The 41,527-nt window shown below is 28.2% G+C and carries 35 protein-coding genes and 8 tRNA genes (1 of these 43 running past the window's edge); 36 read left to right on the plus strand and 7 right to left on the minus strand.

From position 1 onward, the window contains the following. Window positions 1–2,036 carry the 5' portion of an isoleucine--tRNA ligase gene (gene ileS / locus B0174_RS07365; protein ID WP_108559217.1) on the minus strand. 694 nt of this gene lie to the left of the window's left edge, so 2,036 of the gene's 2,730 nt are visible here — the first part of the coding sequence; its start codon is at window positions 2,034–2,036; the stop codon falls past the left edge of the window. Window positions 2,037–2,281: 245 nt separating this feature from the next. On the opposite strand from ileS, the gene B0174_RS07370 reads away from it, so the two are divergent. The 25 genes from B0174_RS07370 to B0174_RS07490 all read left to right on the plus strand — a co-directional run bounded on the left by B0174_RS07370 (window position 2,282) and on the right by B0174_RS07490 (window position 23,078). Beyond that, complete coding sequence (locus B0174_RS07370) at window positions 2,282–3,646, plus strand: FAD-dependent oxidoreductase (RefSeq protein ID WP_108559219.1); 1,365 nt, start codon at window positions 2,282–2,284, stop codon at window positions 3,644–3,646. Between the two features lie 120 nt (window positions 3,647–3,766). Next, entirely contained in the window at window positions 3,767–4,273 is a 507-nt protein-coding gene (locus B0174_RS07375; RefSeq protein ID WP_108559222.1) for a CinA family protein, read from the plus strand. Window positions 4,274–4,331: 58 nt separating this feature from the next. Continuing rightward, a tRNA-Lys gene (locus B0174_RS07380) sits at window positions 4,332–4,407 on the plus strand. Window positions 4,408–4,433: 26 nt separating this feature from the next. Continuing rightward, window positions 4,434–4,508 (plus strand) — tRNA-Glu (locus tag B0174_RS07385). A gap of 18 nt (window positions 4,509–4,526) precedes the next feature. Continuing rightward, window positions 4,527–4,602 (plus strand) — tRNA-Val (locus B0174_RS07390). 91 nt (window positions 4,603–4,693) lie between these two features. After that, window positions 4,694–4,770: transfer RNA gene (locus tag B0174_RS07395), tRNA-Asp, on the plus strand. Between the two features lie 18 nt (window positions 4,771–4,788). Next, window positions 4,789–4,864: transfer RNA gene (locus B0174_RS07400), tRNA-Lys, on the plus strand. Window positions 4,865–4,890: 26 nt separating this feature from the next. Next, window positions 4,891–4,965: transfer RNA gene (locus tag B0174_RS07405), tRNA-Glu, on the plus strand. Window positions 4,966–4,983: 18 nt separating this feature from the next. Next, window positions 4,984–5,059 (plus strand) — tRNA-Val (locus tag B0174_RS07410). Window positions 5,060–5,150: 91 nt separating this feature from the next. Further along, a tRNA-Asp gene (locus tag B0174_RS07415) sits at window positions 5,151–5,227 on the plus strand. A gap of 73 nt (window positions 5,228–5,300) precedes the next feature. After that, the gene (locus B0174_RS07420) at window positions 5,301–6,887 is read left to right on the plus strand and encodes a sensor histidine kinase (RefSeq protein ID WP_108559224.1); all 1,587 of its coding nucleotides are present in this window, start codon (window positions 5,301–5,303) and stop codon (window positions 6,885–6,887) included. After that, window positions 6,868–7,530: a response regulator transcription factor gene (locus B0174_RS07425; RefSeq protein ID WP_108559226.1), complete on the plus strand. Its 663-nt coding sequence runs from the start codon at window positions 6,868–6,870 to the stop codon at window positions 7,528–7,530. The genes B0174_RS07420 and B0174_RS07425 overlap by 20 nt, the downstream gene beginning before the upstream one ends. 132 nt (window positions 7,531–7,662) lie before the next feature. Further along, complete coding sequence (locus B0174_RS07430; RefSeq protein ID WP_108559229.1) at window positions 7,663–7,917, plus strand: DUF4212 domain-containing protein; 255 nt, start codon at window positions 7,663–7,665, stop codon at window positions 7,915–7,917. An 11-nt stretch (window positions 7,918–7,928) separates the two neighbouring features. Continuing rightward, a complete protein-coding gene (locus B0174_RS07435; RefSeq protein ID WP_108559230.1) occupies window positions 7,929–9,824 on the plus strand; it encodes a sodium:solute symporter family protein in 1,896 nt (631 codons plus the stop codon). 65 nt (window positions 9,825–9,889) lie between these two features. Next, window positions 9,890–11,710, plus strand: a complete 1,821-nt coding sequence (locus B0174_RS07440; RefSeq protein ID WP_108559232.1) for a putative nucleotidyltransferase substrate binding domain-containing protein — start codon at window positions 9,890–9,892, stop codon at window positions 11,708–11,710. Further along, window positions 11,707–12,342, plus strand: coding sequence for a 3'-5' exonuclease (locus B0174_RS07445; RefSeq protein WP_407641249.1), 636 nt, complete (start codon window positions 11,707–11,709; stop codon window positions 12,340–12,342). Before B0174_RS07440 ends, B0174_RS07445 begins: the two co-directional genes overlap by 4 nt. A gap of 185 nt (window positions 12,343–12,527) precedes the next feature. Then, entirely contained in the window at window positions 12,528–12,842 is a 315-nt protein-coding gene (locus B0174_RS07450; RefSeq protein ID WP_108559234.1) for a DUF485 domain-containing protein, read from the plus strand. Continuing rightward, window positions 12,842–14,494 carry a cation acetate symporter gene (locus tag B0174_RS07455; protein WP_108559236.1) on the plus strand — a complete coding sequence of 551 codons (1,653 nt, stop codon included), beginning with the start codon at window positions 12,842–12,844 and terminating at the stop codon, window positions 14,492–14,494. The genes B0174_RS07450 and B0174_RS07455 overlap by 1 nt, the downstream gene beginning before the upstream one ends. 314 nt (window positions 14,495–14,808) lie before the next feature. Continuing rightward, a complete protein-coding gene (locus B0174_RS07460; protein ID WP_108559238.1) occupies window positions 14,809–15,123 on the plus strand; it encodes a DUF485 domain-containing protein in 315 nt (104 codons plus the stop codon). After that, complete coding sequence (locus tag B0174_RS07465) at window positions 15,123–16,772, plus strand: cation acetate symporter (RefSeq protein ID WP_108559240.1); 1,650 nt, start codon at window positions 15,123–15,125, stop codon at window positions 16,770–16,772. The genes B0174_RS07460 and B0174_RS07465 overlap by 1 nt, the downstream gene beginning before the upstream one ends. A 138-nt stretch (window positions 16,773–16,910) precedes the next feature. Then, entirely contained in the window at window positions 16,911–18,752 is a 1,842-nt protein-coding gene (locus B0174_RS07470) for a putative nucleotidyltransferase substrate binding domain-containing protein (protein ID WP_108559242.1), read from the plus strand. Then, window positions 18,745–19,365 carry a 3'-5' exonuclease gene (locus B0174_RS07475; protein WP_108559244.1) on the plus strand — a complete coding sequence of 207 codons (621 nt, stop codon included), beginning with the start codon at window positions 18,745–18,747 and terminating at the stop codon, window positions 19,363–19,365. The genes B0174_RS07470 and B0174_RS07475 overlap by 8 nt, the downstream gene beginning before the upstream one ends. A gap of 13 nt (window positions 19,366–19,378) precedes the next feature. Then, entirely contained in the window at window positions 19,379–20,572 is a 1,194-nt protein-coding gene (locus B0174_RS07480) for an acetate/propionate family kinase (protein WP_108559246.1), read from the plus strand. Window positions 20,573–20,848: 276 nt separating this feature from the next. Then, complete coding sequence (pta, locus tag B0174_RS07485) at window positions 20,849–21,844, plus strand: phosphate acetyltransferase (protein ID WP_108559248.1); 996 nt, start codon at window positions 20,849–20,851, stop codon at window positions 21,842–21,844. A 28-nt stretch (window positions 21,845–21,872) separates the two neighbouring features. After that, window positions 21,873–23,078 (plus strand): acetate/propionate family kinase, encoded by a 1,206-nt coding sequence (locus B0174_RS07490; protein WP_108559251.1) that lies wholly within the window; start codon window positions 21,873–21,875, stop codon window positions 23,076–23,078. Between the two features lie 67 nt (window positions 23,079–23,145). Here the strand turns inward: B0174_RS07490 and sppA are convergent, their stop codons facing one another. Genes sppA through aroQ form a run of 3 tightly spaced genes read right to left on the minus strand, consistent with a single transcriptional unit; the run spans window position 23,146 to window position 25,726 of the window. Beyond that, complete coding sequence (sppA, locus tag B0174_RS07495; protein WP_108559253.1) at window positions 23,146–24,030, minus strand: signal peptide peptidase SppA; 885 nt, start codon at window positions 24,028–24,030, stop codon at window positions 23,146–23,148. Continuing rightward, on the minus strand, window positions 24,023–25,246 hold the full coding sequence (mqnF, locus tag B0174_RS07500; protein ID WP_108559255.1) for an aminofutalosine deaminase family hydrolase: 1,224 nt from the start codon (window positions 25,244–25,246) through the stop codon (window positions 24,023–24,025). The genes sppA and mqnF overlap by 8 nt, the downstream gene beginning before the upstream one ends. A 9-nt stretch (window positions 25,247–25,255) precedes the next feature. Then, window positions 25,256–25,726 (minus strand): type II 3-dehydroquinate dehydratase, encoded by a 471-nt coding sequence (gene aroQ / locus B0174_RS07505; RefSeq protein WP_108559257.1) that lies wholly within the window; start codon window positions 25,724–25,726, stop codon window positions 25,256–25,258. A gap of 76 nt (window positions 25,727–25,802) precedes the next feature. Here aroQ and B0174_RS07510 point away from each other — a divergent pair, with 76 nt between their 5' ends. The 3 genes from B0174_RS07510 to mnmA are packed head-to-tail and all read left to right on the plus strand — an operon-like array spanning window position 25,803 to window position 28,389. Continuing rightward, entirely contained in the window at window positions 25,803–26,828 is a 1,026-nt protein-coding gene (locus tag B0174_RS07510) for a M24 family metallopeptidase (RefSeq protein ID WP_108559259.1), read from the plus strand. 47 nt (window positions 26,829–26,875) lie between these two features. Further along, window positions 26,876–27,352, plus strand: coding sequence for a 2-amino-4-hydroxy-6-hydroxymethyldihydropteridine diphosphokinase (gene folK, locus B0174_RS07515; protein ID WP_108559261.1), 477 nt, complete (start codon window positions 26,876–26,878; stop codon window positions 27,350–27,352). A 2-nt stretch (window positions 27,353–27,354) separates the two neighbouring features. Then, entirely contained in the window at window positions 27,355–28,389 is a 1,035-nt protein-coding gene (gene mnmA, locus B0174_RS07520) for a tRNA 2-thiouridine(34) synthase MnmA (protein ID WP_205663507.1), read from the plus strand. A 60-nt stretch (window positions 28,390–28,449) separates the two neighbouring features. On the opposite strand, the gene B0174_RS07525 is transcribed toward mnmA, so the two are convergent. Then, on the minus strand, window positions 28,450–29,583 hold the full coding sequence (locus B0174_RS07525; RefSeq protein WP_108559265.1) for an Opr family porin: 1,134 nt from the start codon (window positions 29,581–29,583) through the stop codon (window positions 28,450–28,452). A gap of 267 nt (window positions 29,584–29,850) precedes the next feature. Here B0174_RS07525 and B0174_RS07530 point away from each other — a divergent pair, with 267 nt between their 5' ends. The 3 genes from B0174_RS07530 to lepA all read left to right on the plus strand — a co-directional run bounded on the left by B0174_RS07530 (window position 29,851) and on the right by lepA (window position 33,798). Then, window positions 29,851–30,783: a ribose-phosphate pyrophosphokinase gene (locus tag B0174_RS07530; RefSeq protein WP_108559267.1), complete on the plus strand. Its 933-nt coding sequence runs from the start codon at window positions 29,851–29,853 to the stop codon at window positions 30,781–30,783. Window positions 30,784–30,841: 58 nt separating this feature from the next. Beyond that, the gene (locus tag B0174_RS07535) at window positions 30,842–31,861 is read left to right on the plus strand and encodes an OmpA family protein (protein ID WP_108559269.1); all 1,020 of its coding nucleotides are present in this window, start codon (window positions 30,842–30,844) and stop codon (window positions 31,859–31,861) included. A 149-nt stretch (window positions 31,862–32,010) separates the two neighbouring features. Next, on the plus strand, window positions 32,011–33,798 hold the full coding sequence (lepA, locus tag B0174_RS07540) for a translation elongation factor 4 (protein ID WP_108559271.1): 1,788 nt from the start codon (window positions 32,011–32,013) through the stop codon (window positions 33,796–33,798). A 140-nt stretch (window positions 33,799–33,938) separates the two neighbouring features. Here the strand turns inward: lepA and B0174_RS07545 are convergent, their stop codons facing one another. Continuing rightward, on the minus strand, window positions 33,939–34,349 hold the full coding sequence (locus B0174_RS07545) for a hypothetical protein (RefSeq protein WP_108559273.1): 411 nt from the start codon (window positions 34,347–34,349) through the stop codon (window positions 33,939–33,941). A 241-nt stretch (window positions 34,350–34,590) separates the two neighbouring features. Between B0174_RS07545 and B0174_RS07550 the strand changes: the two genes are divergently transcribed. Next, window positions 34,591–35,214, plus strand: coding sequence for a ComF family protein (locus B0174_RS07550; RefSeq protein WP_228156432.1), 624 nt, complete (start codon window positions 34,591–34,593; stop codon window positions 35,212–35,214). 4 nt (window positions 35,215–35,218) lie between these two features. On the opposite strand, the gene B0174_RS07555 is transcribed toward B0174_RS07550, so the two are convergent. Continuing rightward, the gene (locus tag B0174_RS07555; protein ID WP_108559275.1) at window positions 35,219–36,973 is read right to left on the minus strand and encodes a Na/Pi cotransporter family protein; all 1,755 of its coding nucleotides are present in this window, start codon (window positions 36,971–36,973) and stop codon (window positions 35,219–35,221) included. A gap of 161 nt (window positions 36,974–37,134) precedes the next feature. Here B0174_RS07555 and hisH point away from each other — a divergent pair, with 161 nt between their 5' ends. The 4 genes from hisH to B0174_RS07575 all read left to right on the plus strand — a co-directional run bounded on the left by hisH (window position 37,135) and on the right by B0174_RS07575 (window position 41,347). Beyond that, window positions 37,135–37,743 carry an imidazole glycerol phosphate synthase subunit HisH gene (gene hisH, locus B0174_RS07560; protein ID WP_108559277.1) on the plus strand — a complete coding sequence of 203 codons (609 nt, stop codon included), beginning with the start codon at window positions 37,135–37,137 and terminating at the stop codon, window positions 37,741–37,743. 9 nt (window positions 37,744–37,752) lie between these two features. Beyond that, window positions 37,753–38,604, plus strand: coding sequence for a TIGR01777 family oxidoreductase (locus B0174_RS07565; RefSeq protein ID WP_108559279.1), 852 nt, complete (start codon window positions 37,753–37,755; stop codon window positions 38,602–38,604). Between the two features lie 13 nt (window positions 38,605–38,617). Then, entirely contained in the window at window positions 38,618–39,355 is a 738-nt protein-coding gene (gene hisA, locus B0174_RS07570) for a 1-(5-phosphoribosyl)-5-[(5-phosphoribosylamino)methylideneamino]imidazole-4-carboxamide isomerase (RefSeq protein WP_108559281.1), read from the plus strand. A gap of 135 nt (window positions 39,356–39,490) precedes the next feature. Beyond that, window positions 39,491–41,347: a GGDEF domain-containing protein gene (locus B0174_RS07575; RefSeq protein WP_108559283.1), complete on the plus strand. Its 1,857-nt coding sequence runs from the start codon at window positions 39,491–39,493 to the stop codon at window positions 41,345–41,347. The last annotated feature ends 180 nt before the right edge of the window (window positions 41,348–41,527 follow it).

Genomic DNA, 41,527 nt, shown 5'->3' on the forward strand with positions numbered 1-41,527 from the left:
AAAGGTCCCATTTTATCAACTGCTACAATTTCTTCTAAATCAGAAACATTTGCAAGTAAAAATCTTGCAGTATTTCTAATTTTTCTATAAAGTTCTGCATTTTGTTTTAAGATATTATCAGAGATTTTTAAATCAGATTGATAATCACTCATAGCAACCCAAAGTCTTAAAATTTCACTTCCGTACTCTTTTAAAACTTTATCAGGAGCAACAACATTTCCTTTAGATTTTGACATTTTTTCACCTTTTTCATCAACAGTGAATCCATGTGTTAAAATCGATTTATAAGGAGCAATTTCGCTTGATGCTAAAGTTGTTAAAAGTGAAGATTGGAACCAACCTCTATGTTGGTCACTTCCTTCAAGATACATATCAGCAGGGAAAGTTCCAGCATCATAGTTTCTAGATCTTAAAACTGCATTTTGAGTTGAACCTGAGTCAAACCAAACATCTAAAATATCAGTTGTTTTTTCTAAATCATCAGCATTTAATCCACTTCCTGGATATAGTAATTCTGAAATTTCTAAATCATACCAAGCATCACAACCTTTTTGTTCAAAAATCATAGCTGTGTAATTTAATACTTTTTCATCAAAAACAATTTCATCAGTTTTTTTATTTCTAAAAAATGCAATTGGAACACCCCAATCTCTTTGTCTTGAAATACACCAGTCAGGTCTTCCATCAAGCATTGCTTTTAATCTATTTCTTCCCCATTCAGGATAAAAAGTTAAATTTTCAACAACATTTAAAGCATTTTCTCTTAGCGTTTTATTTTGTTTTCCATATTTATCATCAACAGAAATAAACCATTGTTTAGTAGCTCTAAAAATAATTGGTGTATGTGTTCTCCAACAATGTGGATAAGAATGTCTAATATCTACTCTTTTTATTAAAGCTGTACCTAATTCTTCAAGAATTAATTCATTTGCTTTAAATACATTTAATCCTAAATATTTTTCAGTATCTCTAAATAATTTTTCTCTAACAATAGTTTCATCATATTTTCCAAATGCATCAACAGGCATAAGAACATCTAAACCATAAACTAAACCAATTTTGTAGTCATCTTCTCCATGTCCGGGTGCTGTATGAACAGCTCCTGTTCCTGAATCCATCATAACATGTTCACCTAAAACAATTTTAGAGAATCTATCATTTAATGGATTGATTGCATTTGTATTTTCTAAATCTTTTGGATTAATAACTTCAACTATATCTCCACTTATCACACCATTTTCAATTAATGTGTTATACAATTTTTTTGCAACAATAAATTTATCACTTGTAAGAACATACTCTTCTTCACCATTAAGTGAGATTCCTGTATTTGCAGGTAAAGTCCAAGGAGTTGTAGTCCAAATAATAATACTTGCGTTCAATTTTTCATGTTTAAATGCAACATAAATTGATGGTGAAGTTTTATCTTCATATTCAACTTCAGCTTCAGCAAGTGCTGTTTGTGCAGCCCAAGACCAATAAACTGGTTTGCTTCTCTGAATTAATAAACCTTGTTTAGCAATTGCACATAATTCTCTATAAATATTAGCTTCAAATTTAAAATCCATTGTTAAATAAGGATTTTCCCAATCAGCAATAACACCTAATTGTTTAAATTCACTTCTTTGAATATCAACAAATTTAGTTGCATGATCTCGACAAAGTTGTCTAAGTTTTGATTTTGGAAGTAATTTTTTCTTTTCAGAACCAATCTTTTCTTCAACTTTTTGCTCAATTGGCAATCCATGACAATCCCATCCTGGAACATATCTAATTGATTTTCCCTCAAAATAATGAAATTTGTTAATAATATCTTTTAAAATTTTATTTAATGCATGTCCAATATGAATATTTCCATTTGCATAAGGAGGTCCATCATGAAGTGTAAAAGATTCACAACCTACCCTATTTTTTTTCATCTTGTCATAAACTTTTTTCTCATCCCATTCTTTATATTTAATAGGTTCATTGTTAGGAAGATTTCCTCTCATTGGGAAATCAGTTTTTGGAAGCAGTAAACTCTCTTTATAATCCATTATCACACCTTTGACATTCAAAATATTTGTAGTTTTAATTAAAGTATTGATTATATCTAATTTAGTTTAAAATAAATTTATGACTTTTAGTTAAATATATAAGTAAAAAGATTAAGAAATAAGCTTATGTTACAAAAATCTATACTTAAGATATATAATTAAAAGAAATATCTATTCTTTTATCTAAAATATAAATTTTATATGATAGAATTTCCAGATATTTCACAAAAACACAGGAAAAATAAATGAACGAAAAACACTATGAAGTAGTAATCGTAGGTGGAGGAATCTCGGGAGCTGCTCTATTTTATGAGTTAGCTAAATATTCAACTGCAACAAAAATCTGTTTGTTAGAAAAGTATGAAGATCTTGCAACTTTAAACTCTAAAGGTACAAGTAACTCTCAAACTATTCATGTTGGTGATATTGAAACTAACTACACTTTATCAAAAGCAAAAGTTACAAAAAGAACTGCGAAAATGATTGAGAAGTTCTGTTTACAATATAATTTACAAGAAAAAATTATGTTTAAACACCAAAAAATGGCTTTAGGTGTTGGTGAGAAAGAAGTTGAATTCATTACAAAAAGATACAATGAATTTAAAGAAGTTTTTCCTTATTTAGAATTATGGGATAAAGAAACATTAAGAGTGCTAGAGCCTAAGTTAGTTTATGCTGATAAAGCACAAACAATAGATAGACCTGAACCAATTATTGCAATGGGTGCAAAAGATCAATATACAACTGTTGATTTTGGAGCTATGACAAAAGAATTAGCAAAAGCTGGTCAAGCTGCAGATACTTCAAAAACAACTGACATTTTCTTTAATTCAGAAGTTGAAGAAATTGAAAAAGTTGGAAATAAATATAAATTAACAACTGTTAATGGAACTGTTTATACAGCTGATTTTGTTGTTGTAAATGCAGGTGCGCACTCATTATACTTAGCTCATAAAATGGGTTATGGTAAACACATGGGTTCTTTATCAATGGCAGGATCATTTTATATTACAAATGGTGAATTCTTAAATGGTAAAGTTTATATGGTACAAAATGATAAATTACCATTTGCAGCACTTCATGGTGATCCAGATATCTTAGAAAATGGTAAAACAAGATTTGGTCCAACTGCTCTTGCTTTATTAGTTCTTGAAAGATATAAAGGTGGTAAATCAATATTCCAATGTTTAAAAACTATGAATATTGATGGAAGTATCTTAAAAATCTTCTGGGATTTATTAAAAGATTCAGAAATAAGAAATTATGTATTTAAAAACTTCTTATTTGAAGTTCCAGGAATAAACAAAGGTTTATTCGTAAAAGATGCTAGAAAAATTGTTCCATCTTTAACTGTAGATGATTTAGAGTATGCAAAAGGATTTGGTGGTGTTAGACCTCAAGTTCTTAATAAAACTGAAAAAAAATTAATGCTTGGTGAAGCTTCTTTAAGTGAAGGAAAAGGAATTATCTTTAATATGACTCCAAGTCCAGGAGCAACTTCTTGCTTAGGAAATGCAGAAAGAGATATTAAAGTAGTTTGTGACTATTTAAAATTAGAGTTTAATGAAGCTCAATTCTTAGCTGATTTTACTGACCCAGAAATCGCGTAAAACTTACTTTATATGTATAATAAGAGTTGATTCTTATTATACATATTTTCTCTCTTATTTTTTTTTAATCTTAAACATATAAAATACTATCCTGTAAATTGATTTAAAAGGATGTATTCAATGTTTAACTATATTTTTAATGAAGACGATATGATAAAGCTTCAAACTCTTCTAAGAGCAAATAATCAAACAATAACAACAGCAGAATCTTGTACGGGTGGTTTAGTTGCAAGTATGATAACTAAAATATCAGGTTCATCAGATATTTTTAATGGAAGCATAGTAACCTACTCTAATAAAATAAAAAATCAAGAATTACATGTTAAAAATGAAACTTTAGAAAAATATGGTGCGGTTAGTATTGAAGTTGTAAATGAAATGCTAAATGGTGTAATAAATAAATTTGATGCAAATTTTGCAATAGCAATTTCTGGAATTGCAGGACCAAATGGTGGGACAAAAAACAAGCCTGTAGGTAGTGTCGTAATAGGAATTAGGGATAAGAATAACCATAAAATAGTAAATATCTATAATTTCAAAGGATTAAGAGAAGATATTCAAATACAAGCTGCAAAAGTTGCATTGAAAGAAATTTATAAATTTGTTAAAGATTCTCTTGACAAATAAAAATATTTGCACTATAATTCCAGTCCAATTTAAGTAGAACAACTTAAATTATCAATGTGACCCGTTAGCTCAGCCGGTAGAGCATCTCACTTTTAATGAGGGGGCCGATGGTTCGAATCCATCACGGGTCACCATTTTATTTTTATTCTGTTGCAATCTTGGCCCCTTCATCTAACGGTTAGGATCTTGGATTTTCATTCCAATCACAGGGGTTCGAATCCCCTAGGGGTCACCAAGCCATTTGCAACAAAACGGTCGATTAGCTCAGTTGGTAGAGCGCTACCCTTACAAGGTAGATGTCATAAGTTCGAGTCTTATATCGACCACCACTTTTTTAAAAGTCTCAAAATGCAGTAGCATTAGATTTTTAAAGATTTTTTGTGACTTCTATTTACTTCTCGTAAATAGTATTTTTAAAGTGCGGTTGTAGTTTAGTTGGTTAGAATGCCTGCCTGTCACGCAGGAGGTCGAGGGTTCAAGTCCCTTCAACCGCGCCACTTTTTATTTTCTTATGTGACCCGTTAGCTCAGCCGGTAGAGCATCTCACTTTTAATGAGGGGGCCGATGGTTCGAATCCATCACGGGTCACCATTTTATTTTTATTCTGTTGCAATCTTGGCCCCTTCATCTAACGGTTAGGATCTTGGATTTTCATTCCAATCACAGGGGTTCGAATCCCCTAGGGGTCACCAAGCCATTTGCAACAAAACGGTCGATTAGCTCAGTTGGTAGAGCGCTACCCTTACAAGGTAGATGTCATAAGTTCGAGTCTTATATCGACCACCACTTTTTTAAAAGTCTCAAAATGCAGTAGCATTAGATTTTTAAAGATTTTTTGTGACTTCTATTTACTTCTCGTAAATAGTATTTTTAAAGTGCGGTTGTAGTTTAGTTGGTTAGAATGCCTGCCTGTCACGCAGGAGGTCGAGGGTTCAAGTCCCTTCAACCGCGCCACTTTTATTAATCTATCAAAGATTATTCTCACAAAAATCCAGATACAATATTACCTTAGATAAAAAGGGTTTTAATGTTAAGAGCAAAAAGTTTATATCACCTTATAGTTTACAGTATTTTATTTATCATTGTTTTAGTTTCAACTTTTACTTTTATTATAATAAGTAATGCTCATGAGGAACTTCAAGAAAAAAACCATACTTTAAAAACTGATTACACAAATAATCAAAAAGAATTAATTAAAAATCATGTTAACTATATTATAAATTTTATTGATTATTATAATGAAATAAATAAAAATAAGAAATCTGAAGCTGTTATACAAAAAGAAGTTCTTGAAATAATTGAAAAACTAAGAGTTAATGAAAACCCCAATGAATATATTTTTATTTATGATTTTAACGGTAATTTAGTTCAAGATGCAATAGCAAAAAAAGATAATATTGGACATAACTACTTAAATACACAAGATGTAAAAGGTAAAGAAGTTATAAAAGAACTAATAAATACCTCAAAAAGAAATTTAGGAGGATATGTTGAATATATTTGGTATAAGCCAGAAATATCAAAACAAACTACAAAAATTTCTTATGCACTTTCTTATAATAAATGGAATTGGACTATTGGAAAAGGTGTTTATTTAGATGAAATTGATAAGTTAATTAAAGAAAAAGAAGAAGATTATAATCAAAAAATCTCAAATTATACGCTACAAATAACTTCACTTACCATTATGTTGGTATTATATTCTATATTTATTTACAAAAATGCAACTATTTTAATTGTAAATGATGTAAAAGAAATAGGTAAATATTTTAAAGAATCTCAAAAAAATAACGACCCAATTAATCAAAACAGAATTATTTTCGGGGAATTTAAAGTAATTGCGAACTATGCAACTGATGCTATGAATAATATTAAACTTAAAACAAATATGCTTGAAGATCTAAATAAAAATCTAGAAGATAAAGTTAATGAAAAAACAAAAGAGCTCACAAATCTTATAGCATCTCAGAAAAAATTTATTAAAAATTCAGTTCATGAAATAAATACTCCACTATCAATAATACAAACAAATATTGATTTACTTAAAATGAAAATACCTAATAATAAATATATTACAAATATTGAATCTGGTTCAAAAATAATTCAATATATTTATGATGATTTATCATATCTTGTAAAAAAAGACAGAGTTACATATGAAAAAGAGTATTTAGATTTTTCAAAGATTTTAATTTCAAGAATAGAGTTTTTTGATGAAATTGCAATTTCAAACTCTTTAAATTTTGTAAGTAACATTGAAGACGATATATATATTAAATTTAATATTACAGAACTTCAACGAGTAATAGATAATAATTTATCAAATGCAATTAAATACTCTTTTGCAAAATCTCCTATTTTTGTAAAGTTAGACTATTTAAATGATGAAGAAATTGAATTTAGTGTTTCATCTAATTCAAAAAAAATAGAATCTAAAGATAAGATATTTGATGATTTTTATAGGGAGAATAATGCAAGAGGTGGTTTTGGTCTAGGCTTGAAAATAGTGAAAGATATTTGTGATAAAAATTTAGTTATAATCAATCTTGATTCAAATGCAAAAGAGACAAAATTTACTTATAGGTTTAAAATAAATGAAGATACTACTACTTGAAGATGAGTTAATGCTTAATAATGCCATTAGTGAATATTTAAAAAATATAGGTCATATGGTTGAGAGTTTTAGCGATGGACAAGAAGTTTTAGACAATATAAACAATAACTATGATTTATTGATACTTGATATAAATGTTCCTACAAAAGATGGTTTTGAGATTTTAAGTGAGTTAAATAATAAAAAAATTTATATTCCAACTATATTTATTTCTGCATTAATTGATATAGAAGATATTAGTAAAGCATATAGTCTTGGATGTAGAGAATATATCAAAAAACCTTTTCATTTAGGTGAATTAGGTATAAAAATAAATCAGATTTTAAAAAAAGAACAAAATAATACTACTCATATTAAATTCTCTGAAAATTACTCTTATTCAAAAGATAAACAAACTTTATATTTTAATGGTGAACCACAAAATCTAACTAAAAAACAATTAGAAATTATTCATATTCTTGCATTAAATATAAATATGATAGTAGATTTTGAAAGATTTAGAATTGATATTTGGGATGGAGAGGATATTGATAATCCTACTATTAGAGCAGAAATATCAAGATTAAAAAAAGCATTAAAAGAAGATTTTATCAAAAACATCAGAGGTCTTGGATATAAAATAGACAGGTATTACTCTGCTTAAACTTCCTAAAAATTACCCATATTAAAGAAACCTTCAAAAAAAGCTAAATGCTACCCTTTTGCTACATACCTCTACTATAATTCAATCTTAAATTGTCTTTCGATTGCATTTTAAATTTATAAGGAGAGTAAAATGAGCCCAGAAAAAGCACAAGCATACTGGAAAGAAAATATTTCTATGATTATTAAACTTCTAATAGTTTGGTTTGTATTTTCTTTTGGTTGTGGAATTTTATTCATCAATGAACTTAATGCAATAGAAATTAGTGGAGTTAAATTAGGTTATTGGTTTGCTCAACAAGGTTCAATATATGTATTTGTTATCTTAATTTTTGTTTATGTAAAAGTAATGACAGGAATAGATGAAAAATATGGTGTAAATGAATAAGGATTATTAATATGGCCTTACAAACATTAATTTATCTATTTGTAGGTATCTCATTTGCGATATATATTGGTATTGCTCTTTGGGCAAAAGCTGATTCAACAAAAGAATTTTATGTTGCAGGTGGTGGAGTTCATCCTATTTCAAATGGAATGGCAACTGCTGCTGATTGGATGTCTGCTGCTTCATTTATTTCTTTAGCTGGTATTATTTCTTTTCAAGGTTCTGATGGTGGTGCTTATTTAATGGGTTGGACTGGTGGCTATGTTCTTCTTGCAATGTTATTAGCTCCATATTTAAGAAAATTTGGAAAATTTACTGTTCCTGATTTTGTAGGTGACAGATATTATTCAGATGTTGCAAGATTAGTAGCAATTATTGCAGTAATTTTTATCTCTTTTACTTATGTTGCTGGACAAATGAGAGGTGTTGGAATTGTATTTTCTAGATTTTTACAAGTTGATATAAATACAGGTGTTATTATTGGTATGGCGATTGTATTTTTTTATTCAGTTCTTGGTGGAATGAAAGGGATTACATATACTCAAGTTGCACAATATGTAGTTATGATTTTTGCATATATGGTACCTGCAATTTTTCTATCATTACAAGTTACTGATACTTTTTTACCCCAATTAGGTATTTTTTCACAAACAACTTTTGCATTTAATACAGGTGTTCAAGTAATACCTGAGGGGACTTATTTATTACATGCACTTGATCAATCATTATTAGATTTAGGATTCAAAGCATATACAGAACCTGGTAATTTATGGAATATGTTTATGTTAACTACTGCTTTAATGTTAGGAACAGCTGGTTTACCACATGTAATAGTAAGATTCTTTACAGTACCAACGGTTAGAGATGCTAGAATTTCTGCTGGTTGGGCATTAGTATTTATTGCAATTATGTATACAACTATCTCTTCTGTTGCATCATTTTCAAGAATAAATTTGATAAAAAATGTTCAAAATGTTGAATATCAGTCATTTGTTGATGGAGAATCAAAAAATATTGATGGAACTGAAAATAATGGAAAATGGTTTCAAACTTGGGAAAATGCCAATTTATTAGCATGGAATGATAGAAATGGTGATGGTAAAATCCAATATGCATCAGGTGTTGCATTTGATGCAAAAGGTGGAAAACCAACTTTTGATGAAATAAATAGAGCAAAAGATGGACATAAATTAACTACTAACCCTAAAGGTACTCCTGATGACTATGAACTTAGAAAAGGGAATGGAATAGTTAATGAATTATATGTTGATGTCGATATTATGGTTCTTGCAAATCCAGAAATAGCAAACTTACCAAATTGGGTTATTGCATTTATAGCAGCAGGTGGATTGGCAGCTGCATTATCAACAGCCGCTGGTTTATTATTGGTAATTGCTTCATCAATTTCACACGATTTGATGGGACAAATTATTTTTAAAGATAAAGTAACAAAAAGATCAACTTTAAATGAAAAAACAGAATTAATGTGGGCTAGAATTTCAGCTATCGTTGCTGTATTAGTTGCTGGATATTTAGGAATAAATCCCCCTGGTTTTGTTGCACAAGTTGTTGCTTTTGCCTTTGGTTTAGCAGCTGCTGCATTTTTTCCTACAATTATTCTTGGAATATTTGATAAAAGAATGAATAAAGAAGGCGCGATTACTGGAATAATTGTTGGTTTAACTTTTACCTTTACTTATATAGTTTATTTTGTATTCTTAGGTGGTGATCCAAAAGATTATTTACTAGGGATTAATCCAACAGGAATTGGTGCACTTGGCGCTTTATTGCATTTTATCGTAGCATTAATTGTATCAAGAATGACTCCGGCACCACCTTTTCATATTCAAGAACTTGTTGAAAGAATAAGAATTCCATCAGGTGTAGGCGAAGCTTTAGAACATTAAAAAACTTACTAAAAAGTATACCTTTGGGTGTACTTTTTTTACTTTTATAAATATTAGGTAAATTCATGAGTATCCAAGACCAAAAAACATTTCTTTCAAATATTCATCCCTTTCAAGTTTTGACAGCAGAACAAATGGAAATATGTATAAAACATATGGATATTGCATATTATCCAAAAGATTCAATATTAATAAATCCTGAAAAAATTCCAAACTACTTTTTTATAGTTATAAAAGGTTCTGTTTATGAATATTCAGTAGAAAATGTTGTTCTTATGGATTACCATCATCAAGATTCCTTTGATTCTAACTCTTTAATATATGGAAAATGTAATAATATTTTTAAAGTATATGAAGATTTAATCTGTTACGAGTTAGAAAAAAATACTTTTTTGAAATTAATAGAACTAAATCAACAATTTAAAGATTATTTTTTAAAAGATTTAGTAAATAAAATTCAAACTTTAAAAAATAAAGAATATACATCTGAACTTTCATCTTTTATGATTGCCAAAGTTGAAGATACACTTATTCATGAAGCTTGTATTATAGATGAAAATACAAAATTAATAGATGCTATTCAAAAATCAATGGAATATAAAACATCAAGTATTATTATCAAAAAAACAACTGGTGAATATGGAATTATTACAGATTCATTACTTAAAACAAAAGTATTATTAGAAGGCAGAGATTTGACAATTTCTGTAAAAGATATTGCAATTTTTCCTCTTTTAACTGTTAATAATGATGATTATTTATTTGAAGCATTAACAGTATTAATTAAAAAAAATATAAAAAGAGTTGGTGTTACAAATAACAAAGGTGAAATGATTGGTATTTTAGAACAAATTGATGTTCTTTCACACTTTGCAAACCACACTTATGTTGTTGATTCAAAAATTAAAAAAGCAAACAATTTAGAAGATTTAAAATCTGCTAGTAAAGATTTGATAAATATTATAAGTAGTCTTCATGCAAAAGGTGTAAAAGTAAATCATATCTCAAATTTGATTGGTCAATTAAATACAAAAGTTTATCAAAAACTTTATGAATTAATTTTACCAGAAGAACTAAGAGATAACGCTTGTTTTATGGTTATGGGAAGTGAAGGAAGAAATGAACAAATCATAAAAACCGATCAAGATAATGCACTTGTTATTAAAGATGGAATTGATGTTGAACAATATAGATTCTATATGAATGAAATCACGAAAAACTTAATTAATTTTGCTTATCCAGTCTGTGAGGGAAATATTATGGTTTCAAATCCATTTTGGTGTAAAACTGTAAATGAATATAAAAATGAAACTGCAAGATGGATTGAAGCTCCTGGGATTCAAAATTATATGGATTTAGCAATCTTTTTTGATTCTTTTGCAGTAGCAGGGAATAAAGAATTATTAATTAATTTAAAAGACGATTTATTTAATAAACTACATGATAAAGATGTATTTATGGCATATTTTGCAAAGGCAACAATAGCATTTGATACACCAAATACAGTTACAAATATTATGACAAAATCACATATCATTGACATAAAAAAGACAGCTGTTTTTCCAATAGTTCAAGGAATTAGAAGTTTAGCATTAAGAGAAAAGATTAGAGAAACCACAACCATTAAAAGAATAAAAATTCTTGAAGATAGAAGAGTTTTAGAGAAAGAAAAAGCAGCTGAATTATTAGAAGCTTTTGATTTTGTAAATACACTAAGATTAAAATCGCAACTTCATGATATTCAACATGGAAAAAAAATCACTAATGAAATTGATACGCACACTTTAGGAAAAATAGAAAGAGATTTATTAAAAGATTCTTTTAAAATTATAAATGAATTTAAAAGGTTTATCTCTTATACTTTTAGAATAGATAGAATTTCATGATATTTAATAATTTGTTTAAAAATTGGAATAGAAAAAAACTAAAAGATATTAGATTTGATTTTTTATTTGAAAACCCTGTTTTTGATGAATATGTATGTTTAGATTGTGAAACTAGCGGGTTAAATCCAAAAAAAGATGAAATTCTTTCAATTGGAGCAGTTCATATAAAAAAAAATAAAATTTTAATGAGGAAAACATTTAATATTTTCTTAAAACCATCGAAAAATATCAATCCTGAATCAATAAAAATTCATCATATTAGACCAATTGATTTAAAAAATGGACAAAATCCTAAAGAAGCTATATATCAATTATTAGAATTTATTGGTTCAAGACCAATTGTTGGATATTACATAAAATTTGATGCAGCAATAATTTCAAGATATACAAAAGAATTTATTGGAATAAAACTTCCAAATGAAACAATTGAAGTATCTTCGATGTATTACAAAACCAGAAAAAAATCAAGTGATTATCAATTTATTGATTTACGATTTGATACTATTTTAAAAAATCTTGATATTCCAGCATTAGGTAAACATGATGCCTTAAATGATGCAATAATGACATCTATGATATTTCTAAAACTAAAAAACTTAACAGCTGCAAAAACTACATTTTATACAAATTAAAAAAATAAAAGTCATATTTTTGACATTAAATTAATAAATTATTTGAAACAAAGCCCTAAATAGCTCATTTTTTCATCTTTTATTAAAATAATTGAGAAATATTTTCAAATGCTATGTTATTGCAACTTTAATAGTTTAATATTCTCTAGTACATTTAGTTACAATCTAAATTTTAGGGAGAGAATATGGAATCAGAATTAGTAAAAAAAATTAAATCTAATCCAAAATACAATGAATTAGTTACAAAAAGAAATTCGTTTTCTTTAAAACTTTCATTATTTGTTTTAGTTATGTTTTATGGTTATATCTTAGTTATCGCTTTTGATAAAGAACTTTTAGCTACAAAAATCGGTGACGGTGTTATGACTTATGCATTTCCAGTAGGAGCTGCAATCATTATTATAAGTTTTATTACAACATTAATTTATGTTAATAGAGCAAATAATGAATTTGAAGACTTAACAAATGATATAAAAAAACAAGCACTAGGAGATAAATAATGTTAAAAATATTCGCACTATTATCTGTATTAGCAATAGCAGTTTTTGCTGCTGGTGATTCATTAGGGGATATGGGAAAATCAAATTTAAATATTCCTGCTATTATCATGTTCTTCATCTTTATTGCTGGAACTTTGGGTATTACAAAATGGGCTGCAAGTAAAACAAAATCTGCTTCAGATTTCTATACAGCAGGTGGAGGAATCACTGGATTCCAAAATGGTATGGCAATTGCTGGAGATTATATGTCAGCTGCTTCATTCCTTGGTATTTCTGGAATGATTTATTTAAGTGGATATGATGGTTTAATTTATGCTGTTGGATTCCTTGTTGGTTGGCCAGTTATTTTATTCTTAATGGCTGAAAAATTAAGAAACTTAGGTAAATTTACATTTACGGATATTGCTGCATATAGACTAGATCAAACTAAAATCAGAATTTTAGCTGCTTTTGGTTCTTTATCTGTTGTAACTTTATATCTAATTGCTCAAATGGTTGGAGCTGGAAAATTAATTCAAATCTTATTTGGTATGGATTATGAGTATGCAGTTATCCTTGTTGGTGTTATGATGATTATTTATGTTACTTTTGGTGGTATGCTTGCAACTACTTGGGTACAAATTATCAAAGCTGTATTATTACTTTCAGGTGTTACTTTCATGGGGTTCATGGTAATGGCACATTATGGTTTCTCTTTTGGAGAACTTGCTACTCAAGCTGTCGCTGTACATCCTAAAGGTCAAGCTATTATGGCTCCAGGTGGATTTATTTCTGATCCTGTTTCTGCTATTTCTTTAGGTTTAGCATTAATGTTAGGAACTGCTGGTTTACCACATATCTTAATGAGATTCTTTACTGCTGGAAATGCAAAAGAAGCTAGAAAATCTGTTGTTTATGCAACTGGATTTATTGGTTACTTCTACTTAATTATTGCTGTTATTGGTTTAGGAGCTATCGTATTCTTACAAGGACCTGATGCTGCACAATACTTCAAAGATGGTAAATTAATTGGTGGTGGAAATATGGCTGCTATTCACTTATCACATGTTGTTGGTGGAGATATATTCTTAGGATTTATTTCAGCTGTTGCATTTGCTACTATTTTAGCGGTTGTTTCTGGATTAACACTTGCAGGTGCATCTTCAATATCTCACGATATTTATGCAATTGTAATGAAAAAAGGTAAAGCTACTGAAGAAGCAGAAATTAAAGTTTCAAAAAGATCAGTTATTGTTATTGGTATTGTTGGAGTTATATTAGGTATTGCTTTTGAAAAACAAAATATCGCATTCATGGTTGGTCTTGCATTTGCTATTGCTGCATCTGCTAACTTCCCAATTTTATTCCTTTCAATTTACTGGAAAAAATTAACAACTAGAGGTGCATTTATTGGTGGATTCTTGGGTCTTATTACAGCAATTGTACTTGTAATTTTAAGTCCAACTGTATGGGTAGAAATATTAGGAAATGCAAAAGCAATTTTCCCTTATAAACACCCTGCATTGTTCTCTGTAACTGTTGCATTTATTGGAATTTGGTTCTTCTCAATTACTGATAAATCAGAAAGTGCTAAAAAAGAAATCGAATCATATGACGCTCAAAATGTTAGAGCTGAAACTGGTATCGGTGCTGATGGAGCTGTTGCTCACTAATCTTATAATATTACTAAAGAGAAGTTTCTCTTTAGTAATATCTCTTTTATAACTTTTACTTATTCTAAAATCTTAAAATTATCTTAAAATTATCAACTAAATAAAATAACTTATAATCATATTTTATGTTACAAATCTACTTATTCTTACACAATTTTTACACTACTTAAAAAGAAAAAACATTAATATCACACTTTTGTAAGTATAATCATTTACTTTTTCATGCACTATATTACTGCAATTAATAATTTAGTTCAAATGAAAAAGAGTGATAAACATATTTTGTTTATTATTTCAAAATGAGGGGAAGCAAAATGAATGACGAATTAGTCGAGCGAATTGAATCTAATCCAAAGTATAAAGAACTAGTTTCTAAAAGAAATGGTTTAGGGATTAAATTAGGTATTTTTGTAATCGTAATGTTTTATGCATATATATTAATTATTGCATTTAATAAAGAACTTTTAGCTACAAAAATTGGTGTTGGAGTTACTACAATAGCATTTCCTATTGCATTAGCAATTTTAGTACTTAGTTTTATCACAACTCTTATTTATGTAAGAAAAGCAAATGGCGAATTTGAAGATTTAACTAATGAAATTAAAAAAGATGTAAAGGGGCTAATCTAATGTTAAAAATTTTAGCGTTAATTTCAATCATAGCATTAACTTCTTTTGCAGCAGGTGATGCAACTTTTGAAGCAGCAAAAAGAGAACTAAATATTCCTGCGATTATTATGTTTTTTGTTTTTATTGCGGGGACTTTAGGAATAACTTATTGGGCTGCTAAGAAAACAAAATCTGCAAGTGATTTTTATACAGCAGGTGGAGGAATTACTGGTTTTCAAAATGGTTTAGCAATTGCTGGAGATTATATGTCAGCTGCAGCATTTCTTGGAGTATCTGGTCTTATTTATATGAAAGGTTATGATGGAGTAATTTATGCAGTTTCATTTTTAGTTGGATGGCCTGTAATTTTATTTTTTATGGCTGAAAAATTAAGAAACTTAGGTAAATTTACTTTTGCTGATATTGCAGCTTACAGACTTGGACAAAAAGAAATTAGAACCTTAGCTGCGTTTGGTTCTATTAGCGTTGTTGTTTTATATCTTATTGCACAAATGGTTGGAGCTGGAAAATTAATTCAAGTTTTATTTGGTATGGATTATGAATATGCTGTTATCATGGTTGGTGCATTAATGATTATTTATGTTACTTTTGGTGGGATGTTAGCTACTACTTGGGTACAAATTATAAAAGCTTGTTTATTATTAACAGGTGTTTCATTTATGGCGGTAATGGTTTTATATCACTTTGATTTTTCTTTTGAGTCATTAGCTGCTAAAGCTGTTGAAAATCACAAATCAGGTGAAGCAATTTTAAGCCCAGGTGGATTTATTACAGATCCTATTTCTGCAATATCTTTAGGTATGGCATTAATGCTAGGAACTGCTGGATTACCACATGTTTTAATGAGATTTTTTACAGTAGGAAATGCAAAAGAAGCTAGAAAATCTGTTGTTTATGCAACGGGATTTGTTGCATATTTTTGGGTAATTATTACTATTGTTGGATTTGGTGCAATTGCATTTTTAAATTCTGCTGATGGCGCACAATATTTTGTTGATGGAAAATTATTTGGAGGAAGCAATATGGCTTCTGTTCATTTATCACATATGTTAGGTGGAAATGCATTCTTAGGATTTATTTCAGCTGTTGCTTTTGCTACTATTTTAGCGGTTGTTTCAGGACTTACACTAGCAGGTGCTAGTGCTATATCTCATGATATTTATGCAAATGTTATTAATCCAGAAGCATCAGATGAAAAAGTTGTTAAAATTTCTAAAATTACAGTAATTATTATTGGTATTATTGGAGTTGTATTAGGAATAGCTTTTGAATCACAAAATATTGCATATATGGTAGGACTTGCATTTGGAATTGCAGCATCTGCAAACTTCCCAATTTTATTTCTTTCAATTTACTGGAGTGGATTAACAACAAGAGGTGCATTTATTGGTGGATTTATGGGACTAATTGCAGCTGTTGCACTTGTAATTTTAGGACCAAATGTTTGGGTTGAAATATTAAAAAATGAAAAAGCAATTTTTCCTTATGCTCACCCTGCACTATTTTCAGTAACCATTGCATTTGTTTCAATTTGGTTCTTCTCAAAACTTGATAATTCTCCTAGAGCTAAAAGAGAAAAAGAGTTATTTAGAGGTCAAAATGTTAGAGCAAATACTGGTATTGGTGCAGCTGGAGCTGTTTCTCATTAGTTATATAATTTATCAAAGGAAAATTTCCTTTGATAAATACACAAATCTTTCTTTTTCTTCGTATTTTCATAGAAGGTAATAATTTTCTTATTCATTTTTGGCTAAAATATACTCACAAAACCATTAAAAAGGGAAGCTATGAGTATACCAGAACAAGAATCTTTCATATCATCAATTCATCCATTTGAAAGCCTTACAATAAATCAACTAGAATTATTTGTTGAAAATATTGATATTGCTTATTTCAAAGAAAATGAGGTAATACAAAAACAAAATTGTGAACCTACTCATTTGTATTTCATATTAAAAGGTTTAATACAAGAAAAACAAGAAGATGAAGTACTAAGTTTATATTCAAAAAACGAGATTTTCGATTCTATTTCATTAATTGAAAACTACTCTAAAAATGTCTTTATAACAGTAGAAGAAACTATTTGCTACATATTACCAAGAGATATTTTTATAAAAACTTTACATGAAAACTCTACATTAAAAAACTATTTTTTCCAATCTATCTCAGAAAAAATAAGTAATAATATTAACAACGAAAATAATAAAGAGATGGCTAATATTATGGTTGCAAAAATAAAAGATGCAAAAATTCACAAAGCCGTAATTATTGATACAGAAAAAACAATATTTGAAGCCGCATCAATTATAAAAAAAGAAAAAGTTCCTACAGTTTTATTAAAAGATGAAAAAGGTGAAATGTATATTGTAACTGATTCTGATTTTAGACAAAAAGTAATCCTAAATAGAATGGATTTTGATGATAAAGTTATAAAAATTGCTTCAAAAGGTTTAATTTATGTAAATGAAGATGATTTTTTATTCAATGCCCAACTAACAATGGCAAAACATGGACTTAAGAGAGTAGTAGTTCAAAATGATAAAAAAGAGATTGTTGGAATCTTAGATCAAATTTCATTATCATCATTTTTTGCAACAAATACATTTTCTGTTTCAAATCAAATTGTAAAAGCAGAAACACTTGAAGAGTTAAAAGAAGCATCTTTATCATTTATAAAAATAATCAGATCATTAAATGCAAAAGGCGTTAAAATTGAATTTATTGCAAAATTAATTAATCAATTAAATAAAAAATTATTAGATAAATTATATGTAATGTTAGCACCTGAAGAGCTTTTAGGAAAATCTTCTTTAGTTGTAATGGGAAGTGAAGGAAGAGGTGAACAAATCTTAAAAACAGACCAAGATAACGCACTTATTTTAGAAAACGACTGTACTATTAGTGATGAAAAACTTCAAGAATTCACAACTAGATTTACTGAAACTTTAGTTGATTTTGGTTTTCCTAGATGTGAGGGAAATATTATGGTTTCAAATCCATATTGGTGCAGAAGAGAATCTGATTTTAAAGATTTAATTTTTGAATGGGTAACGCAACCATCACCTGATAATTTTATGAATATTGCAATTTTTTATGATGCGGTTAGTGTTTCAGGAGATAGAGCATTAATTCTTAGATTAAAAGAATATTTATTTAAAATTATTGATAATTCTCAACAATTTAATTCTCATTTTGCAAAAATAATATCAAGTTTTGATGTTCCATTAGGATTTTTTGATGGATTTGTTTTTAATAGTAAAGACAATAAACATAAAAATGAATTAAACATCAAAAAAGGCGGTATTTTCATAATTGTACAAGGAATGAGATCACTTAGTTTGGAACACAAACTATATAATACTAGTACTGCAAAAAGAATAAAAAGATTAAATGAATTAGGTGTAATTGAAACTGAACTTGCTAATGAGATAACAATGGCATTTAATTTTTTAACTAACATAAATCTAAAATCAAATTTAGAGAAATTAGACAAACAAGAAGAAGTAGATAATTATATTAACCCAAATACTTTAAATACAATGGAAAAAGATTTATTAAAAGAGTCATTTAAAATTGTAAATAAACTAAAAAAGAAATTAGAATTTCACTTTAAGTTGAATTATGTTTAGAAATATAATTCAATATTTTAATAAGAAAAATTTAAAAGACAATAAATATGAGTTCTTATTTGATAAAACATCAAATGATGAATATGTATGTTTTGATTGTGAAACAACAGGATTAAATCCTAAAAAAGATGATATTGTTTCTATTGGTGCGGTTATTATTAAAAATAATACAATTATCTCAAGTAAAAGATTTGTAAAATTTGTAAAACCAAAAACAAAACTTCAAGCTGATGCAATCAAAATTCATCATATTAGAGTTTGTGATTTAGAAGATGCTGAGGACATAGACACAGTAATTGAAGAGTTTTTAAATTTTATTGGAAATAGAACTTTAGTTGGATATTTTTTAGAATTTGATGTTGCAATGATTAATAAATATATAAAGCCAAAATTAGGGATTACTCTTCCAAATAAATTACTTGAAGTTTCTGCAATTTACCATGATTATAAAATTGAAATAATACCTCAAGCAAATATTGATTTAAGATTTAATACAATCATGGAAGAATTGAAAATTCCAAGTTTAGGAAAACATGATGCATATAATGATGCAATTATGACTTCAATGATTTTTATAAAACTAAAAAATTTGCCAAAAGTAAAAATAAATTAAAAGGAAAAAATAAATGTTAGTATTTGTATTAAACGCGGGATCATCTTCTTTAAAATATCAATTAATAAACGCAAAAACAGCTGAATTAAAAGCTAGTGGATTAGTTGAGAGAATTGGTATAGATGGAATTTTAAAACATGAAGTTGGAGAAAACAAAAAATTAACTTTTGAATTACCAATTCCCACACATAAAGAAGCTATTGAATTAGTACTTAGAATTTTAACTAATGACGAAACTAAAGTTATAAATTCAATTAAAGAGATTCAAGCAATTGGACATAGAGTTGTACACGGTGGAGAATTTTTCAAAGAATCTACAATAGTTACAAAAGATGTTATTGAAAAAATTGAACAATTAGTTCCCCTTGCGCCATTACATAATCCTGCAAATATTATGGGAATAAAAATTTGTCAAGAATTAATGCCAAATATTCCAAATGTTACTGTATTTGATACGGCATTTCATCAAACTATGACAAAAGAAAACTATTTATATGCTGTTCCTTATGCTGATTATACAGAACATCATTTAAGAAAATATGGATTTCATGGAACAAGTCATTATTATGTTTCAAATGAAACCATTAAAATCTTAAATAAAAAAGATTCAAAAATTATCGTATGTCACTTAGGAAATGGTTCATCTGTTTGTGCAGTTAGAGATGGAAAATCTATTAGTACATCAATGGGATTAACTCCACTTGAGGGATTAATTATGGGAACAAGATCAGGAGATATTGATGCTGGTGTTATTCCATATTTAATGGAAAAGAAAAATTTAACTTCAAATCAGATTCTTGATTATTTAAATAAAAAATCTGGAATTTTAGGAATTTCTGGAATTAGTTCTGACTTAAGAGAAGTGATTAAAGCTTCAAAAGATGGAGATATGAGATCAAAAATTACTATTGAAATGTTGTGTAATAGAATCAAAAAATATTTATGTTCGTATGCTGGATTAATGGGTGGAGTTGATGCGATTTGTTTCACTGCTGGAATTGGTGAAAATTCTGATTTAATAAGAGAAAAAGTTTGCCATGGTTTAGAATTTATGGGAATTGAACTTGATGTAGAAAGAAACAGAGTAAGGGAATTAGGAAATAGAGAAATTAGTAAAAAAGATTCAAAAACAAAAATCTATATTATTCCAACAAATGAAGAATTAGTAATCGCAAAAGACACATATAATTTAGTAAAATCTAAATAATTTGTTACAAATTAGAAAATATTAAAAAATTGTAAGCTATGTACAAATATTGTACATAGCTTACCTAATTATCCCCTTTTAAATCTATCCTTTCTCCAATATATTACAATTTTGCACAAATTCATTTTTTTTTCATAATTATGTACTTATTATGTACTTTTTTTGAAATATCCTATAAAATTTTACTTAGTAAGATTATAAAACATTGCTATGTTAATGCTATGTTTCTAAATTATAATCTTTCAAGAAAGTTTAAATTAGAAAGGATTACTAAAGATGGGTTTAATTGAAAGCATTAAAGAAAAAGCAAAATTAAAATTAAGAACTATCGTTCTTCCAGAGCCTGAAGATGAAAGAGTTTTAAAAGCTGCGCAACAGGTTATAGCAGAGAAAACAGCAAAAGTTGTTTTAATTGGTAATGTTGAAACTATTAAAGCAGATGCTGCTAAATGCGGAGCTAATATTGATGGAGCAACTATTATTGATCCTAAAAACTTTGATAATATTGATAAATACATTAATGAATTAGTTGAATTAAGAAAAGCAAAAAATCTTTCAAAAGATGAAGCTACTGAAATCATGACTACAGAACCTAGATTTTTTGGTTGTATGATGGTAAGACTTGGTGATGCAGATGGTTTAGTTGCAGGTTCAAACTCTCCAACAGCAGATGTTTTAAAAGCTGCTATTCAAGTTATCAAAACAGCTCCTGGAATTAATACTGTTTCTTCTACATTTATTATGGAAACAGCTGATGGTAAATTTGGTGATAATGGTTTAATTTTATTTGCAGATTGTGCTGTTATTCCTGAACCAAATGCTGAACAATTAGCTGATATTGCATGTGCAACAGCAGCAACTGCTGCTAGTGTTGTAGGACTTGAGCCAAGAGTTGCTATGTTATCTTTTTCTACAAAAGGAAGTGCGAAACATCCTTTAGTTGATAAAGTTCAATTTGCATGTGAAATTCTTGAAGATAGAAATGTTAACTTTGCTTTCGATGGTGAATTACAAGCAGATGCTGCTATTGTTGAAGCAATTGGAGCTAAAAAAGCACCAGGTTCAAAAGTAGCTGGTCATGCAAATATTTTAGTATTCCCTGATTTACAATCTGGAAATATTGGATATAAACTTGTACAAAGATTTGCAGGTGCTGAAGCTCATGGACCAATCGTTCAAGGATTAAATCAACCTGTTAATGATTTATCAAGAGGTTGTTCAGTTGAAGATATAGCAAACTTAGTTGCAATTACAGCAACTCAAATCAAATAATTTAAACACAAGAAAAAGGAAATATAATATGTTAGTATTTATTTTAAATGCAGGTAGTTCATCTTTAAAGTATCAATTAATGAACCCAATTACAAAAGAAGTTTTTGCAGTTGGTCTTTGTGAAAGAATTGGATTAGATGGTATTTTAAAACATGAATTTGGTGATAATAAAATTACATTAAATGTAGCAATGCCTACACATAAAGAAGCTATAGAATTAGTTTTAAGAACATTAACAAGTGGTGAAGGTAAAGTTATCGAGTCTATTGATGATATTGATGCAATAGGACACAGAGCCGTTCATGGTGGAGAAGAATTTGCATCTTCTGTTATGGTTTCTCAAAAAGTTATTGATAAAATGAAAGAATTAATTCCATTAGCTCCATTACATAATCCTGCGAATATTATGGGAATGGAAATTTGTGAAGAATTAATGCCTGGTAAACCAAATGTTGCTGTATTTGATACTGCATTTCATCAAACAATGCCTGATTATGCTTATATGTACGCATTACCTTATGAACAATATACTAAACATGGTATTAGAAAATATGGTTTCCATGGAACTAGCCACTACTTCGTTTCAAATGAAGCAAAAGGAATGTTAGACAAAAAACATAATACTAGAATTATTGTTTGTCATTTAGGAAATGGTTCTTCTGTAAGTGCTGTTTTAAATGGTAGATGTATTGATACTTCTATGGGTCTTACTCCTGTTCAAGGTTTAATGATGGGAACAAGATGTGGAGATGTTGGTGCTGGTGCTGTTTCATATATGATGAAACAAGAAGGTCTTGATATTGACCAAATTATGGATATTATGAATAAAAAATCTGGTATTTTAGGAATTTCTGGAAAATCATCTGATTTAAGAGAAGTTTTACAAGGTATGCAAGATGGTGATGATAGATGTAGATTAGCTGTTGAAATGGTAGCTTATAACATCAAAAAATATGTAGGAGCTTATGTTGCTGCACTTGATGGTGTTGATGCATTATGTTTTACAGGTGGAATTGGTGAAAACTCAGCGTTAATCAGAGAAATCGTTTGTGCAGGTCTTGATGGAATGGGATTAATTATAGATCCTACTAAAAACAACAAAAGAAGATCAGTAGCTAGAGATATTGCAACAAATAGTTCAGCTGCTAGAATATTTGTTATTCCTACAAATGAAGAGTTTGTAATTGCAAATGATACATATAAAATTGTATCTGAATTAAATTCTTCAAAATAAAAAAGGTAGAAGTTAAAAACTTCTACCTTTTTTTATTTCTTCTTAACCCTTAAAAATACTACAAAATCTAATAAGCTTTTAATCCACTTACAAAATTCATACTAATATTCGTTACAGCTTCACTAATTAATTTATTCATAAATTTTTCAAATTTATCTTCTTTTTTCCATACTGGATTTTCTACTTTTGATAAACTTATTAAACTATTTTGTGCATAAGAAAGAGTTGCAACCTCATCAACTAAACCAACTTCTTTTGCTTGTTTAGAAGTAAATATTTTTGCATCTGCAAATAAATTATGATTTTTTACATCCAGATTTCTAGCACTTGCAACATCTGTTATAAACATATTATAAGTATCATCGATTACACCTTGAAGTTGTTTTTCTTCATAATCAAACCATTTTCTAGTTGGTGTTCCTGATTCTTTATACTTCCCTGCTTTTACAGTTTGTGTTGAAATTCCTATTTTTTGCATTAGTTCTTCAACATTCACACCTTGCATAATAACACCAATTGAACCCACCATACTTCCAGGGTTTGCAATAATTTTATTTGCCCAAATTGAAGCATAATAACTTCCACTGGCAATCACACCACTTGCATATACAACAACTGGTTTTACCTCTTTTAACTCTTTTATTGCGTAAGCTAATTCAACCGATGGAGCAACAGCACCTCCTGGAGAATTTACAACAAATAAAATACCTTTTATATTTTTATCTTCTTTTGCTTTTTGAATATCTTCTAATATTTTTGAAACATCCATTATTGGACCTGATAATTCTATTTTTTGCAGATTTGCATGAATACTACTATCAACTAAATTTTCATCTGATGGAACAATTATAAAATACATAATTGTTAAAAAAACTATTGTTTTAAAATATTTAGTAATAAAATCCAAAATAGCTATTATTGGTGAAAACATAAACTTAAAAAAATTAAACAAATTCTCCTCCTATTATTACTTTATCCATAAATTTTGTATGCAAAATAATTTGCATAGCTAAATCATCCATATCTTCGACTTCGTCTGGCAAAGTAAAAGTTATCATATCTGAATCAAAATCTTTTTTGATTTTTCCTTTATTTAATCCAAGTGCATTTGCTGCATTTGAAGTTGCAGCTTTTAATAAAATATTTGAAAAATCAACAATATTTTTATCACTATGAATCATTAAAACATTTCTTAGTTCATCAAACATTGATAAAGAATTATTAGAACTAAGCCCATCTGTTCCTATTGTAAAAGGAATATCTTTTAATCTTGATAAATCTAATTTACTATTATTTAAAATTCTATTTGAAGTTACACAATGATTAATACTTGCACCTAAATCTTTGATTTTTTCTAAATCTACATCACTCGCTTCCACACAATGAGTAAAAGAAAGATTTTTGATATTAGAAAATAGATTTAAAAACTCCATAGGTTTTGTAACTGCTTTTTCTTGTCCTAAAAAGTTTTTGAAAAAATCCAAAAAAGAACCTTCATCTTTGTGAAGCCAAGAAAACTCTTCAGGTGATTCTAAAAAGTGTGAACTAACGGCTAAATTTTCAGCACGAGCAAGATTTAAAGTTTCTCTTACTAAAAAAGGATGCACTGAATATGGTGAATGAATTGCAATTGCTGGTATAAAGTTTTTAGATTTTAATCTTTTTGCATTGTTCAATCTATCTTTAAAATCAGCAAATAAAGTATCAACCATATCACCTTTTGAACCTATTACTTCACAAAAAAATACTGTATTAATTGGACTTTTCACACAAGGTTCCATATCAAAAGAGTATGAAGAAATCGCTCCAATAGTTGTAGTTCCTGTTTTTTTCATTCTATCAAGTTTTGTGGAAATTAATTTTTTATCAGCTTTATTTATTAAATCATCTCTACTTTTAATTACAGAATTTAACCACGACATAAAATTACCATATTTTAAAGTTGTTGTATTTGAACTAAATTCTAAATGTACATGGGAATTTATAAGTCCTGGCATTAAAACTGAATTTTCTTCAAGTTTTAGTATTTCAATATTTGGATATTTTTTTTCTATATTAACTAGCGTATCAATTTCAAGAATTTTATCATCAAAAACAACTGCACCATTTTTAATGATACGATTGTTTTCATCACAAGTTACGATCCAATTTGCACTTATTATTTTCATCAATAATTATTAAGCGTTTTCTTGTTGTGCTTGTGTAACTGCTTTAATTTCACTAATTATTTGCATTAAAGCAATTAATCCCATATGATAACCAAAAGGTCCAAATCCTGAAATAACACCTGTTGAAGCACCTGCTGTTATTGATTTTTGTCTAAATTCTTCTCTTTTATAAATATTTGAAATGTGTACTTCTACAACTGGCATTGCAACTGCACTTAAAGCATCTTTTATAGCTATTGATGTGTGAGAATAAGCAGCTGGATTTATCATAATTCCATCAACAGTTCCTAAACATTCTTGGATTCTATCAATAATTTCACCCTCAAGATTTGATTGAAAAAATTCAACTTCAACTCCATTTTGTCCTGCAGCTGTTTTTAATTGGTCATGAATTTGTTCCAATCCCATTGAACCATAAATGTGTTGTTCTCTAATTCCTAACATATTCAGGTTTGGACCTTGAATTACGGCAATTTTCATATTATATTCCTTTTATAAATTTTAGGTAAGATTATAATAAAATTTATGTTAAACGATACCAAATTAAAGGCTTTTTATGAAAAACTTTATTCTGCAAAATGAGAATGCAATTTATTTTGAATGCAAATTTTCTTGTGACAATGTAATCTTCTTAAATCTAAATGATGAAAAATATTTTATAACAGATGCGAGATATGTTACTGAGGCTAAAGAATATGCAAAAAATTGTCAAGTTATTGAATCATCAAATCTAATAGAAACAACTAAAGAAATTCTAAAAAAAAATAAAATAAAAAAACTTATATTTGATTCAAATGATTTTACATATGCCACATACATAAAATTAAGTGAACATATAAAAACTCAATTTATAGAAAAACCAAACTTTTCAAAGCAAAAAAGAATTATAAAATCAGATAAAGAGATAATTTTATTAAAAAAAGCTGCAGTTGCTGGAAGAGATGGATTTAAACAATTAGCAAAATTTATTAGAAAAAATGGTCTTAATCAAAGCGAACAATTTTTATATTTTAAAGCTTTTGAAAAAATGAGTCAAAGTGGAAAACTTGATATTAGTTTTGAACCAATTGTTGCTATAAATGAAAATGCAGCAAAACCACATGCCCTTCCTACAAGCAAAAAATTAAAACTAAACGATTTAATTCTTGTAGATGCTGGAGTTAAATATAAAAGATATTGTTCTGATAGAACTTGTACAAGCGTTGTTGATTTTGAAAAATTTTCTTTTAAAAGAGGGCAAAACTTTAAAAATGATAAACATCAAAAAGTTTATGATATTGTTCTAAAAGCTCAACTAAATGCCATAGAAAAAGCAAGAGTTGGAATGAAAGCATCTGAAATTGACAAATTAACTAGGGATGTAATAGAAAGAGCTGGATTTGGAAAATATTTTATTCACAGCACAGGACATGGAGTTGGACTTGATATTCATGAATTTCCAAATATAAACTCAAAATCAGATGTAATAATTGAAGAAAATATGGTATTTACAATAGAACCTGGAATTTATTTACCAAATGAATTTGGTGTTAGAATTGAAGATACAATTGTAATGCAAAATGGAAAAGCTGTAATTTTATAAAAAATATACTTGACTTATTTAATAAGTTAAGTATTTTAAGAAGAAAAATGAAAAAAAAATTAACACAAAATCTAACACTTTTTTATACTGCTAATTTCCCTAAAAAGTTCAATGCTAGTTCAAGTAAAAAATATACTGTAACTATAGGAATTGGGGGAAATATTGGAAATACAAAAAAATTATTTGATAAATTAATCTTATGTTTAAAACAAGATTCAAGATTTACTTTACTTATGACTTCACCACTTTTAAGAAACCCTCCTTTTGGATTCTTGGAACAAAATGACTTTCTAAATGGTATAATTCGCCTCAAAACTAATCTTTGTCCTAATAGCTTTTTAAAAGTAATGCAAAGATATGAAAATAAATTCGGAAGAAAGCGATCCTTTCAAGATGCGCCTAGAACCTTGGATATAGATATAATATTTTTTGATAATTTAAAAATAAATACAAAAGATTTAATTATACCTCATAAAAATTGGGCAAGTAGAGAGTCAGTGATTATTCCTTTAAAAAGGATGTAATAATGAAAAAAAAAGTAATGGTTGGTATGAGTGGTGGAATTGATTCTTCGGTAACTGCTTATATGCTACAAAAAGATGGATATGAAGTTGAGGGTGTTTATTTAAAACTTCATAATAGAACTGATGGTTATCACGAAAGAAATTTAGGTTACATAAAAGATGTTGCTGAATTTTTAAATATTAAATACCATATATTAGACTTAGCTGATAAATTTACTGCTGAAATTTATGACTATTTCGTAGAAGCTTACCTTGAGGGAACAACTCCCAATCCATGTGTTAAATGTAATAAAAATATAAAATTCGGTGCAATGTTAAAATTTGCTCAAGATCATGCTGCTAGTTATTTAGCAACGGGACATTATGCAAAAACTGATGGTGAGTTCTTCTATGAAGCTGATGACAAAACAAAAGATCAAAGCTACTTTTTATCACAAGTAGATAAAGAAGCCCTTCCTTTTATGATGTTTCCTTTAAGTACCTATAAAAAAGAAGATATTGTAAAATTTGGAGCAACTCTTTCAGGTGTATATAAAAGAATCACAGAAAAAAGTGAATCACAAGAAATTTGTTTTGTTGAAACTGTTTATACAGATGTTGTAAAAAGACATGCAAATATTGATGTTCCAGGAAAAGTATTAGATGAAGAGGGAAATGTTGTTGGTGAGCATAAAGGTTATGCACATTATACAATAGGAAAAAGAAGAGGTTTTACAGTTCATGGAGCGCATGATCCTCATTTTGTAACAAAATTAAATCCTAAAGACAATACTATTGTAGTTGGTAAAAAAGCCGCATTAGAAGTAAATGAAGTAGTTGGAAAGAACCTAAATATGTTTATTGATGATATTGAGTTTTCTTGTAGTGTAAAACTAAGATACCGTTCAGTATCAACTCCTTGTCATATAAAAATTGAAGATGAAAAAGTCTATATAACTCTAGAAGAGCCAGCTTTTGGCGTTGCTGCTGGACAATTAGCTGTATTTTATGATGGACAAAAAGTAATTGGGAGTGCTTGGATTGAAAGTTCTAAATAAATCTATTAAGATTTATTTAGTTTCATAATTTAGGAGTTAAACTCCTAAATTATCTTTATATTAGAATGTATATTCTACACTTGCTAATACATATTTGTCATCATGCCATTCAGTATCAGTTGCATCTTCATTAACATCTCCGTATAAAATAGCTGCCGTTAAAGATTCAGTAATAGGATAAGATGCTGTTAAGTTCAACTCTTTTTCTTTTGAATCATCTATTCCATAAGTTGTTACACCATATAATGCACCTAATTCAACATCAGCAATCGTGTATCCTAAAGAACCATATACAGTTCTAGCATCTGGATCATAAGTTCTATTCCCTGTATCAAATGGAGAAATATTATCACCAGCAGTAGTCATTATAGCAGCACCACCATCTTTATCAGTTTTAATATATCCAACTGCAGCAGAAATATCAGCAATAGTCGTATTTAGTTCAAGATGTCCAATTGATCCATCTTCATACCCATTATTTTTATCAACACTACTTTCTGCATAATGAGCAATTAGACCAAAATAATCAGTTGTAATAGTTGTTTTTAAACCATAAAAATCAACTGCATCAGGAGCTGAATATACATAAGGGTTAAATTCTACACTTTCTAATCCAGCATATTTAACATCAAGAACATATACTCCTTTATTTCCATTTATATCATGAAAATCTTCACTTAAATCAATTCCTGATTCAGCTTTTCTTTGTGAGTATCCTAAAACAACTGTTGTATCAGGAATAGCAGTAATTGCAGCAACTACAGCTTCATTGTAATCAGCTAACCATTCAAGATCAATAGCTTGTCTACCAGCTGTTATAGAAAATCCTTCCATTGCATATTTAAGATATGCTTCTGTCATTAAAGAATTGTTTGCAAATGCAGAATCAGCATCACCTGATCTATCATATTTTTCAATTTGACCTAAACCAAGATTTCCTTTAAATTCTGCTTTTGCATTAAATCCATAAAATGAAGCTGTTTCAAAAGCAACTGTAGCTTGTCCATTTCCAAATCCAGAATCTTTCACACCATCTTTATTATCATGTTTTTCACCATATAAAGCTACGCTTCCTGAAACTTTTCCTTCTTTAAACGCAGAATCAATTGTATCAGCACTAAAAGCCACAGAAGAACTGAATATAAATCCACAAGCAATTAAGCTTATTTTATTTCTTGACAAAAGGTTTTTCATTTTTTTTCCTTACAAATATTTTTTTAATATTGAATAACTATCATCGCATTAATAGCTTTTCTTTATAGAAGAACAATAAAATTATAACATCAACAAAAATCAAAATAAACAGTTTAGATGTATATATACTATACATTACTAAATATTGATTAATGTTTATGATAATCATTATTATAGTATTAGTTTTTTTCTTAATCTTTTATTAACTTAATATCAATTAAGTACTCTTTAGATAAAATGCTCACAATCAAAATCCAAGGAATTTTTATGTCAACATTTAAACTTTTTAGTGGTTCAGCTAACCCTGAATTTGCAACAAAAGTAGCAGAATATTTAGGAATGTGTGTTTCAAATGCAACTCTTAATAAATTTAGTGATGGAGAAATCTCTGTTCAAATTACAGAAAGTGTAAGAGGACAAGATGTATTTATAATCCAACCAACTTGCGCACCAACAAATGACAATTTAATGGAATTGTTAATTATGGTAGATGCTCTAAAAAGATCAAGTGCAAAATCTATTTCAGCTGTTATTCCATATTATGGATATGCAAGACAAGATAGAAAAGCAGCACCAAGAGTTCCAATAACTGCAAAATTAGTTGCAGATATTTTAGAAACTGCTGGTATTTCAAGAGTAGTTACTATTGATTTGCATGCTGCTCAAATTCAAGGTTTTTTCAATATTCCTGCTGATAACTTATTTGGTTCTATTTTATTTGCAAACTATATTAAGTCTAAAAATTTAGCAAACCCAATAATTGGAAGTCCAGATATTGGTGGAGTTGCACGAGCTAGATCTTATGCAGACAAATTAGGTTATGACTTAGTTATTGTTGATAAAAAAAGAGAAAAAGCTAATGAATCTGAAGTTATGAATATAATTGGTGATGTAAAAGGTAAAGATGTTATCTTGGTTGATGATATGGTTGATACAGCTGGAACTTTAGTAAAAGCTGCAGAAGTTTTAAAGAAAAAAGGTGCAAATTCTGTAATGGCATGTTGTACACATGGTGTTCTAAGTGGACCTGCTTATGATAGAATTGAAAAAGGTGAATTGGATGAATTAGTTATTTCTGACACAATTCCTACACGAAAAAATGCTAAAAAAATAACTGTATTAACAGCTTCAACTATGATTGGAGAAGCCATAAGAAGGATTCACAATAACGAATCTGTTAATTCAATTTTTATTGCGTGATGCAAAACTAGAAAATTTCGGTATAATTCGCGTGATTATTAATTAAAAAGGAATAACAATGAAAAAAATTATATTATCAACTGTTGCTTGTGCAACAATGATGTTAGCTGCAAACTCTGATTACAAATATGAAATTACACCAACAGTTGGTGGAGTTTATACTGAGGGTAATTTAGGTTTAGATAGAGGTTATGCAAATGGTGGATTAAGTTTAGGATTTAATCAATTTGATTCTTTTATTGATCAAGTTGAACTTGGTTTTTTAAGATCAACTGAAGATGTAAATTACAAAGGAACTAATGCTGATACTGGTATTACAAGAATATTTACTAACTTTATTAAAGAATATAGCTTAACTTCTGATGTATCATTATATACATTAGTTGGTGCTGGTGTTGAAATTTTTGACAACGAAGGTAATGGAAATAAAGACGGATTATTTGGTAACTATGGTGCTGGAATTAAATATAAAATTGCAGACCAATTTGCTTTAAAATTCGATGTTAGACATTTAATTGAAGCTGATCATGGAGACAATAACTTATTATATAATGTAGGTTTTGCTGTTCCATTTGGTGAAGTTGCTAAACCAGCTCCTGTTGTTGAGAAAAAAGCTCCTGTTGTTGTAGCTCCTGTTGTTGCAGCAGCTCCTAAAGATTCTGATGGTGATGGTGTAATTGATGAATTAGACCAATGTCCAGATACTATGAAAGGTTCAAAAGTTGATACTGTTGGATGTATGACTTTAGTTAACTTAAATATTAACTTTGATACAAACAAATCAGATATTAAAGATTCTTACAATTCAAGAGTAGCTGAATTCGCAAAAATGATGAATGCTAATCCAAAATTAAAAGCTACAATTGGAGCACACACTGATTCTGTTGGTTCAGATGCTTACAATCAAAAATTATCTGAAAGAAGAGCTGCTGCTGCTGTTAATGCATTAAAAGCATTAAAAGTTGACGCATCAAGAATTAAAGCTGTTGGTTATGGTGAAACTAAACCAGTTGCTTCAAATGATACTGTTGAAGGTAGAGCTGAAAATAGAAGAGTTGAAGCTGTAATGAGCAAATAATTCTAATTTTTTTAGAATATAAGGGGCTTGAGTTTATCTCAGCCCCTTTTTTTATTTCTACCAATTCCTATTTAACAATAAACTTACAAAACTTTAGATACAATCGCGATATAATAAATAACACAATAAACAACTTATAGGAATTACCCTTGCAAAAAAATATTAGAAACTTTAGTATTATTGCTCATATTGACCATGGAAAATCAACTCTTGCAGATAGAATAATTCAAGAATGTGGTGCAGTTGCAGATAGAGATTTATCAGCACAAATGATGGATACTATGGATATAGAACAAGAAAGAGGGATTACAATTAAGGCTCAAAGTGTAAGACTTAATTATGTAAAAGATGGACAAAATTATATTCTAAATCTAATTGACACTCCAGGTCATGTTGACTTTTCTTATGAAGTAAGCCGTTCATTAGCCTCTTCTGATGGAGCACTTTTAATTATTGATGCAACACAAGGTGTTGAAGCTCAAACTATTGCTAATGTATATATTGCTATGGATAATGACCTAGAAATTCTTCCAGTTGTAAATAAAATTGATTTGCCAAGTGCTGATCCAGATAGAGTTTTAGAAGAAGTTGAAGAAGCAATTGGAATTGATTGTACGGAAAGTAATCTAATCAGTGCAAAAACAGGTGTTGGAGTAAAAGCGTTAATTGATGCTATCGTTGATAGAATTCCGTCACCAGTTGGTGATACAGATGCTCCTACAAAAGCTTTGATTTATGATTCTTGGTTTGATAATTATCTTGGAGCTTTAGCACTTGTTAGAGTTTATGATGGAAGTATCAAAAAAGGTCAAATGATTAGAATGATGAATACACAAGAAGAACATCAAGTTCTTAATTTAATGTATCCACATCCTAGAAAACCAACAAAAACAAATGTTATTGAAACAGGTGAAATTGGAATTGTTATACTGGGACTTAAAACAACAAATAGTATCGCCGTTGGAGATACAATTACTGACGCGAAAAATCCAACAGCTGAAGTAATCGATGGATTTGAACCTGCTAAACCATTTGTATTTGCAGGAATTTATCCAATTGAAACAGATAAATTTGAAGATTTAAGAGATGCTTTAAATAAACTACAATTAAACGATAGTTCAATCTCATTTGAACCTGAAAGTTCAGCAGCTTTAGGAAGTGGATTTAGAACAGGATTTTTAGGAATGCTTCACATGGAAGTAATCAAAGAAAGACTTGAAAGAGAGTTTGATTTAGATTTAATAGCAACTGCACCAACGGTTGTTTATGAAATTTTAAAAACAGATGGAACAAGAATTACGATCCAAAACCCAAGTGAATTACCAGCTCCAAACTACATAGATACGATTTTTGAACCTTATGTAAAAGCTACAATTTTAGTACCTGATGAATTCTTAGGAAATGTTATCAAACTTCTTAATGACAAAAGAGGTAATCAAAATAAAATGGATTACATCGGTAAAAGAGTTTTACTAGATTATGATATTCCAATGAATGAAATCGTAATGGATTTTTATGATAAATTAAAATCAACAACAAAAGGTTATGCCTCTTTTGATTATGAACCAATTGGATTTAGACCAGGTGTTTTACAAAAACTAGATATTAAAGTTGCAGGTGAAATCGTAGATGCACTTTCAATTATCGTGCCTGAGAATAAAGCACTTTCAAAAGGAAGAGAATTTATCAAAGCCTTAAAAGAGTTAATTCCAAGACAATTATTTGAAGTTGCAATCCAAGCAAGTATCGGAAATAATGTAATTGCAAGAGAAACTGTAAAATCAACAGGTAAAAATGTAACTGCAAAATGTTACGGTGGAGATATTACAAGAAAAAGAAAATTACTAGAAAAACAAAAAGCTGGTAAAAAAAGAATGAAAGCCATAGGAAAAGTAAATGTACCTCAAGAAGCATTCATGGCAGTTTTAAAAATATAATTTCATCTTTTGGCGAATTTCTGCGTCAAATCAATAATTTAAATGCTCACGTACTCTTAGTACGCTGCGCTTTAAATTCTCTTTTTTCCTTGAACTTCACTCAAAATCTAAAACTCTATTTTTAAAAATTATCTATATATTTAATATTTTGTACTCTCATCAAAATGGTCTCGACAATTTTTACACCACCATCCTGGTCCATCTTTATGTAATCTTACACTCAATTCATTTACATCAAAACAAGTTGGACAAAAAGGACCTTCTTTTTTTCGATCAATTTCTTTCCAATATATATTATCATCAAAAGTAATAGTACTTTTATCTTGTAACTTTTTCTTTAAGTCTCTGATTTCATCATCTTTATCAATTAAATCCACTTTAATATCGGCTAACTCTGTTTTTAAATCTACTAAAGAACTAATTAATTCTGCTAATTTCAATTTCGTTTCTGCTTCATCCAGAGAACTACTACTATCTTTTATAAGTTTTGCAATCTCCATTGATGTTTTTATAGTAGCAATTGCTGTTGATATACTTCCTAAATCAGGCATTAATTTCCTTCTAAATAATTTCAATCATTATAGCAAAATCTGAACTACACTCTTAAATGTGAGCATTTTCAAAATAGCGTAAAAAAAAATCTATCTAAATTCGTTAAGAAATTTGAACTGTCTGAAGACTGAGGTACGAAGTCAAGTTTTCAAATTTTAGAATTTAGATAGATTTTTTAGCTATTTTGAATCCCTGCGAACGCTTTTCTTTTGCTTACTTTTCTTTACTAAAAAGAAAAGTATGAAGCATCACAACAAAGAAATAAACATAATTTATGATATTATTATTTTCATGTTATGCATAACCTGTAAAAACCTATCATTCCAAATTATCTGTAAAGATTGTCAAAATAATCTTTTAATCCCCTCTTTCCACAAAAGAGAAATAGAAGATGGATTTTTCAACTACTCTTTTTATACTCTTTCAGAACTAGAAGATTTAATCTTATCAAAATACTATTTTCATGGAGATAGAGTTTTTAATATTTTAGCAAAACTCTCTTTTGCTAAATTTGCTCAGAATTTCAGTTTTACAAATGAAGTTTACGCAATTCCTATTGATGACCATACACGACATGATTTTTCTCATACAGCTATTTTAGCAAGACATTTAAAATCTGAATTTATAACTCCTAAATACAACACTTTAAAAGCTTCTAATATTATAAAATATGCAGGAAAAGATTTGGAATTTAGACAAAAAAATCCAAGAAAATTTCAAGTTAAAAATATCACTAATCAAATAACTATTTTATGTGATGATTTAATTACCACAGGTTCTACTATTAAAGAAGCGAAAAAAGCTTTAGAGAAAAAGAATAATCAAGTTCTATTTTCTCTAACATTAGCTGATGCAAAACTCTAAAATTTTAATTATCATTTTCTTCTGCAATTTCAAGTAAAACCTTATCTTCAACCCATAAAATCATTGTTACATCAATAAGTCTATTACAAATAAAAATAGCAAAAGACAAATCATATATTAAATTTGTAGCAACAGAGGCATTGATTTTTTTTGAATTTATTAACTTATCTATTCTAATATTTCGTATATTTTCAATTGAATTTAGTTTTTGTTTTAATGCTTTTACTTTATAAAGGCGATCAATATCATCCAAATTATGATTTTGTCTTATGTACTTTAATTCTCTAAAAACCATAAGCATCAAATCTTTTATAATTTCATATTCAGATGTAACATATTTATCTTTATTTTTTTGATTATTTTCCAGATTTTTTTCTAATTTCTTAATATTTTTTAGAAGTTTATTCATCTGATTTGTTGCAGATTTTAATAAATTTACAACTTGAGAATCTTCTTCATTCATATTTTTTTGTGCTTCTGAAGAAAATTGAATAATATCATCATGTAATAACTTTAAATTTTCTTTATAAATTTTATCTATTTTTATATTTTGTATGTTATTTGTTTTATTTTCATAATGAGAAAAATGCAAATCTTCATCATTTATTTTTAATTGGTGTTTAATTGATTTTAAAAGATTGTAATAAAAGTTTTTATTCTCTTTTCGCAAACTAATGATTGCAGTTTTTGGTATTTGAATAACTTCATCATTTAAATATTGCGGTTTAGCCCAAGATTTTATTTTAGGAATAAAAAGTTTTTGTAGTGTTTTTACCATCAAAGGAATAAATGGAATCAAAATAATAACAGCCACAATATTAAATAAAGTTTGAAACATTGTTAATTTTATAACATAATTATCTGCTGCTACACCAAAATATTGTGCAATAAAATCAATCAAATATATAATTGGATATATAAAAATTGTTGCAAAAATAGCAGCTGTTAGATTGAGAATAAATTGAGCAAGAGCTAATCTTTTACCATTTGCATTTGAAGATACAGCTCCCAAAACAGTTGTTGCTGTACTTCCAATTTTTCCACCAATTACAGTTGAGAGTGCATTTATATAAACTATTTGCATACTTGCAAGTGCTGTCAAAATTATAGCAATACTTGCCGAACTTGATTGCACAACAAAAGTCATTATACCTCCCAAAATAGAATAAATAAACATTCCAAAAAAACCATCAAGAGCATAAACTGATAAATCAATACTATCTTTTAATGATGAAAAACCATTAACCATATAAGATATTCCTAAAAAAATAAATCCTAAACCTAATAAAATATTGCCTAAACCTTTATTTCTTTGTTCTTTTGAAAATCTAAAAAATATACCAAAAATAATTATAGGCATAGCATAATGAGAAATTTTTATTTTTAATCCAAGTGTTGCAATTAACCAAGCAGTTGTGGAAGAGCCTAAACTTGAACCTAAGATTACACCTATTGCTTCACTTAATCCAATTAAATCAGTTGCTAAAAAAGAGATTAGGATTACACTTGTAAGGGATGAACTTTGAATAACTGAAGTGATTATAAAACCTGTTCCAATAGCTTTTGGCAAAGTATTTGTAAATTTTTCTAAAATATGTTCTAAAAAACCTCCAGAAAAAAGTTTAAATCCTTCATCTAAAAAAAACATACCAACTAAAAAAATAGCAACTCCAGCAACAATAATTTTAGCATTTTCATAAGAAAAAACGAAATAAGCTAAAACCAAAAATAATAGAGGAAAAAACATTTTTTTAACCATTACACTCCTCCAAAAGTATATAATAAATAATACATTTAAAACATAGCATTATGATAGCTTTTAAATGTATTTATTTTTAAAGTAGAAGATAATTTTTTGTCTCTTAAGTAACTCACATTTAATATAAGATATAATCAAGATATATGAAATAGGAATTGTTTATGATAGGAATAATAGATTATAACATGGGGAATTTAGCAAGTGTTTACAATGCTTGTAAATTAATAGATGCAAAAGCTACAATTGTTAAAAATCCAGAAGATTTAAAAAATTTTAATAGAGTTATTTTGCCAGGTGTTGGTGCTTACAAAGATGCAATGGAACATCTTATTCAAACAGGGATGAATGAAGCTGTTTATGAGTTTGCAAAAAGTGGAAAACCAATGATTGGTATTTGTTTGGGAATGCAACTTTTATTTGAAAGCTCACAAGAATTTGGTCATACAGATGGTCTTGGATTAATTGATGGGCAAGTTGTGAAATTTGATAAGTCAAAAATGCATGAAGATTTCAAAATTCCTCACATGGGTTGGAATACAATAAGAAATAAAGAACACGCCTTATTTGAAGGATTAAAAGATCCATATTTGTATTTTGTTCACTCATATCACGCGGTTACTAGTGAAAAAAATATCATTGGAACTACAACTTATGGTTATGATTTCACAAGTGCTGTTAATAAAGATAATATTTATGGTTTACAGCCACATCCTGAAAAATCACATGATAATGGACTAAAAATTTTAAAGAACTTTATAAATTTAAAATAAGGAAATTTTATGAAAACTATTGCAATTACTGGTGCTAGTGGATTTGTTGGAACAAGTTTAACAAAATATTTTTCTAATCTTGGATATAAAATTATTCCTATTTCAAGAGATATTTTAAATAATAAACAAAAATTAGAAGAGACTTTGAATTCAACTCAAATTGTAATTAATTTAGCTGGTGCAAACATCATAAATAGATGGAATGAAGCATATAAAAAACTTCTTTATTCAAGTAGAATTGATACAACTTCAAAAATAGTAAATGCAATTAATAATGTTCAAAATAAACCAAAACTTCTTATTTCAACTTCTGCTGTTGGGATTTATGACAATAAAACTACTTATGATGAAAATGGAACTTATTCAAATGATTTTCTTTCAAAACTTTGTCAAGAGTGGGAAAAAGAAGCTTTAAAAGCAAAAAATGAAACTACAAAAGTATCTATTTTTAGATTTGGAATAGTTTTAGGAAAAAATGGTGGTGCTTTACAAAAAATGATAACTCCATTTAAATTAGGACTTGGTGGAATTATTGGAAGCGGGAATCAAGCATTTTCATATATTCATATTGATGATTTATTAAATGCTTATAAATTTGTAATTGAAAATGAGTTTGAAGATGTATTTAATATCACAGCTCCAATTCCCACAACAAATAAAGGTCTTACAAAAGCTTTAGGAAAAACACTAAAAAGACCTACTATACTTCCAGTTCCAGAATTTATTTTAAAACTAATTTTTAGTGAAGGTGCCAAAGTTCTAACAGATGGACAAAGTGCGGTTCCTGAAGAATTATTGGATTTGGGATTTGAATTTAAATTCAAAAATATAGAAGAAACTATAGAAGATTTATGTAAATAAAATAAGGATTAATATGGATATTTTACCAGCAATTGATTTAAAAGATGGAAAAGCTGTAAGACTTAGTAAAGGATTGATGGATAGTGCAAAAATCTATTCAGATGAACCTTGGATGGTGGCTAAAAGATTTGAAGAATTAGGTTCTAAATGGGTTCATATAGTTGATTTAAATGGCGCATTTGAGGGGAAACCTGCGAACTTAGAACAAATCAAAAAAATCAGAGAAAACTGTAATCTAAAAATCGAACTTGGTGGTGGGATTAGAGATGAAGAAACTATCAAAATGTATGTTGAACTTGGAGTTGATAGACTTATTCTTGGTTCAATTGCAGTAAAAAATCCACAATTTGTAAAAGATATGGCTGCTAAATATCCGATTGCTGTTGGAATTGATGCTATGAATGGAATGGTTGCGGTTGAGGGTTGGGCTGAAGTTTCTACGATGAAAGCAACTGATTTAGCTCAAGAATTTGCAAATGCTGGAGTTCTAGCAATCATCTGTACAGATATAAGCAAAGATGGAATGCTTTGTGGAGTAAATGTCGAATTCACGGAATCAATTGCCCTTGCATCAAAAGTTGATACAATTGCATCTGGTGGAGTAAAAGATATAAATGACATCATAAATTGTAAAGCAAATGGAAATATTGCGGGTGTTATTGTAGGAAAAGCATTTTATGAAGGAACTCTTGATTTAGAAGAGGCTTTTAAAGTTTTAGAAAATAATTTACAAATAAAAAGTATTATTTGATTTCTTTAAAAAATATTTTCATTAACTAGCATCATAACTATAGTTTATTCGTAAATTTCGAAAATTATTTAAAAAGTATATACATAAAAATAATTTTATGTTATTATAATTAAAATAATTTATAAAGGCTAGTTGATGAACTCTAACAAAAAGATAACTATTATAATTTTCACTATGGTTACAATATTAACAATTGTAATAGTAGCTTTAGTGGCACTTGGTTCTAGGCAAACAGGTTATGATAGTGCAAAAAAAAGAGCTTATTTAACAGCCGATATAGTCAAAAAATCTTTAACATCACATATGGTTAATGGGAATATGCATCAAAGAGATGTTTTCCTAGACAGTATGGCGCAATTAAAAGAAGTAAGTGATTTATGGATAGTTAGATCAAAAACAATAAGTCAGCAATTTGGTAAATCTGGATTAGGAAATGAAATTCCAAGAGATACTATTGATGAAGAAGTTTTAAGAACAGGTATCGAAAGAGTTATAACAACTGAATCTTTAAAAAATGCTTCATTAAGAATCACTATTCCATATACTGCTTCTTCACTTGATAAGCCAAATTGTTTATCTTGTCATAATGCAAAAGAAGGAGAAGTATTAGGTGCTATTTCTTTAAAATTTGATATTCAAGAAGATAGGATTTCAAGCATTGCTATTTTGTTAAATGTTATTGGAATAATCTCTCTTTTCTTAATTTTTATATTGATTTATATTAGTAAAAAAATCAAACCATATACAAGTTCATTTGATGCAATTACAGAAGTTTTAAAACAAGTTCACGATGGTGATTATTCAGTAAGAGCAAAAGAAGGTGTTTTAAAAGAAGATAAAGAAGCTTCTTTATGGTTAAATGAAATTATAGAAAAACTTGAAACTGTATTAACAGGAATTGAAAAAAATCTAACAGCATTTGTTCATAATAGAGTATCAAATGTAAATAATGACAAATTATTAACTGCAAAAGAGATAATAGAAGATATTTCAGAAATTTATAACTATAAAAAAACAATTGAAACTGATTTAACAAAAGAAGATATTTACTATAGATTAGTGCAAGTATTAAAAGACAAATTATTAATCAAATCTTTTTATATTTTCGAAAATGATTTATTAAAAGATGAAAGAACAATAATTTTTTCTACAAAAAATATTAAACCATGTTGTGCAATTTTGAACAATGTAAAAGAACAATGTAGAGCTGAAAGAACAGACACTATTGTTATATCTGAGAATTTTCCTGAAATTTGTAGAGTTGCAACTTGTAAAAATGATACTGATTATATTTGTATTCCATTTTTAATAAATGACCAAAAAAGTATAACTATACATATTTTATGTGAAGATAAAGAGTGTCTAAAGCATTCTAAATATCAAATTGGAATAATCAAAAAATATCTTGAAGAGACTAAACCTATTTTAGAAAGTCGAATGTTAATGGATGTTTTAAGAGAAAGAAATTTAGTCGATGGATTAACAGGTCTTTATAATAGAAAATATTTAGATGAATTTATTGATAAAAAAATGCCTCATGAATTATCTAAAGGTATGACTTATGCAGTTATGTTTTTAGATATTGACTACTTTAAAATGGTAAATGATACCTATGGACATGATGCAGGTGATGCAATACTTCAAAAACTTTCATCAACAATGAAAAGTGCTATTACTGAAAATGAATTTATAATTAGATTTGGTGGTGAAGAGTTTTTAATTATAATGAAAAATCCAACTGTTGAAAGTGCAGAGGAATTAGCAAATAGAATTAATCAAGAGTTTGCAAAACTTGTATTTACATTTAATAATGATTCTTTTAGTAAAACAGTAAGTATTGGTTATGCATTTTTCCCAAGCGATACAGACCAGATTTGGAAATGTATTAAATTTGCCGATTTATGTCTTTACAAAGCAAAAGAAACAGGAAGAAATAAAGTTATAAGATTTACAAGAGATCTTTTAAAAGGTAGTGATAAAGATAATTATTAAAAAGAAGAACTGCATATAATTATGCAGTTCTTTTTAAGAGTTTACTTCTCAACGAGACTGTAAAATAAACTGTGTAAACCCACCAGTTACCCTTTAATTACTTAGTATATTTTGACACAATTTCACTGAAAAATATACTAAGTTGAGGGTAAATTTCAAACCAATTTCTAACACTAGACA

Source organism: Arcobacter caeni, assembly GCF_003063245.1.
Taxonomy (GTDB): Bacteria; Campylobacterota; Campylobacteria; order Campylobacterales; family Arcobacteraceae; genus Aliarcobacter; species Aliarcobacter caeni.

Excerpts from the sequence above, each read along its gene's own strand:
- hisH (WP_108559277.1), top strand. The coding sequence starts at position 37,135 with ATGATAGGAATAATAGATTATAACATGGGGAATTTAGCAAGTGTTTAC.
- B0174_RS07455 (WP_108559236.1), top strand. The coding sequence starts at position 12,842 with ATGTTAAAAATATTCGCACTATTATCTGTATTAGCAATAGCAGTTTTT.
- B0174_RS07490 (WP_108559251.1), top strand. The coding sequence starts at position 21,873 with ATGTTAGTATTTATTTTAAATGCAGGTAGTTCATCTTTAAAGTATCAA.
- pta (WP_108559248.1), top strand. The coding sequence starts at position 20,849 with ATGGGTTTAATTGAAAGCATTAAAGAAAAAGCAAAATTAAAATTAAGA.
- B0174_RS07550 (WP_228156432.1), top strand. The coding sequence starts at position 34,591 with ATGAAGCATCACAACAAAGAAATAAACATAATTTATGATATTATTATT.
- B0174_RS07510 (WP_108559259.1), top strand. The coding sequence starts at position 25,803 with ATGAAAAACTTTATTCTGCAAAATGAGAATGCAATTTATTTTGAATGC.
- B0174_RS07480 (WP_108559246.1), top strand. The coding sequence starts at position 19,379 with ATGTTAGTATTTGTATTAAACGCGGGATCATCTTCTTTAAAATATCAA.
- B0174_RS07375 (WP_108559222.1), top strand. The coding sequence starts at position 3,767 with ATGTTTAACTATATTTTTAATGAAGACGATATGATAAAGCTTCAAACT.
- B0174_RS07440 (WP_108559232.1), top strand. The coding sequence starts at position 9,890 with ATGAGTATCCAAGACCAAAAAACATTTCTTTCAAATATTCATCCCTTT.
- B0174_RS07435 (WP_108559230.1), top strand. The coding sequence starts at position 7,929 with ATGGCCTTACAAACATTAATTTATCTATTTGTAGGTATCTCATTTGCG.
- B0174_RS07565 (WP_108559279.1), top strand. The coding sequence starts at position 37,753 with ATGAAAACTATTGCAATTACTGGTGCTAGTGGATTTGTTGGAACAAGT.
- B0174_RS07450 (WP_108559234.1), top strand. The coding sequence starts at position 12,528 with ATGGAATCAGAATTAGTAAAAAAAATTAAATCTAATCCAAAATACAAT.
- B0174_RS07430 (WP_108559229.1), top strand. The coding sequence starts at position 7,663 with ATGAGCCCAGAAAAAGCACAAGCATACTGGAAAGAAAATATTTCTATG.
- folK (WP_108559261.1), top strand. The coding sequence starts at position 26,876 with ATGAAAAAAAAATTAACACAAAATCTAACACTTTTTTATACTGCTAAT.
- B0174_RS07525 (WP_108559265.1), bottom strand. The coding sequence starts at position 29,583 with ATGAAAAACCTTTTGTCAAGAAATAAAATAAGCTTAATTGCTTGTGGA.
- B0174_RS07445 (WP_407641249.1), top strand. The coding sequence starts at position 11,707 with ATGATATTTAATAATTTGTTTAAAAATTGGAATAGAAAAAAACTAAAA.
- B0174_RS07545 (WP_108559273.1), bottom strand. The coding sequence starts at position 34,349 with ATGCCTGATTTAGGAAGTATATCAACAGCAATTGCTACTATAAAAACA.
- B0174_RS07420 (WP_108559224.1), top strand. The coding sequence starts at position 5,301 with ATGTTAAGAGCAAAAAGTTTATATCACCTTATAGTTTACAGTATTTTA.
- aroQ (WP_108559257.1), bottom strand. The coding sequence starts at position 25,726 with ATGAAAATTGCCGTAATTCAAGGTCCAAACCTGAATATGTTAGGAATT.
- B0174_RS07555 (WP_108559275.1), bottom strand. The coding sequence starts at position 36,973 with ATGGTTAAAAAAATGTTTTTTCCTCTATTATTTTTGGTTTTAGCTTAT.
- B0174_RS07470 (WP_108559242.1), top strand. The coding sequence starts at position 16,911 with ATGAGTATACCAGAACAAGAATCTTTCATATCATCAATTCATCCATTT.
- B0174_RS07370 (WP_108559219.1), top strand. The coding sequence starts at position 2,282 with ATGAACGAAAAACACTATGAAGTAGTAATCGTAGGTGGAGGAATCTCG.
- B0174_RS07460 (WP_108559238.1), top strand. The coding sequence starts at position 14,809 with ATGAATGACGAATTAGTCGAGCGAATTGAATCTAATCCAAAGTATAAA.
- B0174_RS07530 (WP_108559267.1), top strand. The coding sequence starts at position 29,851 with ATGTCAACATTTAAACTTTTTAGTGGTTCAGCTAACCCTGAATTTGCA.
- mqnF (WP_108559255.1), bottom strand. The coding sequence starts at position 25,246 with ATGAAAATAATAAGTGCAAATTGGATCGTAACTTGTGATGAAAACAAT.
- B0174_RS07535 (WP_108559269.1), top strand. The coding sequence starts at position 30,842 with ATGAAAAAAATTATATTATCAACTGTTGCTTGTGCAACAATGATGTTA.
- B0174_RS07575 (WP_108559283.1), top strand. The coding sequence starts at position 39,491 with ATGAACTCTAACAAAAAGATAACTATTATAATTTTCACTATGGTTACA.
- B0174_RS07465 (WP_108559240.1), top strand. The coding sequence starts at position 15,123 with ATGTTAAAAATTTTAGCGTTAATTTCAATCATAGCATTAACTTCTTTT.
- B0174_RS07475 (WP_108559244.1), top strand. The coding sequence starts at position 18,745 with ATGTTTAGAAATATAATTCAATATTTTAATAAGAAAAATTTAAAAGAC.
- mnmA (WP_205663507.1), top strand. The coding sequence starts at position 27,355 with ATGAAAAAAAAAGTAATGGTTGGTATGAGTGGTGGAATTGATTCTTCG.
- hisA (WP_108559281.1), top strand. The coding sequence starts at position 38,618 with ATGGATATTTTACCAGCAATTGATTTAAAAGATGGAAAAGCTGTAAGA.
- B0174_RS07425 (WP_108559226.1), top strand. The coding sequence starts at position 6,868 with ATGAAGATACTACTACTTGAAGATGAGTTAATGCTTAATAATGCCATT.